This window comes from Cupriavidus sp. CER-90, from assembly GCF_057652055.1.
Genome location: NZ_JBYGYM010000002.1, coordinates 2664683 through 2722353 on the forward strand (window position 1 = coordinate 2664683; position 57671 = coordinate 2722353).

45 protein-coding genes, 8 tRNA genes, 1 other RNA gene and 1 pseudogene (2 of these 55 running past the window's edge) are annotated in these 57671 nt (G+C 65.2%); 28 read left to right on the forward strand and 27 right to left on the reverse strand.

Translation table 11 applies throughout. The features are described 5' to 3' along the window. Positions 1-1084, reverse strand: the 5' portion of a protein-coding gene (gene ppk1, locus AC24R4_RS22850) for a polyphosphate kinase 1 (RefSeq protein ID WP_400391304.1). Its footprint begins 1037 nt before the window's first position; the window shows 1084 of its 2121 coding nt (coding positions 1-1084); the start codon lies at positions 1082-1084; the stop codon falls past the left edge of the window. Between the two features lie 111 nt (positions 1085-1195). Between ppk1 and ppx the strand changes: the two genes are divergently transcribed. Further along, positions 1196-2728, forward strand: coding sequence for an exopolyphosphatase (gene ppx, locus AC24R4_RS22855; RefSeq protein WP_400391307.1), 1533 nt, complete (start codon positions 1196-1198; stop codon positions 2726-2728). Between the two features lie 139 nt (positions 2729-2867). On the opposite strand, the gene AC24R4_RS22860 is transcribed toward ppx, so the two are convergent. From AC24R4_RS22860 to AC24R4_RS22885, 6 genes are all read right to left on the reverse strand, one after another. After that, positions 2868-3719 (reverse strand): GNAT family N-acetyltransferase, encoded by an 852-nt coding sequence (locus AC24R4_RS22860; RefSeq protein WP_400391310.1) that lies wholly within the window; start codon positions 3717-3719, stop codon positions 2868-2870. Positions 3720-3952: 233 nt separating this feature from the next. Beyond that, on the reverse strand, positions 3953-4429 hold the full coding sequence (locus AC24R4_RS22865) for a SixA phosphatase family protein (protein WP_400391313.1): 477 nt from the start codon (positions 4427-4429) through the stop codon (positions 3953-3955). A gap of 182 nt (positions 4430-4611) precedes the next feature. Continuing rightward, positions 4612-4833, reverse strand: coding sequence for a translation initiation factor IF-1 (infA, locus tag AC24R4_RS22870; RefSeq protein ID WP_008641674.1), 222 nt, complete (start codon positions 4831-4833; stop codon positions 4612-4614). A 719-nt stretch (positions 4834-5552) separates the two neighbouring features. Further along, positions 5553-6893: an O-antigen polymerase gene (locus tag AC24R4_RS22875; protein WP_487523647.1), complete on the reverse strand. Its 1341-nt coding sequence runs from the start codon at positions 6891-6893 to the stop codon at positions 5553-5555. A gap of 11 nt (positions 6894-6904) precedes the next feature. Further along, on the reverse strand, positions 6905-7882 hold the full coding sequence (locus tag AC24R4_RS22880) for a hypothetical protein (protein WP_487523648.1): 978 nt from the start codon (positions 7880-7882) through the stop codon (positions 6905-6907). Between the two features lie 169 nt (positions 7883-8051). Then, positions 8052-8128, reverse strand: a tRNA-Pro gene (locus tag AC24R4_RS22885). Between the two features lie 424 nt (positions 8129-8552). Here AC24R4_RS22885 and AC24R4_RS22890 point away from each other — a divergent pair. From AC24R4_RS22890 to AC24R4_RS22900, 3 genes are all read left to right on the forward strand, one after another. Further along, a complete protein-coding gene (locus AC24R4_RS22890) occupies positions 8553-9821 on the forward strand; it encodes a GGDEF domain-containing protein (RefSeq protein ID WP_487523976.1) in 1269 nt (422 codons plus the stop codon). Between the two features lie 133 nt (positions 9822-9954). Then, positions 9955-10608: a class I SAM-dependent methyltransferase gene (locus tag AC24R4_RS22895; protein ID WP_487523649.1), complete on the forward strand. Its 654-nt coding sequence runs from the start codon at positions 9955-9957 to the stop codon at positions 10606-10608. Positions 10609-10699: 91 nt separating this feature from the next. Continuing rightward, a tRNA-Arg gene (locus tag AC24R4_RS22900) sits at positions 10700-10776 on the forward strand. Between the two features lie 283 nt (positions 10777-11059). On the opposite strand, the gene AC24R4_RS22905 is transcribed toward AC24R4_RS22900, so the two are convergent. Further along, complete coding sequence (locus tag AC24R4_RS22905; protein ID WP_487523650.1) at positions 11060-11323, reverse strand: hypothetical protein; 264 nt, start codon at positions 11321-11323, stop codon at positions 11060-11062. A gap of 233 nt (positions 11324-11556) precedes the next feature. Next, positions 11557-12102: pseudogene (locus AC24R4_RS22910) on the reverse strand (pirin family protein); the annotation flags it as partial. Between the two features lie 136 nt (positions 12103-12238). Between AC24R4_RS22910 and AC24R4_RS22915 the strand changes: the two are divergent. Then, positions 12239-13147 (forward strand): LysR family transcriptional regulator, encoded by a 909-nt coding sequence (locus AC24R4_RS22915; protein ID WP_487523977.1) that lies wholly within the window; start codon positions 12239-12241, stop codon positions 13145-13147. A gap of 1069 nt (positions 13148-14216) precedes the next feature. Here AC24R4_RS22915 and AC24R4_RS22920 read toward each other — a convergent pair. From AC24R4_RS22920 to AC24R4_RS22945, 6 genes are all read right to left on the reverse strand, one after another. Next, positions 14217-14594, reverse strand: a complete 378-nt coding sequence (locus AC24R4_RS22920) for a hypothetical protein (protein ID WP_487523651.1) — start codon at positions 14592-14594, stop codon at positions 14217-14219. Further along, the gene (locus AC24R4_RS22925) at positions 14591-14749 is read right to left on the reverse strand and encodes a hypothetical protein (RefSeq protein ID WP_487523652.1); all 159 of its coding nucleotides are present in this window, start codon (positions 14747-14749) and stop codon (positions 14591-14593) included. Before AC24R4_RS22925 ends, AC24R4_RS22920 begins: the two co-directional genes overlap by 4 nt. A 244-nt stretch (positions 14750-14993) precedes the next feature. Continuing rightward, on the reverse strand, positions 14994-16088 hold the full coding sequence (arsB, locus tag AC24R4_RS22930; protein ID WP_400397238.1) for an ACR3 family arsenite efflux transporter: 1095 nt from the start codon (positions 16086-16088) through the stop codon (positions 14994-14996). Further along, the gene (locus AC24R4_RS22935; protein ID WP_487523653.1) at positions 16085-16597 is read right to left on the reverse strand and encodes an arsenate reductase ArsC; all 513 of its coding nucleotides are present in this window, start codon (positions 16595-16597) and stop codon (positions 16085-16087) included. Before AC24R4_RS22935 ends, arsB begins: the two co-directional genes overlap by 4 nt. A 63-nt stretch (positions 16598-16660) precedes the next feature. Beyond that, a complete protein-coding gene (locus AC24R4_RS22940; RefSeq protein ID WP_487523654.1) occupies positions 16661-16990 on the reverse strand; it encodes an ArsR/SmtB family transcription factor in 330 nt (109 codons plus the stop codon). A gap of 92 nt (positions 16991-17082) precedes the next feature. After that, complete coding sequence (locus AC24R4_RS22945; protein ID WP_487523655.1) at positions 17083-17841, reverse strand: sulfite exporter TauE/SafE family protein; 759 nt, start codon at positions 17839-17841, stop codon at positions 17083-17085. Positions 17842-18039: 198 nt separating this feature from the next. Here AC24R4_RS22945 and AC24R4_RS22950 point away from each other — a divergent pair, with 198 nt between their 5' ends. After that, positions 18040-18513 carry a MarR family winged helix-turn-helix transcriptional regulator gene (locus tag AC24R4_RS22950; RefSeq protein WP_487523656.1) on the forward strand — a complete coding sequence of 158 codons (474 nt, stop codon included), beginning with the start codon at positions 18040-18042 and terminating at the stop codon, positions 18511-18513. 42 nt (positions 18514-18555) lie between these two features. Here AC24R4_RS22950 and AC24R4_RS22955 read toward each other — a convergent pair whose 3' ends face one another. Beyond that, positions 18556-19332: an enoyl-CoA hydratase gene (locus tag AC24R4_RS22955; protein WP_487523657.1), complete on the reverse strand. Its 777-nt coding sequence runs from the start codon at positions 19330-19332 to the stop codon at positions 18556-18558. Positions 19333-19495: 163 nt separating this feature from the next. Between AC24R4_RS22955 and AC24R4_RS22960 the strand changes: the two genes are divergently transcribed. From AC24R4_RS22960 to AC24R4_RS22980, 5 genes are all read left to right on the forward strand, one after another. After that, positions 19496-20830 carry an aminotransferase-like domain-containing protein gene (locus tag AC24R4_RS22960; protein WP_487523978.1) on the forward strand — a complete coding sequence of 445 codons (1335 nt, stop codon included), beginning with the start codon at positions 19496-19498 and terminating at the stop codon, positions 20828-20830. Positions 20831-20935: 105 nt separating this feature from the next. Continuing rightward, the gene (locus tag AC24R4_RS22965; protein ID WP_487523658.1) at positions 20936-21490 is read left to right on the forward strand and encodes a type 1 glutamine amidotransferase domain-containing protein; all 555 of its coding nucleotides are present in this window, start codon (positions 20936-20938) and stop codon (positions 21488-21490) included. A gap of 169 nt (positions 21491-21659) precedes the next feature. Continuing rightward, entirely contained in the window at positions 21660-23762 is a 2103-nt protein-coding gene (locus tag AC24R4_RS22970) for a TonB-dependent receptor (protein ID WP_487523979.1), read from the forward strand. An 80-nt stretch (positions 23763-23842) separates the two neighbouring features. Beyond that, positions 23843-24700 (forward strand): SDR family NAD(P)-dependent oxidoreductase, encoded by an 858-nt coding sequence (locus AC24R4_RS22975; protein ID WP_487523659.1) that lies wholly within the window; start codon positions 23843-23845, stop codon positions 24698-24700. A gap of 22 nt (positions 24701-24722) precedes the next feature. Further along, the gene (locus AC24R4_RS22980) at positions 24723-24986 is read left to right on the forward strand and encodes a DUF2795 domain-containing protein (protein ID WP_487523660.1); all 264 of its coding nucleotides are present in this window, start codon (positions 24723-24725) and stop codon (positions 24984-24986) included. Between the two features lie 293 nt (positions 24987-25279). Here AC24R4_RS22980 and AC24R4_RS22985 read toward each other — a convergent pair whose 3' ends face one another. Further along, on the reverse strand, positions 25280-26929 hold the full coding sequence (locus AC24R4_RS22985; protein ID WP_400392928.1) for a GMC family oxidoreductase: 1650 nt from the start codon (positions 26927-26929) through the stop codon (positions 25280-25282). A gap of 35 nt (positions 26930-26964) precedes the next feature. Further along, positions 26965-28956 carry an alkyl/aryl-sulfatase gene (locus AC24R4_RS22990; RefSeq protein WP_400392930.1) on the reverse strand — a complete coding sequence of 664 codons (1992 nt, stop codon included), beginning with the start codon at positions 28954-28956 and terminating at the stop codon, positions 26965-26967. A gap of 103 nt (positions 28957-29059) precedes the next feature. Between AC24R4_RS22990 and AC24R4_RS22995 the strand changes: the two genes are divergently transcribed. Next, positions 29060-29959 (forward strand): LysR family transcriptional regulator, encoded by a 900-nt coding sequence (locus tag AC24R4_RS22995; RefSeq protein ID WP_153945313.1) that lies wholly within the window; start codon positions 29060-29062, stop codon positions 29957-29959. A gap of 88 nt (positions 29960-30047) precedes the next feature. Here AC24R4_RS22995 and fabI read toward each other — a convergent pair whose 3' ends face one another. Beyond that, positions 30048-30830, reverse strand: coding sequence for an enoyl-ACP reductase FabI (gene fabI / locus AC24R4_RS23000; protein WP_153945312.1), 783 nt, complete (start codon positions 30828-30830; stop codon positions 30048-30050). Between the two features lie 216 nt (positions 30831-31046). Between fabI and AC24R4_RS23005 the strand changes: the two genes are divergently transcribed. From AC24R4_RS23005 to AC24R4_RS23025, 5 genes are all read left to right on the forward strand, one after another. Then, positions 31047-32933, forward strand: a complete 1887-nt coding sequence (locus AC24R4_RS23005) for an extracellular solute-binding protein (RefSeq protein WP_400392932.1) — start codon at positions 31047-31049, stop codon at positions 32931-32933. 36 nt (positions 32934-32969) lie between these two features. Then, positions 32970-34019, forward strand: coding sequence for a microcin C ABC transporter permease YejB (locus AC24R4_RS23010; RefSeq protein WP_153945310.1), 1050 nt, complete (start codon positions 32970-32972; stop codon positions 34017-34019). Next, entirely contained in the window at positions 34016-35134 is a 1119-nt protein-coding gene (locus AC24R4_RS23015; RefSeq protein ID WP_153945309.1) for an ABC transporter permease, read from the forward strand. The genes AC24R4_RS23010 and AC24R4_RS23015 overlap by 4 nt, the downstream gene beginning before the upstream one ends. Before the next feature lie 77 nt (positions 35135-35211). Next, positions 35212-36801, forward strand: coding sequence for an ABC transporter ATP-binding protein (locus tag AC24R4_RS23020; RefSeq protein WP_400392935.1), 1590 nt, complete (start codon positions 35212-35214; stop codon positions 36799-36801). Between the two features lie 346 nt (positions 36802-37147). Further along, complete coding sequence (locus AC24R4_RS23025) at positions 37148-37822, forward strand: C40 family peptidase (RefSeq protein WP_066734394.1); 675 nt, start codon at positions 37148-37150, stop codon at positions 37820-37822. A gap of 182 nt (positions 37823-38004) precedes the next feature. On the opposite strand, the gene AC24R4_RS23030 is transcribed toward AC24R4_RS23025, so the two are convergent. After that, the gene (locus AC24R4_RS23030; protein WP_400395702.1) at positions 38005-38964 is read right to left on the reverse strand and encodes a patatin-like phospholipase family protein; all 960 of its coding nucleotides are present in this window, start codon (positions 38962-38964) and stop codon (positions 38005-38007) included. A gap of 216 nt (positions 38965-39180) precedes the next feature. Here AC24R4_RS23030 and gltX point away from each other — a divergent pair, with 216 nt between their 5' ends. From gltX to AC24R4_RS23065, 7 genes are all read left to right on the forward strand, one after another. Continuing rightward, positions 39181-40578 (forward strand): glutamate--tRNA ligase, encoded by a 1398-nt coding sequence (gene gltX / locus AC24R4_RS23035; RefSeq protein WP_400395704.1) that lies wholly within the window; start codon positions 39181-39183, stop codon positions 40576-40578. A 207-nt stretch (positions 40579-40785) separates the two neighbouring features. After that, positions 40786-40861: transfer RNA gene (locus AC24R4_RS23040), tRNA-Ala, on the forward strand. An 8-nt stretch (positions 40862-40869) separates the two neighbouring features. After that, a tRNA-Glu gene (locus AC24R4_RS23045) sits at positions 40870-40945 on the forward strand. Positions 40946-41014: 69 nt separating this feature from the next. Continuing rightward, positions 41015-41091, forward strand: a tRNA-Asp gene (locus AC24R4_RS23050). Between the two features lie 168 nt (positions 41092-41259). Beyond that, a tRNA-Ala gene (locus AC24R4_RS23055) sits at positions 41260-41335 on the forward strand. A gap of 112 nt (positions 41336-41447) precedes the next feature. Beyond that, a tRNA-Glu gene (locus AC24R4_RS23060) sits at positions 41448-41523 on the forward strand. Between the two features lie 62 nt (positions 41524-41585). Continuing rightward, positions 41586-41662: transfer RNA gene (locus tag AC24R4_RS23065), tRNA-Asp, on the forward strand. Between the two features lie 308 nt (positions 41663-41970). Here AC24R4_RS23065 and AC24R4_RS23070 read toward each other — a convergent pair. The 6 genes from AC24R4_RS23070 to trxA form a co-directional block, all read right to left on the reverse strand. Continuing rightward, positions 41971-43353 (reverse strand): MATE family efflux transporter, encoded by a 1383-nt coding sequence (locus tag AC24R4_RS23070; RefSeq protein WP_487523661.1) that lies wholly within the window; start codon positions 43351-43353, stop codon positions 41971-41973. An 81-nt stretch (positions 43354-43434) separates the two neighbouring features. Continuing rightward, positions 43435-45219: an ArnT family glycosyltransferase gene (locus AC24R4_RS23075; RefSeq protein ID WP_400394650.1), complete on the reverse strand. Its 1785-nt coding sequence runs from the start codon at positions 45217-45219 to the stop codon at positions 43435-43437. 156 nt (positions 45220-45375) lie between these two features. Further along, on the reverse strand, positions 45376-45633 hold the full coding sequence (locus AC24R4_RS23080) for a type B 50S ribosomal protein L31 (RefSeq protein ID WP_061959698.1): 258 nt from the start codon (positions 45631-45633) through the stop codon (positions 45376-45378). Positions 45634-45802: 169 nt separating this feature from the next. Beyond that, positions 45803-46648 carry a M90 family metallopeptidase gene (locus AC24R4_RS23085; protein WP_400394648.1) on the reverse strand — a complete coding sequence of 282 codons (846 nt, stop codon included), beginning with the start codon at positions 46646-46648 and terminating at the stop codon, positions 45803-45805. A gap of 95 nt (positions 46649-46743) precedes the next feature. Continuing rightward, positions 46744-48006, reverse strand: coding sequence for a transcription termination factor Rho (gene rho / locus AC24R4_RS23090; RefSeq protein WP_066734373.1), 1263 nt, complete (start codon positions 48004-48006; stop codon positions 46744-46746). 181 nt (positions 48007-48187) lie between these two features. Continuing rightward, a complete protein-coding gene (gene trxA, locus AC24R4_RS23095) occupies positions 48188-48514 on the reverse strand; it encodes a thioredoxin TrxA (RefSeq protein ID WP_066734371.1) in 327 nt (108 codons plus the stop codon). A 463-nt stretch (positions 48515-48977) separates the two neighbouring features. On the opposite strand from trxA, the gene AC24R4_RS23100 reads away from it, so the two are divergent. The 3 genes from AC24R4_RS23100 to AC24R4_RS23110 all read left to right on the forward strand — a co-directional run bounded on the left by AC24R4_RS23100 (position 48978) and on the right by AC24R4_RS23110 (position 55924). Then, the gene (locus AC24R4_RS23100) at positions 48978-49247 is read left to right on the forward strand and encodes a hypothetical protein (RefSeq protein WP_487523662.1); all 270 of its coding nucleotides are present in this window, start codon (positions 48978-48980) and stop codon (positions 49245-49247) included. Between the two features lie 66 nt (positions 49248-49313). Continuing rightward, the gene (locus AC24R4_RS23105; protein ID WP_400392887.1) at positions 49314-52256 is read left to right on the forward strand and encodes a PD-(D/E)XK nuclease family protein; all 2943 of its coding nucleotides are present in this window, start codon (positions 49314-49316) and stop codon (positions 52254-52256) included. Next, positions 52253-55924, forward strand: coding sequence for a UvrD-helicase domain-containing protein (locus AC24R4_RS23110; RefSeq protein ID WP_400392889.1), 3672 nt, complete (start codon positions 52253-52255; stop codon positions 55922-55924). The genes AC24R4_RS23105 and AC24R4_RS23110 overlap by 4 nt, the downstream gene beginning before the upstream one ends. A gap of 131 nt (positions 55925-56055) precedes the next feature. Here the strand turns inward: AC24R4_RS23110 and ffs are convergent. Continuing rightward, positions 56056-56154, reverse strand: an RNA gene (gene ffs, locus AC24R4_RS23115) — signal recognition particle sRNA small type. Between the two features lie 161 nt (positions 56155-56315). Between ffs and AC24R4_RS23120 the strand changes: the two genes are divergently transcribed. Further along, positions 56316-57671, forward strand: partial view of an adenosylcobalamin-dependent ribonucleoside-diphosphate reductase gene (locus AC24R4_RS23120; protein WP_400392891.1) — the 5' portion only. It continues 1152 nt past the right edge of the window; the window shows 1356 of its 2508 coding nt (coding positions 1-1356); it begins with the start codon at positions 56316-56318; its stop codon lies off the right edge, out of view.

Here is a 57671-nt window from a genome sequence, read left to right on the forward strand (position 1 = left end):
AAGGGTGATGCAGCAGCACGTCGCGCTGGCGGATCACGTCGAACATGCTCGTGCCGGGCTGGAAGGCCTTGACCACGGCGGGCACGTGCGGCGGGTATTTCAGGGCAGGGCGGTCCACCAGATCGGGGATCTGCATCAGCCGCACCAGATTCACCGGGCCCCCCACGCGGTACAGGTCCTGTTCGGTCAGGCCCGATTCCAGCAGCAGGCGCCGCGACAGTGCCGGCGGCGTGTCGGACGATACTTCCAGGCGAACCATGTCGCCAAAGTGACGTGCAGGCAATTCGCCCTGCAACGCTTCGCGCAGGTCGGTGATTTCGTCCTCGGACACGAACAGGTCGGAATTGCGGGTGACCCGGAACTGGTAGCAACCCTGCACCTCGATGGCCGGGAACAGTTCGTGGACAAACGCCTGCATGAACGACGACAGCATCACAAACCCGTACGGATACCCCGACAGCTTCTCCGGCATGCGCACCACGCGCGGCAGCGCGCGCGGGGCCTGCACGATGGCCAGGTCGGCATCGCGGCCGAAGGCGTCCTTGCCGGACAGCTCGATCACGAAGTTCAGGCTCTTGTTGAGCACGCGCGGGAATGGATGGGCGGGGTCCAGCGCAATGGGCGTCAGCACCGGGCCCAGCTCGCGTGTGAAGAAGTCCCGCGCCCAGGCGCGCTGCGCGTCCGTCCACGTGCCGGTCAGGTGAAAAAACACCCCTTCTTTTTCCAGCGCGGGGAAAATGACGTTCTGCAGCATGTCATACTGCGATGCCACGAGCCGCTGGGTGCGCTCCGTGACAAGCTGGTAGGCCTGCTGGATCGAGAGGCCATCGGGCGTCAGGCCCGATGCGTTGTCCCGCATCTGCTCCTTCAGGCCGGCCATCCGGATTTCAAAGAACTCGTCCAGGTTGCTGGACACGATACAGATGAACTTCAGCCGTTCCAGCAACGGGACATTGGGGTCGGCGGCCTGCGCAAGCACGCGCGCGTTGAAATCCAGAATGCCCAGCTCGCGGTTCCAGAGCGAGCCAGGCGGCGTCGTCGACATGTCTATGACCTTATTTTGGCGATGAGGCGACTTTTTCATAGATCCGTGTCATTTTGATGACACTTTGATTTTGTCATGATGCAGACATGACAGGGACATAATCTTTCGGGTTTTGGCCCGCCACGGCCGATCCCGCGTAACACTGACGCAATGACACAGAATCCCCGCTTGCTGGCCGCCGTCGACATGGGCTCCAACAGCTTCCGCCTGATGATCGGGCGGGTGGATGAAACGCCCACTGCCTCCGGCCCCGCCAGCCAGATCTTCCAGGTCGACGCGCTGCGCGAGCCGGTCAGGCTGGCCGCCGGCCTGACGCCGGACAAGTATCTGGACCAGCCGGCCCGCCGCCGGGGTGTTGACGCGCTGCGCCGCTTTGGCGACCGCCTGCGCGACTTCGCACCCGAGCAGGTGCGCGCGGTGGCCACCAATACGCTGCGCGTGGCCAAGAATGCTTCGGATTTCCTGATCGAGGCCGAGGCCGCCCTGGGATTCCCGATCGAAGTGATCGCCGGCCGCGAAGAAGCGCGCCTGATCTACCTCGGCGCGTCGCATGATGCGCCGGCTTGCCAGGGCAACCGGCTGGTCGTGGATATCGGCGGCGGTTCCACCGAATTCATCATTGGCAGCGGCTATCAGTCCAAGCTGATGGAAAGCCTGTATATCGGCTGCGTATCGCATAGCCGCCAGTTCTTTCCGAGCGGCAACGTCGATGAATACGCGTTCAAGCAGGCCGAACTGGCCGCGCGCCGCGAGATCCAGGTACTGGTGCGCCAGTACAAGGCGGCCGGCTGGCAGCAGGCGGTCGGGTCGTCGGGCACTGCGCGCGCCCTGGCGGAACTGATCGAGCTCAACGGGATGAACGACAGCGCGTCCGAGCACGGCATTACGCGTGAAGGGCTGGAGCGCCTGAAACGGGCGCTGGTCAAGGCCGAGAACACGAACCGGGTGAAGCTGACCGGCCTGAAGGCCGACCGGATTCCGGTGCTGCCTGGCGGGCTGTCGATCATGCTCGGCGTGTTTGCCGAACTCGATATCGACCGCATGGACGTCACGGACGGCGCGCTGCGCCTGGGTGTGCTGTACGACCTGCTGGGCCGCAGCCACCATGAGGACATGCGGACCGTGACGGTCGACCAGTTCATGCGCCGCTATGCCGTGGACCGCCCGCAGGCCATCCGGGTGGGGCAGGCGGCCCGCGATCTGCTGGCGCAGTTTCCCGAGCCGCGCAACGAACGCCGCGAGGACAACCTTGCATTGCTGGGCTGGGCGGCCAGCCTGCACGAGATCGGCATGACAATCTCGCACAGTGGCTATCACAAGCATTCGGCCTATATCGCCACGCATGCCGACATGCCCGGTTTCTCGAAGACCGACCAGGCGCGCCTGGCCACGCTGCTGCTGGGCCACGCGGGCAAGCTCGGCAAGCTGTCCGGCAGCGGCAAGTTCCTGGACTGGCGCATGCTGTTCAGCCTGCGGTTGGCGTTTGTACTATGCCGCCGGCGGGGCGACATGAAGCTGCCGCATATCCAGGTCAGGCAGCGTTCAGACGAACTCGACGAGGGCTTCGAGGTGCGGTTGCCGAAATCGTGGATCGATGCCAACCCGCTGGTGGAATACAGTCTGGCGCAGGAGGCCGACGAGTGGGAGCGCGTGGGCAAGCGTTACAAGGTCGTCTACGTCTGAGACGGCTGGCTCGTGGGCCGGGGCAACCCGGGACCCAACGACGAAACAGGAACGGCGACTTCGATGAGTCGCCGTTCCTGTTTCCGGTACCGGATCGATCAGCCGTTTCGTCCGGTAAGAGGAGGCTGCCGATCAGCGGTCAGGCCGATTGCATGCCCAGGAAGTGCCGGGCATAGCGCGGGTTCATGTCGCGCACGCGCAGCAGGGTCAGGAAATCGGCGACGTTGAAATCGGGGTCCCAGGCCGGCAGGCCGCAGATCTTGGCGCCCAGGCGCAGATAGCCCTTGATCAGCGCGGGCGGCTCCACGTCAAGCGTCTGGTTCAGGTCGTCCACCGGCAGCGGCACGCGCGGGAAGGCGTGATATTCGATCGGTGCCAGCGACTTTTCGGCGAACTGCCGATAGAGGCTGGCCGCGTAGTGGCCGCCATCGCTCATCGGCACGCTGGCGCAGCCCAGCATCGATTCGAGGTTGTAGCGCTGCAGGTATTCGCCCAGGCCGCCCCACAGGGCCATGATCACGCTGCCCGAGCGGTAGTCGCGGTGCACGCACGAACGGCCCAGTTCCAGCATTTTCGGGCGCAGGTGCGCCAGGCGGACCAGATCGAATTCGGATTCCGCATAGAGGCAGCCGATACGCTTGGCCTGATGCGGCGGCAGCACGCGGTAGGTGCCCACCACCTTGAGCGTTTCCTGGTCGCGCACGATCAGGTGGTCGCAGTAGGCGTCGAACATGTCCACGTCGGTCTCGGTGGCCGACGGTTGCAGGCGCGCGCCCATTTCCTCGGCGAACACCTTGTAGCGCAGGCGCTGCGCCTCGGCTACTTCGTCCTGGTGACGTGCCCACGCCACGCTGAAAGCAGGCGCCGGAGCTTGAATCTGGGTTTGGAGTTGTGCTGGCTGACGAGGAAGACGCCTCCGCGCCGACTGGCCGGTCAGGCCAGTGGGCAAGGAGTCGAACAGCGGCTGGGTAGGCGTCGGTAAGTCTCGCATCAGTGTGTCCTTTCGGTGACGAAACGGCTTCGAAACAATGTAGAGAGGCCGGGTGACAGCGCCGTGAACCGATGATGACGCTTCCGTGACTGACACATCGTTGTCGCCGGCGCAAGCCTTAACGATAGGACAGGCTTCCGCTAGAGCACATCGGGGATCGTCCAAATGAACAAACAGTTGCCAAATTTGTGACAGCGAAATCTCATTTTCGCCGTCATTGTCTTAAAAATGGTTCAGAGGAGGTCGGGCTGAATCACCGCGCGGAGCACGACCTGCGCTTCGTTTTCGCGTGTGCGTCCGGCCAGCCACCAGATGCCGCTTTTCTTCACGCTCCAGGGCAGTTCCTGCCCGGCCAGCAGCAGGCTGGCCAGTTGTCCGATCCACGGCTGGTGGCCGACCACGACGGTGTGGTCGCTGCCCTGCGGCCAGTCGATCGCGGCCAGTACGGCGCCCACATCGGCGCCCGGCGCCAGATCATCGAGGATTTCGGCCTTGCCCGACAGGGCCGCCGCGGTTTCCCGCGTACGCAGGGCCGGGCTGCAGACCACGCGGTAGTCGGCGGGCAGGTGGGCGCGCAGCCAGTTCGCGGACGTCTCGGCCTGCTTGCGGCCGCGGCGGGTCAGGGGTCGCTGGAGATCGGCGCTGCGGGAGAGGCTCAGGGCATCGGGCAGATCTTCGGCTTCGGCATGACGCCACAGGATCAGATTCATTTTCGGCAGGGGCTTCGTCGAGCCTTGAGTATGGTGACGCGCGGGGCGTGCCGCAAGTGCGCGACCGGGCCGCCAAAAACAAAACGGGCCATCCAGTGGGCAAAGCCCACGGATAGCCCGTCAGTGTCGGGAGCAGCGATGTCAGCCGCGTGACAGCGGCGCATCGGCTGCGCGCCGCGAACTCAGGACTTGTGGCGGAAGTTGATGCGGCCCTTGGTCAGGTCGTAGGGCGACATTTCCAGGGTGACGCGGTCGCCGGCCAAAATGCGGATGCGGTGCTTTTGCATCTTGCCCGAAGCGTATGCCCAGATTTCCACGCCGTTTTCCAGCGTCACGCGATAACGGTTGTCGGGCAGGGCTTCCGACACCACGCCGCCAAATTCAATGAGTTCTTCCTTAGCCAATCTGTTTTCCTTTGTGGCAGCCACGAAGGCTGCGTTACGTTGGTGAGTATCCTGTGGGCGCCCGGTCGCGCGCATCCACGTCATGCCGCCATGGCGGCCGCCGCGCGATACGTCGTCGGGAAGCAAGCTGACGGGCTTGGCAAACCATGGAAGCCAGGCGGGTCAGAGAATCGAGTAGGGGCGCGGATGACCCTGACGATTGCCTTGCCACTTGCGGTTGCGCGGGCGTCTGGCGCATCCGTGTACATCACGGGGACAGCGGGCAAGGTGTTTCCGGGGCCGGCAACGCATCCGCCCTGTCATATCCGAATCAACAATATGAGGGCGGGCCGGCGGTATTCCAGTGCGCCAGGCGGCGCTTTCCCGGTTAACAGGGCATGCTCAGATACCCCGAACTGACGCGCGATTGTAGCACGATCGCACCATCTTCGCAGGCGCAGCATCCGCTACGGCGCTGTTGCGCCAACGCCATGCACAGGCGGCTGGTGCCATGGTGCAGCGCGGCGCGAGGCCACCGATTCACATCCCGAATGCGATCCATCAATCACATGAACGAGTTGCGTGATATGGTTGCTGTAACCATGGGCCCTGCAGAATGCCGCCGTCGCGCCGTGCGCTATGGCTGGCAGGTGGCAGCTCAGGACCGGCGCCGCGTTATCCCGTAGTTCGGGGTGGCAGTTCGCCCGGTCTGACGTGGCGGGGGGATGCCAAGGCTTTCATCAGACGCTGACGGACGCCTTGTCACCAGACCGCTGATTGGCGGCCACCGCATAGACCATTCGGTTCGTAATGATCAGCACGGCCACAATGACCACGCTCGCGTAGATGCTGGTGTAGGTCAGGAGGCTGATCATAAACGAGCTGTAAAAATACCCGATCGAGTGGATGAAGATCGATGTCGAGAACGCCGGCCGGCGAGATACCAGGAAGTACCAGTAGGCCAGATGCATGGATGCGCCGAAGAGCACCATGAAGACCAGCGATCCGCTCATCCCGAAGTCGATAATCAGGCCCCGGAACATCGTGTAGATGTTGGTCTGGAATAGGTTCTCGTACGCGAAGTATTCCTCGTAGGTGCCCTGTGGCATCACCGTTGTGTCGCCCAACAGGCGGGCAATCGGCGTGAAGGTGTAGAGCGCGTCGTTGTTGTGCAGGTCGAAGTAATATTGTGTGAAAGTGCCGCCGGTCGTGTAACTGAACCAGTCCGAGAAGCCGTAGAGGTGCGCCGTCACATAAGAGGCGAACAGCCGCTGCAGCCCTTCAACGACCACCGATCCGGCGTTGCCGACGAACCGGGACAGCAGGGAGACCGTCAGCAGTCCGATGACGATTACCGCATAGGGCAGCAGTTTGCGCAGTTCTTCGCCCGACAGGATGCGCAGGTCGTTGCGCTGGATCTTGCAGACCAGGATGCCGCCCCAGTAGAAGGCAAACGCCTGGAACAGCGTGCCCTTGGCGCCGAGCAGGATCATGCCCATGATCGACGGCAAAAACGTCAGCAGCAGGATACGCGCCCGCTTCGCGCCGGCCGGGCGTGTGGCGTAGATGAAGCCGCCGAGGATGGCAGCCGGGTACTGCGTGGCGAAACTGATGCGGGAGAAGATATTCGGCACCAGCGACTCGGAATACCGCATGTCGATCATCCGGGCCGCCACCTGCATTGGGGTGAAGAGCGCATCCGACAGCGTCACGCCCTGGATCCACAGATCGGTCAGCAGGCTCAGGATGGCGACCACGCTGATGGCGTAGAACGCCTGGACCATGAAGATGCTGCCGAGGTCGTTCGTTGCCGGATGCTCCGCGCGGAGCCGGAAGGCCCGTCTCCAGCTGAAGGGCAGGGCGGTCAGCGAGAATGCCACGCTGGCGGCCAGCAGGTACAGCACGGCAGCCGGATTGACGGGCACGTCCCACAGCGCAACCAGCGGCACAAACGTAAACATGAACCAGAAGAGGCCCCAGATCGGTGCCGGGGCGATCCACGTGCCGATGTAGGCGCGCAGCATGGCTGCTTGCCCGAGGATCATCAGGCTGTAGAGGACGGCAAGAAACTTGTCGGACATGGAGGCGGATTTCAGGCATACCCGCGGGCGCGGTTGATGGCGCGACGCAACTCGGCGCTGGTGACTAGCAGGAATACCACGTAAGCGACAAGGCCTGTCGTGACGCCGGTCAACACCCCCCACCAGCGGCTCGGCCCAAAGTACATCTCGGACACCACCATCTCGCCCACCTGTGCGGTCTGGTAGGTCCGCGTCGGGTCAAGCTGTTCCTCAAGCATTTCGCGCTGCTTTGTCAGGCGCCGGGCGTCCACGTTGACGATCTGGATCTTGTCGGCGAGCGTCACCCCTTTGCTGACTTCCTTGTCCGGGCCCTGCGCGCTAGCTGCGGCCATCAACTGCCTGCGCTGCGTTTCATTGGTTTCGGCGGCCTCATTGAGGCTGTCGATCTCATGACGCACCCGGGTTTCGTAAGCCGTAATTGCCGGCTTGTGTTCGGCCACCAGCAGAGACACTGCTGATGCAATGATTCTTTTTGCAGTCTCCGGCTCTTTGGCCTGGACGCGGATCTCGATATTCGGGGTGTCGTCACGCGGACTTTTCTGCACGACGCTGAATGACCGCACGGCCATCCGCGCCGTTTCATCGGTCTCCACGTCGGTCGGCATTCCGGCCGCCTTCATCGCCTCCAGCACAAAGCCACGGAACAGCACGCGTTGTCGTACGGACTGCGGGTCGAGTAGCGGATCGCGCGTATCGCCAGCGTGGCCAATGCGGATCATGGCCGAGGCAAACCAGGTTTTGGCGGGTTCCGGCATCAGGTAGACACCCGCCACCCCGCAAATGATCAGAAATGCCAGCAGCGCCACGGCGTGGCGCCTAAACACCACTTTCGAAACAAAGTGGATCAGTTCGTCGACTGCGGAGCTGTCGGAGGTAGGGGGCATCGGTAAGGGCGGCTCCAGGTTCAGAATGGGGGTCAAATTGTACTCTCCCAGAACCGAACCGATTGTTGTGCGGGCACTGTCTGGATTTACAGTGGTGTTGCCCATGTTGGCCCGCTTCCAATCCACGATATTTCAGTTCTCCAGCCCTCCGACGCGTCGGAGGGCCGCCCGAGGAAAGAAGCCAGTATCCAAAGCCTGCAAGCAGACAAGAAAAAACGGCCTACGCCGTTAAGCGTAAGCCGTTGATTCCACTGCCTTTTACCACTGCAAATACTGGTCGGAGCGATAGGATTCGAACCTACGACCCTCTGATCCCAAATCAGATGCGCTACCAGGCTGCGCTACGCTCCGGAGCCGGCGATTCTATCGCGACACGTGCGGCCAGGTCAAATGTGGCGTGCGAAGGATTGCAACGCGCGGAAGTGGCGGGCACGTACCCCGCTTCAGGCGGGATCGTATTTGGCTTGACTTGATGCGTCGCGCTGACATAATCCGCACACCGCATCGGTCCGACCCGGCGCTTCACGCCTGGCAATGCTGTGCCCACCCGGACCTGGTCCCACTATCACAACTATGGCACGCCAGCCCCGCTAGCGACGCGGACGCGCTGCGCCGTGCCTGATCCATACTTCGCCCGCGATGCCCCGCATCGACGTGACGCGGAGGTGCCGGACTTTGCGGAAACAAAACAGGACGGCTGCTCGCAGGCCGCAAACAGAAGGCAAGTCCGGTGCCATGCGGGGCACCGGCGATGTCTTTGTGAACGGGAATGAAGATGTTTCAGTCGCAGGTGGTAGTGCTGATCGCGGCCTTGTTCGTGCTGCAGATGGCGATCGTCTGTGCCGTATTGCGGCGCTCCGCCGGTATGGAGCGCAGCGGGCTCACTTCGTGGGCGATCGGCGATCTGGTTGTGACCCTGGCCGCGGTATTGCTGGCCGCCCATGGCTACCGTCCCGAATGGCCGCTGGCCGCCTTGCCCGAGCTGGCCCTGACGGCCGGGCTGTCGATGATGGTCCACGGCACGCGTCATTTTGTCGGCAAGCCGGGGCGGGCCCTTGTGCTGGCCGCGCTGAACCTGCCCGGCGCCATCGTGTTCGGGTTGCATGCGGCCGGCGGACTGATGGGCGGCGCGCCCGGCCCGCTGTCGGCCGGGATGCTGGTGTCGCCCTCTGTCGTGGCAGGGCTGATGCTCGCCTCGTCGTTGATCCAGATGCTGCTGTTGCTGGAAATGATCCGCGTGGTCGTGCCGCGTTTGCCCGCGAAGCGCGGCACGGGTCGCCTGGCCATCCTGTCGCTGACCCTCGTGGCACTGGCCTGCACCGTGTTTGCAGGCGCGCAGGCATGGGCGCCGTTGTCGACGCTGGTCGACGGGCACCCGCTGGCCACGCCGGACGAGCGCGACAACATCACCCTCTGCTTTGTGTTCGGCGTGGTGGGGCTGTCGGTCAGCTTCGCGCTGATGGCGCATGACCGTCTGCGGCGCATCATCGAACGCCGCGCGCGCCATGACGACCTGACCGACGTGCTGTCGCGCGGCGCATTCTGGGAAGAGCTGGAACTCGAATGCAAGCGGGCCGAGCGCCAGCGCACCGCGTTCACCGTGGCCTTCATCGACCTCGATCATTTCAAGGCCATCAACGACCTCTACGGGCATCTGGCGGGCGACAGCGTCCTGCGCCATTTTGCGGGCCTCCTGCGCAAGGCCGCGCCGGCGCGGGCCGTGCTGGGGCGGCTGGGCGGCGAGGAATTCGCGATCGTCATGCCCGACACCACGCTGGAAACCGGCCGCGCCATCAGCGTCCGGCTGAGCGCGATGGTGCGTTCGGCGCCATGCCCGTCGGAGCCCGATGCCATTGCCTATACGGTCAGCATCGGCATGGCCGAGCGCCAGGCCGGCGAGAACGCCGACGCGGTCATGCGGCGCGCCGATCGTGCGCTCTACGATGCCAAGCAGATGGGCCGCAACTGCGTGTCCTCGCACGACACGGGCGAGGGTGTCGGCATGCCGCGCCGGCCGCGCGTGCGCGAGCGCGAGTCGGCCTGAGTTCGGCATCCCTATCGCTGTTTCGCCAGCCTTGGCCTGGGCCGACTTCAGTTTCGTCGAAATCTGATTCAAGGCCCGGCTCGCCGATGCTATAGATGCGCAGGTCACTGCAACGCGCCTTGCGCCAACATCCATGGACATCATCCGGCCGGAACACGCTGCCCAGCAGACCAGGCAGATTCACCAGAACATTCCCGGCGCGACGTCGATCTCGATCCTGCGCCGCGTGCATGATTCCCGCTATGCCACGCGGTACTTCGTCGGCAATGGCCTCGACATAGGCGGCGGCATCGATTCCATCGCGCTGTTCGGCGACATGTTCCCGGCGATGAAGCATGTCTTCGTCTTCGACATGCAGCATGGCGACGCCCAGTACCTGGAACGGGTGGAGGACGAATCGTTCGACTTCGTCTATTCGTCGCACTGCCTCGAGCATATGGTCGATCCGGCGGTGGCCATCCGGCACTGGATACGGGTCGTGAAGCCGGGAGGGCACCTGGTGATCCAGGTGCCGGACGAAGACCTGTACGAGCAGGGGCACTGGCCCTCGCGGTTCAACAACGATCACAAGCACACGTTCACGATGTTCAAGGCGCAGTCGTGGTCGCCGGTGTCCATCAATGTCATCGACTTTGTCCGGTCCGTATGCGACCAGGTATCGCCAATCTCGATGTTTCGCGTCGACATCGGCGTGCGGCAAAGCCTGCTGAACCGCGATTTCGATCAGACGCGCACACCTACCGCGGAGTGTGCCATCGAGTTCATCCTGCAGAAGCATCCCAGGTAGGCGGGCGCGTTCCCCTTGCGCAACTGGTGCGGTAGAATGCACGCCTTGCCGCAACGGCAAGGCCGTCCCAGGCCCAGACAGCCACGGCCATCCGCCCTTAGCTCAGTTGGATAGAGCACTCGCCTTCTAAGCGAGCGGTCAGAGGTTCGAATCCTCTAGGGCGGGCCAGTCAAATCAAGGGTTTGCGGGCGTGTGCCCGATGGGCGCGCGCACGGTCTACCACCGGCGGGCAATTTGCGGGCAATTCTGGCAGGCGGAAAGCGGGGTAGGGTGGGCGGCAGCGGCAGCCGGGCGGGCAGGCGTTCCGAACCAGTCCCACCGCGCCCAAAGAGGTTCCTTCAGTATAGGCGATCGCCGTCGCTGGCTGGGCCCGCTATGCTTTCTCGCCGGACGTGGCCATGGCCTGCCGGCTCCAGAGACGACTTGCGACCCTTAGCGGTCTTCCATGGGTTCAGTTGTTCGGCGCAACTGTGGTCGACTTCAAATCGGCCAGTTCCGCATCTACTGCCGCCAGCAGTTTCTCCAGATTCCTGGGGATAGGCTCATCGATATATGCCTGTGCAACCTGAAATGGATCGAGCATAGGCAGGTCGTTGCCGAGGCCGGTGAATCGTCCAACAACATAGCGGCCAAAATACCGTGATTCCGGGACCTCGTTCACGTACCAGCAGCCGCCATACTTCTGGACAAAATACTCACCAATGAAGTAGCTCATCCGGGTAAGAAGCCATAGCCGGTCTTCGGCGTTCGTAACCGTCATGGACCGCAGAGCGTTGCCCAGTATCGCAGCAACGCTGCTTACCACAATCAGCTCATAGCGAAAGCTGTTGGACGTGAATACGATAGAGGACGAAGCAAGCTGGCCTTTACTGATCAGAAACTTGGAATGCTGCGGCGAAATAGGACTTTGACTTTCGAAGAAGGTCCGAAAGCTAGAATCTAGATCAGAAGGTGTATGCCACGGAAAGTACGAGCGGGACCGATCTTGTCGTCGTATTGGCCGGCAATGACACGCACGGTGCCGGCACCGTCGGGCAACGCTTCCACCGGAATATCGAGACGGCTGATCGCCTGGTAACCGGCAGCCGTCATCTTGTGGCGTGCGGGCAAATTGACCCACAACTGCACCATCTCCAGCGAGCCGCCGCTTCGCGTGAACGCTTCCGAGTGAAACTCTTCATGCAGGATCCCCGCGCCCGCGGTCATCCACTGCACGTCACCCGGGCCGATGACGCCGCCCTTGCCCGTCGAGTCGCGATGCGCGACCTCGCCCTTGTAGACGATGGTTACGGTCTCGAAGCCGCGATGCGGGTGCACGCCCACGCCACGCGGTCGTGTACTCGGCGTGAAGTCAGCCGGGCCAGCGAAGTCGAGCAGTAGGAACGGACTGAGCTGGTTGCCGTGTGCGTGATGGGAAAGCAGCGAGCGCACCGGAAAGCCGTCACCTACCCAGTGGGGACGCGGTGCGCTGTAGACGCCGAGGACTCTCTTCATGGCGATAACTTCCATTTGGTTGCGACGATGTCGTCGCGATGGAGAGAGCATAGGATTGGAACTCCGGGGGCAGTAGAGTGCTAAATTGATCGTCACAGTCCTATTTGGTGAACGATGGACGCTATTGGTGAGTGACGTGCAAGACCTAAATGACCTCTATTTCTACGTCCAGGCGGTGGAGCATGGCGGTTTCGCGCCGGCCGGGCGGGCCCTCGGCATGCCCAAATCCCGGCTGAGCCGGCGCATCGCGATACTGGAGGAGCGGCTTGGCGTGCGGCTGATCCAGCGCTCGACGCGCCGCTTCAGCATGACCGAGATTGGCCGCACCTATTACGAACATTGCAAGGCGATGCTGATGGAGGCCGAGGCCGCGCAAGAGGCAGTCGAACTCACGCGCGCCGAGCCGCGCGGCACGGTCAGAGTGACATGTCCGGTGGCGCTGCTACACGCGCACGTCGGCGACATAGTTGCCAGCTTCATGACGTCTCACCCCCAGGTGGCCGTGCATCTGGAAGCGACCAACCGGCGCGTTGATCCTGTGGGGGATGCCGTAGACGTTTCCATCCGCGTGAGGCCGCCGCCGTTGCAGGACAGCGATCTCGTGATCCGCGTGCTGGCGGAACGCAGACAATGCCTTGTTGCCAGCGCCGGGCTGGTTGCCGCGCATGGCAGCGTGCCTCTCGCGCCCGCCGAGCTTGCCGATCTGCCGAGTCTTGCGCTGGGGGCGCCCCAGGCCGAATACTCGTGGACACTGTTCGGCCCTGAAGGTGCGCAGGTGGTGCTGCACCATCGTCCGCGCTTCGTGACAGGCGACATGATTGCATTGCGAAGCGCGGCAATGGCTGGTGTAGGGATCTGCCAGTTGCCGGTGATGATGGTGCGTGAACAGTTGAACACGGGATCTCTGGTGCGATTGCTGCCCGACTGGGCGCCGCGCGCCGAGCTGCTTCACGCCGTGTTTCCGTCCAGGCGAGGTGTCTTGCCTGCCGTACGCGCGTTGATCGAGTATTTGGCAGCGAGATTCGGAGAAATGGAAGAGGAGTAGGCCGGGACGTGCATCAGTAACCGTTAATGCGGCCGTCGCTGATCTACTGGCAGATGCGACGGCGGAAGAGCAAATCATCGCTACACTATGGCAACGGTTGCGCGACTGGTAATTACATGCCTGAATATGCGGTGGTTTCTTACGCCGCTCAACGATGACGGCTCTGCGGGCGAGCCGCTTCCCTTTGACGACGCGGATTCTGCGCTGGCTTTCGCTAACGCTCACTATCCAGAATTGCCCGTGGCGCAAGCGCGGAAGAAGCGAGGCAGTAGACTTGCAAAGCCGCCCCGCATCTTGTTGCATGTGCCTCGGGAGTGATCGAGCTGAGTGCCAGGTCGATAACTGCCCCTGCAAGGTGTCGAGTCTAGAAGGCGGGACTCGGCAGTTGTCCGCCGATGCCGGGGCATTTGGCGTTCTCGGTGAGCGACTTGCCTAGATCTTCTCAGCGGCTATGGGTGTGCAAAGGCGCTTTCCCGAGCCACACCGGTCTCTTACCCTGCCATCTTGGAGGGTCCGCTCATGGCCCGGTGGCTGCCCGCGGTCACGGTGGATGCTGCAATCCGCGACTTGGACGTTGACGGCCTGTCTCAGCCCCCGCCCTACCCGGGAGTGCTAGGGCGGCTCCATAGACAACTTCCGACCCATAGCGGGCCATCGATTCGCCAAGTTGAACGACGACACAGAGTCCAACTTCGTAAGTCGCAATCGATCAGGGGAAGCGGCGGCGTATGAGAGTAGCCCGGTCGCCTAGCTTGGACGATCGAGTGATCACGGATGACGCTAGCTTGCATATGAAAGTCGCCGGTTGGGTTTATTTGCAAATACTAAAGCACGCGCCAATTCGCCGGCGATTCGGTGAGCGGGCGACAACGTCAGTAGCGGTCAGCCGGGTCATATCACCCTATGTCGCTTCCTGGCCGGACTCGGCCTACCGGCTGGCCGCTCGTCAGGACCAGCCGACTCTGACCGACCCACAGCGGAAGTAGCCGATTCGAAGTCCGCCGACGTAAAGCTGCCATCCCAGCATGTACGCCACACGGGTCACCTTCCCCCACGTGCGAGTGGTCGACTACGCGTCACCACCGCTCGCGGTGAAAGACCGAAGCGTATCCTCTCGGGGCAGTTCTGAGGGCGCATCACCCGCAAGTCCGTAGACTTCGATGCCACTTAGCAAACCGCCGCTCTCATAAATGAAGATCCCTGCTGGCGCATCGTCCGGGCCAAAGAGGAAGTCTCCGAGAACATGCACCCCCGGCGGGGCAGGCTGATTGCCCTTGATCTGAAAATTGATGCTTGCGCAACCGCACGGGCAGCGCCACGGAGTGACTTCCGCCGCCGCGAGTTGTTCAAGAAACTCTCGCGCCTCAGTTTCGCCGTGTTCCAGCATCCAGCGAGCGAGCGACATCTCGGAAGCCAACAGCGGACGGTTTACTTGGAGAGGATTCATGGTTTGAGTATTCGAACGGATGCAAGCCAGTTTAGCAAGATGATCTCGCCATGGCGCGGCAACAGTTTGCCGACCGTGAGCTGGCTATTCCCCGCCATCTTATCGACGAGAATTCGGCAGAAGTCGCGATTGATGAAAACGCGTATCTTGGCCATGTCTGATCCCCAAGTCATTTGCCACGTCGGCCCTTTCAACATAGGGCAATGGGCAATCTGAGGGCAAAATCCGCGCGGGACCGGTCAGGATTTCGGCGGATCAGGCTGGAATCAACCGCCGCCGCAATCACCGCCAGTCCCCAGAACTATTGGGATTCTGCGCAAAGCGCGGAGTGCAGCGGACCATGACAGACAGATGTCCCATTGCCTTACAAGAAACTGCTCTTTCCTTCTAAGCGAGCGGTCAGAGGTTCGAATCCTCTAGGGCGGGCCACTGATTCGATTCATACCAGTGCTGTGAGCGATTGACCACGCCAACTACAAACAGCATCATGGGCACTTCGATCAGCACGCCGACGACGGTGGCCAGCGCCGCCCCGGACTGGAATCCGAACAGGCTGATGGCGGTGGCCACGGCCAGCTCGAAGAAGTTGCTCGCGCCGATCAGCGCCGATGGGCCCGCCACGCAATGGGCCACGCCGAGCTTGCGGTTCAGCAGGTAGGCCAGGCCGGCGTTCAGCAAGACCTGAATCAGGATCGGTACGGCCAGCAACACGATGATCAGCGGCTGCTCGACGATGGCATTTCCCTGGAATCCAAAGAGCAGCACCAGCGTCGCGAGCAGGGCGGTGATCGAGCAGGGACCGAGCGCGCCAACGACGCGCCTGTAGGTGGCGTCGCCCCGTGTCAGCAATGCCTTGCGGATGGCCTGTGCGATCAGCACCGGCACCACAATGTAGAGCGCGACCGACGTGATGAGCGTGTCCCACGGCACCGTAATCGACGACAGACCCAGCAGCAGCGCGACAACAGGCGCGAAGGCCACGACCATGATCGCGTCGTTGAGCGCCACTTGCGACAGGGTGAAGTACGGGTCGCCTTTGCAGAGCTGAGACCAGACAAACACCATCGCCGTGCAAGGCGCCGCCGCCAGCAGGATCAGGCCGGCGATGTAGCTGTCGAGTTGATTCACTGGCAGCCAGCCAGCGAACAGGTGACGCACGAAGATCCAGCCCAGCAGCGCCATGGAGAACGGCTTGACCAGCCAGTTCACGAACAGCGTCACGCCGATGCCGCGCCAGTGTCCCGCTACCTGGCCCATGGCGCCAAAATCGATCTTGATCAGCATCGGGATGATCATGATCCAGATCAGCACGCCGACCGGCAGGTTCACCTGTGCGATCGCCATGTCGCCAATGGCCTGAAAGACCGGTGGCAACCATTGGCCAAGCAGGATGCCGGCCACAATGCAGAGCGCCACCCAGACGGTCAGGTAGCGTTCGAAGACGCCGATGGCGGTGGCTTGCGCGGCCCCTGCGGACCGTTGCGCTGTGTTCATTGCCCCGCCTCGGCAGGCGGCTCGCCGATGGCGCGCATCTCCTTCTGGATGGCGTGATGGTCCAGCACGTGCAGCGGCAGGTTCACGAACTGGCTGACGCGGGTCAGGATCTGTCGGAAGACCTGGTCAAAGACCTTGCGCTTCTCGTCGTCCGAGCCCTGGATGGCGGCCGGGTCCATAAAGCCCCAATGCGCCGTGATGGGCGTGCCCGGCCAGATCGGGCAGACCTCGCCCGCGGCCTGATCGCAGACGGTGATGACGAAATCCATCCGGGGTGCGTCGGGCAGGGCGAATTCGTCCCAGCTCTTGCTACGCAGGCCCGCGGTGTCATAGCCAATCGACTGGCACCGCTCGATGGCAAAGGGATTGACCGCGCCCGCCGGATGGCTGCCGGCGCTGTAGGCGTGAAAGCGTCCCTTGCCGAGCACGTTGAATAGTGCTTCGGCCATGACGCTGCGGGCGGAGTTACCGGTGCACAGCACCAGTACGTTGAAAGTCTTGTCGGGCATGGTGCTTGTTGGGCGGTTGAGCGACGTTCGGGCGAGCGCGTGCATCCTCGCCCGCTTTATGGGTCAGGTCTCAGTGGCGACGGAACAATAGGACACCGGCGAGCACGGATTGCCGCCACAGCAGTTTTCCGTGAGATAGCCGAGCAGGGCATTCATGGTCTCGAAGCGCGCCATGTAGATGATCGAGCGCCCCTCCTGGCGGCTGGCCAGCAGACCGGCGCGGTGCAGTTCCTTGAGGTGGAACGACAGCGAGGAGGCCGGCATCGCCATTTGCTCGGCAATGCGGCCAGCGTGCAGGCCGTCGGGTCCGGCCTGCACGAGCAGACGGAACACGGCCAGGCGGATGGCGTGGGCCAGCGCAGAAAGGGCTTCGAGAGCGTTGTCGGTTTCCATGATTCGAATATAGTCGAATCATGGAAATGTCGCAACTCCGGCCATTCCGGCCACCGTACTTCTGTGACAAGGACCAACCGAGCGCCGGCCTGCTAGGAAAGGTAGCCGGCCGCGCCATCCCACAGCAGTTTGATGGCCGTGATGACCAGCAGTCCGTAGCAGGCCCGGTACATCTGGCGCTGATCGAGCCGCGCATGCAGGCGCCAGCCCAGCCAGACACCGGCTGGAACGGCGAGCAGGCAGATTGCCATCAACGTCCAGACGGCGCCAACCGGCCTTGCCAGCGCCAGCCACGGCACTGCCTTGAGGACGTTGCCCACCGTAAAGAACATGCTGGTGGTTCCCGCGTAGACCTGCTTGCTCAGGCCCAGCGGCAGCAGGTAGATCGCCAGCGGCGGCCCGCCGGAGTGGGCAACCATGGTGGTGATCCCCGACGTCAGGCCCGCCGCCAGGGCCTTGGGCGAGGAGCGGGGCTGCACTGCGACATCGCCGCCCCGCAACAGCCATAGCCCGACGAAACTCAACGTGACCACGGCCATGACGATGGAGATGGCGCGATGGTCCAGTACCTTGAACAGGAAGTAGCCGACCCCGATGCCTGCCACCAGCCCGGGCACCAGCAACAGCAGGTCGGGCCGCGACCACGTCGATGGCTTCCAGTAGCGCAGGCTGAACAGATCCATCGCAACAAACAGCGGCGCCAGCAGGCCGCCGGCCGAGACGGGGTCCATCACCAGCGACAACAGCGGAATGCCGACGATGGCAAATCCTCCACCAAAAGCGCCCTTCATGAAGCAGATCAGAAAAACCCCGGCAAAGGTCACGAGGATGGTGGTGGTATTGAGTTCCATGATGGCTTCGGCATTGAGGCGGGTCGTCTGGCGATCATCGTAGGGTGGCTACCCAATACAATCAAATCATTGTCATGGATACAATTTCCGTACCCCGCCGAAAGCTGCCCAGGGCTGCCCATGGCTGCCAGGGCTGCCCAGAGCGCCCATGATATGATTCGCGCGCGAACTAAATCGATCAACGCTGCCGGGCCCAGCATGAAACATCGTCTTGTGTATCTCCTGAACGTTGGACAGCGACGGCTGCAACGCTGGTCGCAGGCGCGTGCCGCCCGCGGTGGCGTCACGGCCGCGCAATCGGGGCTGCTGTTCTTTCTGGGGACGCACAACGGCGCGCTGATGAGCGAAGCCGCGGCCGCGCTGGACCTGGGCGCGCCCGGAATGAGCGGTCTGGCCGACCGCACGGAAAGAGCGGGGCTGATCGAACGCCGCGCGGACGAGATGGACGGCCGCGCATCGCGGCTGTGGCTCACGGAGGCCGGGCGCGCCGCGCGGCAGCGTGCCAAGGCGGGCATGACGGACCTCAACGCCAGGCTGACGGAGGGCTTTACCGAAGCCGAGATCGATGTGGTGGCGCGGTGGCTGACCAGCCTGCAGACCAAGTTTCCAGTCCCCGGCGATGCGCGCGACGAGCGCGAGGAGCGCGAGGAGCGCGGAGAGGGCCGCGACTAGGCGGCGCCTGGTCTGGTCCGCGGCTGGGCAGCACGATGCAGCCTAGTGCTGGCTGATTTTCGAGAAGTCCGGCTTGCGCTTTTCGGCAAAGGCGGCGAATGCTTCGCGGGCTTCCGCGCTCGTCAGCCGCTCCTGGAACTTCGCGCTCTCGGTATCCATCTGCGTCACCAGCATCGCGGCCTGGCGCATCAGGGCTTTCGTGGCGCTCAGCGACCCGGCAGGCTTGGCGGCAATGCGGTCTGCGATCTGCCGTGCCTGGGTGCGGAGCTGGTCATTGGCGCACACCTTGTTGGCGATGCCCCAGGCCAGCGCGGTCTGCGCGTCGAGCGGATCGCCCATGGCAAACATCTCGAAGGCCCTCGCGTGGCCGATGCGCAGCGGCAGCAGATAGCTGGAGGCCGCTTCGGGCACCAGGGCAAGGTTGACGAACGGCGTGATCAGCTGCGCGTCCTGTGCCAGCAGCACGTAGTCGCAATGCAGCAGCATTGTGGTGCCCACACCCACCGCCTTGCCATGAACGGCGGCAACGATGGGCACGGTCGCCTTCGCCAGCGCATGCAGAAAGCGGTGGACATGCCGTTCGCTGGGGCCCTTGCCCACGGCGATCGCCGCGAACTCGCCCACATCGTTCCCCGAAGTGAACATGTCGCCATCCCCTTGTACCAGCACCACACGCACGTTTCCGTCGTGCTCGGCGCCCTCGATGGCGTCGGCCAGGGTGCCGTACATCTCGTTGGTCAGGGCGTTCTTCTTGTCCGGCCGGGCAAGCGTGATGGTCAGTACGCCATGGGTCAGGTCCACTTGAATGGCCGCGGTCATGCTGGTCTCCGTTGGTTTAAGTTCGCATGCGAAGTATATAGATGATTCGTATGCGAAGTAAACCATTGGAGATGCCATGCGACACGGGTCGCACGGCGGGTTGCCATCAGCGATCCGGGGCCATAATCAGGACATTTCCACCATTGTCATGCTTCCGCCCGCCATGCCTCGACACCGCTACAAGCAACTGGTCGACCAGTTCGCCGCAGACATCCAGGAAGGCCGGCTGCGTCCGGGCACGCGGTTGCCGACACACCGTGAGCTGGCCGCCCGCGAAGGCCTGGCGCTTGTCACGGCGACCCGCGTCTATGCGGAACTGCACGCCATGGGGCTCGTCAGCGGCGAGACCGGACGGGGCACGTTCGTCAAAGAAGTGCTTCCGCGTGGACACGGCATCGACCTCCAGCCATGGAGCGATGACACCGTCGACCTGAGCTTCAACAATCCGTCGATACCAGGCCAGGGCGACCTGCTCCGGACGGCGCTGCGCGAACTGGCCAGCACGGGCAATCTCGAGGCGTTGCTCAGATACCATCCGCATGGTGGCCGGATGCGTGACCGCGAGACGATGGCCCGGCATCTTGCCGGACGCGGATTGTCCGCGAGCGCGGACAACACGGTGCTGGTAAGCGGCGCACAGCACGGCCTGACGGTCACGGCGATGGCGTTGCTGGAACCCGGCGACGTGGTCGCGGTCGACGCGCTGACGTACCCGGGATTCAAGCTCACCGCAGAAGCCTGCCGGCTGGAACTGGTGGCGATTCCCGCAGGCGCCAAGGGGCCGGATCTGGACGCATTGGCGGGACTGTGCCGGCGGCGCCGGGTGCGCGCCGTGTACACAATGCCGACGCTGCACAATCCGCTTGGCTGGGTCATGAGCGCGCGCGGGCGGCGCGATCTGGTTGCCATCGCGCGGCGGCATGGTCTGATCCTGATCGAAGACGCTGCATACGCGTTCCTGGAAGCCGACGCGCCGCAGCCATTGGCCGCATTGGCGCCCGAATTGACCGTGTACGTATCGAGTCTCTCCAAGAGCGTGGCAACGGGGCTGCGTGTCGGCCCGGTCTGCGCGCCGCCAGCCTGGATTCCAAAGTTCGAGCGCACGATCCGCGCCACCACCTGGCATACGCCCACCACGATGACCGCGATTGCCTGCGGCTGGATCGAAGACGGGACGGTCGCGCGGCTGGAGGCGCAGAAGCGACATGACGCCGCCTTACGCCAGGGCGTCGTGACTGAAGTGCTCGGGCATCTGCACCCCGTCCGGCACCTAGCGTCCTATTTTGTCTGGCTGCCGCTGCCGGAAGACGCCCGTGCCGATGCCATTGCCAAGACGCTGCTGGCGCAGCGCATCTCCGTATCCACCGCGCTGGCCTACGCGGCTTCGAAACAGGTGCCGCACGCGATCCGGCTCGCACTGGGCTCCGTTCCCGTTGACATGCTGCGGCAGGCACTGCAGACCGTCGCCAGGGTCGTGGACGATCACGCGTACCGGTAGCCTTGTGCTGGCCGGGCGGGGCAGGGCGTCCGGCGCGGGCGCGCGGCTGGCATGGCCAGTGCTTGGCATGTTCCATCCCGAAACGGACGAACAAGGAGGACAAGCATGGCTGACAGAACGCTTGATGGCCTGAAAGTGGCCATTCTCGTGACCGACGGATTCGAGCAGGTGGAACTTGAGGAGCCGCGCAAGGCGTTGGACGCCGCAGGCGCCACGACCCTGGTCGTTTCGCCCAAGGACCGCGAGGTGAAAGGCTGGAAGTTCAAGGAATGGGGCGACGCAACGCCGGTGGACAGGCCATTGGCCCAGGCGCGCGCCGACGACTTCGACGCGCTGCTCTTGCCGGGTGGTGTGATCAACCCCGACGCGCTGCGCATGGATGCGTCTGCCGTGTCGTTCGTCAAGTCATTTGTCGATGCGGGCAAGCCTGTGGCCGCCATTTGCCATGGACCGTGGACGTTGATCGAGGCGGGCGCGGTCAAGGGACGCAGGATGACGTCGTGGCCGTCGCTGAAAACCGATCTGGTCAACGCCGGCGCCAACTGGGTCGACGAGCAGGCGGTGGTGGACGGCAACCTCGTCACCAGCCGAAACCCCGACGACATTCCGGCGTTCAGCCGGGCAGCCATCGAGATGTTCGCCGGCGCACGTCGTAAATAGTCCAAAAGGCGCGCCACGCGGCAACTCGGTCGATGCGCGCTGCGCATCGGCCATAAAGCAATGTGCGCCCGGATTGGCATGAAGCTTGCATAATCGATCATGCCAATCCACATAATAAGAAATGCGCCACCGTATGTCTTCTCGCCGTGCGCCGTCGTTGCGCTCGACAATGCCCGCGCTTGGGGTGCTTTCCGCAACGCTGGCCAGCATCCCGCCGACCGCACTGGCCGGCGGCCTTCAGCAAGCCCAGCACGTATTACCAGAGGTCGCCGTCCAGGCGGCACGATCCGACGGTGCAACATCGGACGCGGCCGTGTCCGCCAACCAGGGCTATGTCGGCCGCGACCAGCTTGCCAATCGCCCATTGCTGCGGCCCGGCGAACTGCTCGAAACCGTCCCGGGTCTGATCGTCACGCAGCACAGCGGCGATGGCAAAGCGAACCAGTATTTCCTGCGCGGCTTCAACCTTGACCACGGCACGGACCTTTCCACCACCGTGGCGGGCATGCCGGTCAACATGCGCACGAATGCCCATGGGCAGGGCTACACCGACCTGAATTTCGTGATTCCGGAACTGGTCAGCGGCATCGCCTACAAGAAGGGCACGTATTTCGCCGAAGAGGGCGACTTCTCTGCGGCGGGTGCGGTGCGGATGGACTACGTCTCGCAACTGCCTGCCGGTATCGCGCAGGTCGAGCTGGGCCAGCATGACTACCGCAGGGCCGTGCTGGCCAATTCGCATCAGGTGGGCCCGGGAACCGCGCTTTATGGTCTGGAGTGGCTGCAAGAGAATGGTCCGTGGGTGTTGCCCGAAGGCGTTCGCAAGCTCAACGGCGTGTTCCGCTACACGCTGCCGCTCAGCGCGGGGGAGCGCCTGAGCGTCACCGCCATGGGCTATCGCAATCGTTGGGATTCGACAGACCAGGTGCCGCAGCGCGCGATCAACGAGGGGCTTATCTCGCGCGTTGGGTATATCGATCCAACAGATGGCGGCTATGCGTCGCGCTACAGCCTGTCGGCGGATTGGCTCAGGCCGGTGCAGTCGGGCCTGTTCAAGGCAAACGCCTATGTCATCAAGAGCCGGCTCCAGCTTTTTTCCAACTTCACCTACGCGCTGGACAATCCGGAACGTGGCGACCAGTTTCAGCAATTCGAGAATCGTGTCACGGCGGGCGTCAACGCGTCGAGACTCTGGTTCGGCAAGCTGGGACAGCGCGATACCGAAACCGAGGTCGGTGTGCAGGTCCGCTATGACCGTCTGGACCCCATCACACTGGCCAATTCTGAAGCGCGACAGATCTACGAAACGGTACGGACCGACACCGTCAACGAAACCAGCGCCGCGCTCTACGTGCGCAACACGACGGAATGGCTGCCGTGGCTGCGCACCATCGCGGGCCTGCGCGCGGATCGGTTCTGGTATGGCGTATCGAGCGACAATCCCGCCAACTCAGGGCATGGCGCCGACCATATCGTCAGCCCGAAGTTCAGCGTCGTCATGTCGCCGGCCGACCAGACCGAAGTGTTCCTGAACTGGGGGCGCGGCTATCACAGCAACGATGTACGGGGCGCGACCACCACGATGGACCCGACCACCGGAGAGCCGACGCAGAAGGTCAGCGTGCTCGTGCCGGCAACGGGCTACGAGATCGGCGTCCGCACCCGGCGACTGGCGCCTGGCCTGCAATTGTCGGCGTCGCTCTGGCAACTCGATATCGGCTCCGAGCTCGTATTTTCCGGGGACAGCGGCACCACGGAACCAAGTCGGCCGAGCCGCCGCCGCGGGGTCGAGTTGGCGGGCTACTATGCGCCGCCAGACGGCGCGCTGGCCGGGCTGATTCTCGACGCGGATGCTGCCTTCTCGCGCGCGCGATTCCGGGATCACCAGGACATTGGTGACGACATCCCGGAGTCCATCCAGACGACGGCATCGGCGGGCGTCTCCTACAACACCGGCCGATGGTCGGTCGGTGCCAGGGCGCGCTACTTCGGTCCGCGTCCGCTCGTCGAGGACAACAGCGTGCGGTCCGCTTCCTCGTTCCTGGTGAATCTGAAGGTCGGCTATCGCGTACTCAAGGACGTGCGCATCTTTGCCGAAGTGCTCAATGTGCTGGGCAAGCGGGTCAACGACATCGACTACTACTACGCGTCGTTGCTGAAAGGCGAGACCGCCGCTTCAAACGCCGATGGCTCGCCCGCCGGCATCAACGACCACCATATCCATCCGGCCGAGCCGCGGACATTCCGGGTGGGCGTGCTCTGGAACTTCTGACCATCGGCAAGGGGCGGGGCTTCCGCTGGTACGACATTTGCACGCTGCTGGCTAGATAGGTTCCGACAGGGGAGGCGGCCGTGAACTCGTCAAACAGCGATGTGGATTATGCCGAACTGGGGCTGCAGGATATTCCTGACACGCGCCCCCTGGCCATTGTCACCGGGGCATCGACCGGCATCGGCTTTCACCTGGCGGATTGTTGCGCGGCCAGCGGCATGGATCTGATCGTCGTGGCCGACGAACCCGAGATTGCCGATGCGGCCGCCCGCCTGCGCGAACATGGCGCGGCGGTGGAGTCGCTGGTTGCCGATCTGTCCACGCGGGCAGGGGTGGACGAATTACTATCCAGCGTGCGCGGCCGGCGCATCGACGTGCTGTGTGCCAATGCCGGCAGGGGTCTGGGCCATGCCTTTGTCGACCAGGATTTTGCCGATATTGCGCGGGTGGTCGAAACGAACGTGGTGGGTACTTTGTACCTGCTGCATAGCGTTGCGCGGCATATGCGCGAGAACCGCGCCGGCCGCATCCTGATCACCGGATCGATTGCGGGCCTGATGCCGGGCACCTACCAGGCCGTCTACAACGGCACAAAGGCGTTTCTGGATTCGTTTGCCTTTGCGCTGCGCCACGAACTGGCCGATAGCCGCGTCAGCGTGACGTGCCTGATGCCTGGCGCCACGGAGACCGAATTTTTCCGCCGCGCCGACATGCTCGATACGCGCATGGGCGAGGCGAAGAAGGATGACCCGGCAGATGTGGCGCAGCAGGGATTCGAGGCCATGATGCGCGGCGAGGCCGAAGTCGTTACCGGCTGGCAGAACAAGCTCCGGGCGGCCATCGCATCGATCACCCCGTCAGATCTGCTGGCCGAACAGCATCGCAAGATGGCCGAGCCGCTCGACAAGGAGCGGAAGGCCGAAGGCGCGGTGCGCTGAACCCTTCCACAGGAGCCGAACCATGGCCGACAGCCAGTCGCAATCCGCTTCCGGTGCTTCCGGTGCTTCCGGTGCTTCCGGCAGCCCCGATCCGATCGAACTGCAAAAGGCGCTCAAGGGGCTGGACTATCCCGCCACACGGGGCGCGCTGATCTCTGCGGCGCGCGACAACCGGGCGGACGACCGCATCATCAACGCGCTGATGCGCCTACCGGAACAGAACTACGAAAGCCCCGCCAAAGTGTCCGAAGCGGTGGCCGCTCACCGGGACGACCCTGCACGTTGAGCATCGCGGCGAGGCGGGCGGCCGTCTTTATCGCCGCTTGGCGCATGGCGTCCACGGCATGCCGGACCGCGTTGTGCATTGCACCGGGCCGCTCCCGAATGCACCGTACGGGGCGGGCGTCACAAAAAGGCGGACGCATTTCTTGCCAGCGGCGGTAGTGCCTACACCGCCAATGTGCATCGGGCCGACACGGTTGCCTGCGATGGCATCGCCAGGCAGTGCGCCGATGTGGAGAAACGGCGACATCGGGACAGGCTGTCGCAGCCTGCCCCGCCCGCAGCCTGATGTGCCGGTCAGGCGGCCATCCGCAGCAGATCGGCGGCGCGCTCGGCAATCATGATCGTGGGCGCGTTGGTGTTGCCGCCAATCAATGTGGGCATGACCGAGGCGTCCACCACGCGCAGGCCTTCCACGCCGCGAACACGCAGTTGCGGGTCCACCACGGCCATCGCATCGACGCCCATCTTGCAGGTGCCCACGGGGTGGTAGATGGTGTCCGCGTGGGCGCGCACGAAATCGCGGATGGCCGCATCGTCGCCGTCGCCGGGCCCGAGCAGCGCGGTCAGCGGGTCGCTGCCGCCCGCTTCGGCCAGCGCGGACTGGGCGAAGATCCGCCGCATGAGCTTCACGCCGGCCACCATGCCGTCCAGGTCGGATGCGGCAGACAGGAAGCGAGGGTCGATGCGCGGGGCATCGCGCATGTCCGCCGATGCCAGTTCCACCGTGCCACGGCTTTCCGGACGCAGCACGCAGGCGTGGCAGGAATAGCCATGGCCCGGCCGGCCCTTGCGCAGTATGTTGGAATTGCCGAGCAGCGCCGGTGCGAAATGCAGCTGCAGGTCGGGGGCGGCCAGGCCCGGTTGCGTCCGCACGAACGCGCCGGCCTCGGCCACGGGCGATGCCAGCATGCCGGTGCGCCGCCAGCGGTAGCGCATGACCTCGCCAGCCATGCGCGCCACGCCGCGCAGCGAGTAGCCGTAGAGATGCCACGACGTGACCGGCTTGCCGATGATGACGTCGAGATGGTCCTGCAGGTTCTGGCCCACGCCGGGCAGGTCGTGTACCACGGCCACGCCCACGCTGCGCAGGTGGTCGGCCGGGCCCACGCCCGACGCCATCAGCAGCTGTGGCGAATGGAACGCGCCGCCGCTGACGATGACCTCGCGCCGCGCGCGCAACGTCTGCGTCTGGCCATCGCGCACCACCACCACGCCCACGGCGCGCTTGCCTTCGAACACGATGCGCAGCGCCTGTGTGCCGGTCATCACGCTCAGGTTCTGGCGGCCGCCGTTATGGCCGGCGTCGGCGCGGTTGCCGCGATGCAGGTAGGCGCGCGCCGCGTTCCAGCGTTCGCCATTGAACTGCGTGGCCTGGTACAGCCCCACGCCTTCCTGCTCGGCACCGTTGAAGTCCTGGTTCAGCGGCAGGCCGGCCTGCGCCGCCGCCTGCACGAAGCGGCGCGAGAACGGATTCGGCGTGCGCAGGTCACTGACATGCAGCGGGCCGCTGCCGCCGTGCCAGGCGTCGTCGCGGCCGGCATTGCGCTGGTTGCATTCGCTGCGGCGGAAGTAGGGCAGCACGGCGTCGTAGCCCCAGCCCTCGCAGCCCAGTGCGGCCCAGCGGTCGTAGTCGCTACGGTGGCCGCGCACATAGAGCATGGCGTTGATCGACGAACTGCCGCCCAGTCCGCGCCCGCGCGGCTGGTACGACTGGCGGCCGTTCAGGCCCGGCTGCGGCACGGTTCGGAAACCGTAGTTGCGCGGCCCCGGCTGGGGCACCGTCCGGGCGATGGCCAGCGGCGTCCAGACGCTGGGGTGATGGTCGTCAGGCCCCGATTCGAGCAGGGCCACGGTCACGCCCGGCTGGTCCGCCAGCCGTCCGGCCAGCGCACAGCCGGCCGAGCCGGCGCCCACGATGATGTAGTCGAAGCTGGTATCGCCCATGAATGGTGTCTCCTCGGCGTTGTTCTTGTGGGGGCCTATTTCTGGAAGCCGTGCGGCGTCACGATATTGAAGTTCGGGTCGAACGTGTCCAGCATGCCGAACAAGCCTGCCACGGCCTGCGGATTGCCGTCTATCCGGACCGCGCCCGACTGCATGGCCTGTGGCAGCGTCAGCTGTTTCAGGCTGATCTGGTCCAGCGTGGCCTTGGTCAGCGAGACCGTGGCGGTCGGCTGCGCGTGCTGGGCCTCTGCCACGTAGGTCAGCGCGCTGTTGCGCAGCGTCATGGCATAGCGTTGCTTGAGGTCGGTGAATTGCCAGTTCAGCGTCAGGGTCTTGCCGGCCGCCTTGTCGGCGTTCAGGCGGACCGCCAGGAAATCGAAGAAGTTCGGCACGCTCAGTGCGCGGACCAGGTCCGACGAACTGGTACCCGTGGTGGACGGCCGGGCCACGCCATCGCGCAATTCCTGGGCACCGGTCAGATAGATATTGCGCCAGGTGGCGTTCTCGCTCTGGTAGCCCAGCTGCTCCAGCGCGTCGGCCTGCAGCGCGCGGGCGGCGGCGTTGGACGGATCGGCGAACACCAGTTCGTTGCCGATCTGGCTGACCCAGCGGTACTCGCCCCGCGCGTAGGCGTCGCGCAGGCGGGCCAGCACGGCGTCGGGGCCGCCCATCCATTCGATGGTCTTCCTGGCGGCCTGCTCGGGCGGCAGCGGATTCAGGTGGGCCGGGTTGCCGTCATAGAAGCCCAGATATCGCTGGTACACCGCGCGAACATTGTGGCTGACCGACCCGTAGTAGTCGCGCGCATACCATTTGCTGGCCAGCGGCTGCGGCAGGGTTTTTAGCTGATCGGCGATGTCCAGCGGCGTGTAGCCCTGATTCATCAGGCGCAGCGCCTGGTCGTTCAGGTATGCGTACATGTCGCGCTGGTCGGATAGCATTTCGACGATGCGCTCGCGGCCCCAGGTGGGCCAGTGATGCTGGCCGATCAGGATGTCGGTGCGCTCGCCGTAGCGCAGTAGCGCCTGGCCCAGGAAGTACGACCAGCCCTTGGCATCGCGCACCTGCGCGCCGCGCAGCGTCAGCACGTTGTGCTGGGTGCGCACGGCGTTCTCGGCCATGCACAGCGTGCGGAACTGCGGCAGGTAGACATTCATCTCCGCCGGCGCCTCGGTGCCGGGCGTCAGCTGGAATTCGAAGTCCACGCCATCGATGCGCCGGGTCTCGATCGGCCTGGTGATCGACGACGTGGGCGCCAGCAGCGTCATGGTGCCGCGTGCCGTGGCCTTGCCCAGGCCGGTATCGACCTGACCCGTGGCGCTTTTCGGCAGCTGCGTGCCATACATGTACTGCGCGCGGCGGCTCATGGCGCTACCGGCCAGCACGTTCTCGCTGACCGCTTCGTCCATGAAGCCGCCTGGCGCCAGGATATCCACCTTGCCGCTCTTGACATCGGCTTCGTTGACGATGCCGCGCACGCCGCCGAAGTGGTCGACGTGGCTATGGGTGTAGATCACCGCCACCACCGGCTTGCGGGGGCGATGGACGTAATACAGGTCCAGCGCGGCGCGCGCGGTCTCGGCGGTCAGCAGCGTGTCGATCACGATCAGGCCGGTATCGCCCTCGACGATGTTCATGTTGGCGATGTCCGCGCCGCGCACCTGGTACACGCGGTCGGTGACCTTGAACAGCCCCGCTTCGTTGTTCAGCTGCGCCAGCCGCCACAGGCTGGGATTGACGGTTTTCGGCGCGTCCGCCGCCGATTCGAACGCGTAGGCGTTGAAATCCCACGCCACCTTGCCGTCCGCGGTCTTGATGGCGGCCTCCGGAAAGCGCGCCACCAGCCCGCGCCGGGCGTCCTCGAAATCGGCGCGATCCGAGAACGGCAGGCGGCGCAGCCATTCGGCATTCGATTGCTCGGTCAGCGGCGTGGCGGCGTTCGGGCCAGCCGGCGTGGCCGAAGCGGCCGGCGCGGCGGGCAGGGCCAGAACGGCTACGGCCAGCATGGCGGTGCGGGCAAGACGCATGGGAAATCGACTCCTCGGTTGGACAAGGCATCCATTGAAAGCGCGCCGCACCTATAATTCAATTGCAAATTTCGTATCGCAGCAATGCGAATGGTGCATATATATGAATCTGAAACGGCTCGAACACCTGGTGGCGGTGGCGGAAGAAGGCTCGCTAGCTGCGGCGGCACGGCGCGTGCATCTGAGCCAGCCCGCGCTGACGCGCAGCATCCAGGCGCTGGAGGAAGAGGCCGGCGCGGTGCTGTTCGACCGGGGCGCCCGTGGCGTGACGCTGACCACCGTGGGCCGCATGGTGACCGAGCGCGCCCGGCGCATCCTGTTCGAGTCGGGCTGCCTGGCGCGCGACCTGGCGCTGGTGCGGCAGCACGAGATCGGCAGCGTGCAGATCGGGCTGGGGGCGTTCCCGGCGGCCATCCTGCTGCCGGAACTGCTGTGCCAGCTGCACCGGCAATGGCCGAAGCTGCGCATCACGACCGAGGTCAGCCATCCCGCCGCGTTGTTGGACGCCTTGCACGGCGAGCAGGTGGATTTCGTGGTGGTCGAGCACAGCACCGTGCCCACGGCCGCCGAACTGGAAGTGATACGACTGCCCGCCGGCCCCGGCGGGGTCTATGCCCGCGCCGGGCATCCGCTGGCGGCAGGACCCGTGAGCCTGGCCACGCTGCGCGAATCGGCGCTGGTATCGGTGGTCTTCCCGCCGGAAACCCACGAACGGCTGCGCAAGCTGCTGCGCTGCAAGCCGGGCGAGGCGTTGCCGTTCCAGGTGGAAAGCAACGATTTCCGCGCGCTGACGCACCTGGTGCGGCACGCCGATGCGCTGCTGTTGGCGCCGGCGCGGGCCGTGCGCGAGGAACTGGTCGAAGCCGGCCGGCTCGTCGCGCTGGAGATCCCGGAGTTGCCCGAGATCACGATGCAGTTTGCGATCGTCCGACTCGCGCAGCGGACGCTGTCGCCGGCGGCCGAGCGCGCCGTGGCCGTGATCGAGGCCATTGCGCGCACGTGAAAACGGCGCGGAGGCAAACAAAAAAGCGCCCCATGGAGCGCTTTCTCGGTGCGGCGGACCAACGTGCCGCCTGGCGGGTTCTGGCGGCTTACTCTTCGACGGCCGTGCCGACGATGTTGTAGCCGCCGTCGACGTAGGTGATCTCGCCGGTCACGCCGCTGGACAGGTCCGACAGCAGGAAGGCGGCCACGTTGCCGACTTCCTCGATCGTCACGTTGCGGCGCATCGGGGCCACGTCCTCGAAATGCTTGAGCAGCTTGCCGAAGTCCTTGATGCCCGACGCGGCCAGCGTCTTGATCGGGCCGGCGGAGATGCCGTTGGCACGGATGCCCTTGGGGCCCACGGCCGATGCCAGGTAGCGCACGCTGGCTTCCAGCGATGCCTTTGCCAGACCCATCGTGTTGTAGTTCGGCACGACGCGCTCGGCGCCCAGGTACGTCAGCGTCAGCAGCGACGCCTTGTCGTTCAGCAGCGGCAGGGCGGCCTTGGCCAGTGCCGGGAAGCTGTAGGCGGAGATGTCATGCGCAATGCGGAACCCCTCGCGCGACAGGCCTTCGAGGAAGTCGCCGGCGATGGCTTCGCGCGGTGCAAAACCGATCGAATGCACCAGACCGTCGAATTTTTCCCAACGCTGCCCCAAAGCGGCGAACGTGGCGGCGATCTGTTCATCGCTGCCGACGTCGCATTCGAAGATCATGTCCGAGCCGAATTCCTTGGCGAAGTCCGTGATGCGGTCCTTGAAACGCTCGCCCACATAGGTGAAGGCCAGCTCGGCGCCTTCGCGCTTGCAGGCCGACGCAATGCCGTAGGCGATGGAACGGTTCGAAAGCAAGCCCGTGATCAGGATCCGCTTACCTGCCAGAAATCCCATAAATTCTCCAGATTGTTTGTGTGGGGACGGGCATGCTTCATGCACTGGCCCGTGTCCGGTGCATGGCAGGGAGTCAAATCCCCGCTGTTTGTTGCGCCGCGTAGAGGGAATGTCCGGATGGTTGGGCGCCACCCGAACGCATGTAAAATTGTCGCACAACTTCGCCCGGCCACAAGCCGCCGGGCCGTCTCGGGCATTGTGGAGGTCTGCAACCGGATGCTGATTCATGCACGTTGGCCGCGTCTGGCGGCAGGGCAGTGCTTCCGTCGACGCGCGGTAGTGCATTGGGCGCTGGCACTGTCGATCGTGCTGGGCTGGGGTTTTCCCGCATTGGGCTATGGCGCGCACGGCTTTGCGCTCCACGGCGATCTCAAGTATCCGCCCGGTTTTGGCCAGTTCGACTACGTCAACGCCGATGCGCCCCAGGGCGGCACGCTGACGCTGGCCAATCCCGACCGCCGTACCAGCTTCGACAAGTTCAATCCGTTCACGCTGAAGGGCACGGCCGCACCGGGCCTGACCTCGCTGATGTTCGAGACGCTGCTGATCAGCAGCGCCGACGAGACCGCCAGCGCCTATGGCCTGCTGGCCGACGACGTGACGGTGGCCCCCGACCAGCTGTCGGTCACCTTCCGTATCCGCCCCGAGGCCCGCTTCGTCAATGGCGATCCGGTGCTGGCCGCCGACGTGAAGTATTCCTACGACATGCTGATGAGCAAGTCCGCCAGCCCGGGCTACCGCAGCATGTGTACCGACGTGAAGGCCGTGGTGGTGACCGGCGAACGCTCGATCCGCTTTGACTTCAAGCAACGCAACGCCGAATTGCCGCTGATCGTCGGCCAGTTGCCCGTGTTCTCGAAGAAATGGACGGCCAAGGTGCCGTTCGAGAAGCTGACCTTCGAAGATCCGATCACCAGCGGGCCGTACAAGATCGAACGCTACGACGCCGGTCGCGGCATCGTATTCCAGCGAGATCCGAACTACTGGGGCAAGAACCTGAACGTGCGGCGCGGCACGTTCAACTTCAACCGCGTGGTCTACCGGCTGTACAAGGACGAGACCGCCAAGCTGGAGGCGTTCAAGGCGGGCGAGTTCGACGCCATCGTCGAATACCGCTCGAAAAACTGGGCCAAGAGCTATGTCGGCACCAAGTTCCGGGACGGCAGCCTGATCAAGACCGAATTTCCGCACCGCAACGGCGCCGGCATGCAGGGCTTCGTCATGAATATGCGCAAGCCGATGTTCCAGGACGTGCGCGTTCGCCAGGCCCTGATCCTGGCGCTCGATTTCGAATGGCTGAATCGCCAGTTGTTCTATGGGGCCTACAAGCGGCTCGACAGCTGGTTCTCCAACAGTGAACTGGCCGCCAGCGCCACCTTCGACGGTCGGCCCGGGGCCGGCGAGCTGAAGCTGCTGGAGCCGTTGCGCGCCCAGTTGCCGGCGGAAGTGTTCGGCCCCGACGTGGTGCAGCCCAGCACCAATGCGCCCCGGTCGCTGCGGGACAACCTGCGCGACGCGCGACGGCTGCTGGCCCAGGCCGGCTGGACCTACGCGGATGGCGCGCTGCGCAACGCCAAGGGCGAGCCGATGGTGTTCGAATTCCTCGATGACGGCGGCGCCATGAGCCGGGTCATCACGGCCTACGTGCGCAACCTGGAAAAGCTCGGCATCGAGGTGCACCAGCGCACCACCGACTTTGCCCTGTACCAGAAGCGGCTGGAGGATTTCGACTTCGACATGGTGTCGATCCGCTTCCCGGATTCGCAGAGCCCCGGCAACGAGCTACGCGACCGTTTTTCGGCCGAAGCCGCCGGCATGCCCGGATCGGACAACCTGTTCGGCCTGAAGTCGCCGGCCGTGGACAAGCTGGTGGACGCCGTGCTGCACGCCGAAACCCGCGACGAACTGATCACGGCGGGCCGCGCGCTGGACCGCGTGCTGATGCACGGCTATTACATCGTGCCGAACTGGTACAGTGCTTTCCATCGTGTGTCGTACCGCAAGGAACTGGCGTATCCGACCCGCCTGCCGTACTTCTACACCGCAGAGGGCTGGATTCTTTCAAGCTGGTGGCGCAAGGACCTGGCGCCGAAGACCCAGTAACCCAGTCTTCTAGTCATCCCCCCAATCGGACGGCCAATGCTTGCCTATCTGCTGAAGCGCATCCTGCTGATGATCCCGACACTGGTCGGGGTGGTGACGCTTACCTTTGTCGTGATCCAGTTCGTGCCCGGCGGCCCGGTCGAGCAGATGATGCTGGAGATGAAGGGCCGGGGCGGCGGCGGGGAAGCCAGCGGCGGCGGGGCGGAATACCGTGGCCGGCGCGGCGTGGACCCCGACAAGATCAAGGAAATCCAGGCGCTCTACGGCTTCGACAAGCCGCCGCTGGAACGCTATTTCATGATGCTCAAGCGGTTTGCCCAGTTCGACCTGGGCCAGAGCTACTTCCAGCACCGCAGTGTCTGGGAGCTGGTCAAGTCGAAGATGCCCGTGTCGATCAGCCTGGGGCTCTGGACATTCTTTCTCACTTATCTGATATCGGTGCCGCTCGGCATCTCCAAGGCGATCCGGGCGGGCAGCCGGTTCGACGTCATCAGCAGCATGGTGGTGCTGGTGGGCTATGCCATCCCGGGTTTCGTGCTGGGCGTGCTGCTGCTGGTGCTGTTCGGCGGCGGCACCTTCGTGCAGTGGTTCCCGCTGCGCGGGCTGACTTCCGACGACTGGGACCAGCTGTCGCTGATGGGCAAGGTCATGGACTATTTGTGGCACCTGGTGCTCCCGATCACGGCCTCGGTGGTGGGCAGCTTCGCCGTGGTGACGATGCTGACCAAGAACGCCTTCCTGGAAGAAATCCGCAAGCAGTACGTGCTGACGGCCCGCGCCAAGGGTTTGTCGGAGCGCCGCGTGCTGTGGAAGCACGTGTTCCGCAATGCGCTGATTCCGCTGGTCACGGGCTTCCCGGCCGCCTTCATCGGCGCCTTCTTCACGGGGTCGCTGCTGATCGAGACGCTGTTCTCGCTCGACGGCCTGGGCCTGCTGTCCTATGAGGCCGTGCTGCGCCGCGACTATCCGGTGGTGCTGGGCACGCTGTACCTGTTTACGCTGATCGGGCTGGTGACGCGCCTGATTTCGGACGTTTGCTACGTCATGGTGGATCCACGCATCCATTTCGAGGGGATGCACCGATGAAAGCTGCCGCCAAGAACGGCCTGCCGCATTCGCTGTCGCCGCGCCAGCGCGCCTGGCAGCGTTTTCGCCGCAACCGGCTGGGCTACTGGAGCCTGGTGCTGTTCGTGATCATCTTTGTCGTCAGCATGGGCGCCGAACTGCTGTCGAGCGACCGGCCGCTGGTGGTGCGCTACAAGGGCGAGTACTACTTCCCGATCGTCAAGGCGTATCCGGAAACCACATTCGATGGCGATTTTCCGACGCGCGCGGACTACCTGGACCCGTTCATCCGCGACCGGATCACGTCGAACGGCAACTTCGCCCTCTATCCGCTGAATCGCTATTCCTACGATTCGATCAACTATTTCGCCAAGGAGCCGAACCCGGCGCCGCCGTCGGCCGACAACTGGCTCGGTACCGACGACCGCGGCCGCGACGTGCTGGCGCGTCTGCTGTACGGCTTCCGGGTGTCGGTGCTGTTCGGCATGGCCCTGACGGTGATCGGTGTGCTGATCGGTACGCTCACCGGGGCACTGATGGGGTTCTTCGGCGGCCGCTTCGACCTGTTTTCGCAGCGCGCCATCGAAATCTGGAGCTCGATGCCCGAGCTTTACCTGCTGATCATCTTCGCGTCGATCTTCGAGCCGAGCCTGGCGCTGCTGATCATCCTGCTGTCGCTGTTCGGCTGGATGGGCCTGTCCGACTACGTGCGCGCCGAGTTCTACCGCAACCGGTCGCTGGACTACGTCAAGGCCGCCCGGGCGCTGGGCCTGTCGAACGTGCAGATCATGTGGCGCCATATCCTGCCGAACAGCCTGACGCCGGTGATCACGTTCCTGCCGTTCCGCATGAGCGCGGCCATCCTGGCGCTGACCAGCCTCGACTTCCTGGGCCTGGGCGTGCCGCCGACCACGCCGAGCCTGGGCGAACTGCTGGCCCAGGGCAAGGCCAACCTCGATGCCTGGTGGATTTCGCTGTCGACGTTTGCCGTGCTGGTGATCACGCTGCTGCTGCTCACGTTCATGGGCGATGCCCTGCGTGATGCATTCGACACTCGCTTGGGCCTGGCCCAGTTGCGTGGCCGGGTAGAGCCAAAGGTGCCGGCCGGCGGCGCGGCGGCGGAGGCCACGTCATGAACTCGGCAAATCCCGCCATGGCGGTGAATCCGGTGTTTCCGGACCCTGCGGACATCCCGGCGCCCGGCACCAAGCTGATGTGCGTGGATCGCCTGTCCGTGACCTTTGGCGAAGGCGAGCACGCCACGCGCGCGGTGCGCGATGTCAGCTTCGACCTGCGTGCCGGCGAACGCTATGCGCTGGTGGGCGAGTCCGGCTCCGGCAAGACCGTGACGGCGCTGGCCATGCTTCGGCTGGTGGAGGATGCGCGCTACCAGGGGGCCATCCGCTTCGAGGGCAAGGACCTGCTGCAGGTATCCGATCGCGAGATGCGTGGCATCCGCGGGTCCGAGATCGCGATGATCTTCCAGGAGCCGATGACGGCGCTGAACCCGCTCTATACGATTGGCAACCAGATCGTGGAGACACTGGCGCTGCATGAGGGCCTGGACCGCCGCGCCGCACGCGACCGCGCCATCGCGCTGCTGGAGCGCACCGGCATCAGCGATGCGGCCAACCGCTTCAACAGCTTTCCGCACCAGTTGTCCGGCGGGCAGCGCCAGCGCGCGATGATCGCCATGGCGCTGGCCTGCCGGCCCAAGCTGCTGCTGGCCGACGAGCCGACCACGGCGCTCGATGTCACGATCCGCGCCCAGATCCTGGACCTGCTGCGCAGCCTGCAGGCCGAATTCGGCATGGCGGTGATGCTGATCACGCACGACCTGAACATGGTGCGCGCGTTCGCGCAGCGGGTCGGCGTGATGGAAAAGGGCGTGCTGGTCGAAACCGGCGAGACCGCCGAGGTCTTTGCCAATCCGCATCATCCGTACACCCGCAAGCTGATCGACAGCCGGCCCCGGCGCGAGGTGCTGCCGCTGGTGCCGCTGGCGCCGGTGCTGCTGGAAACCGACGCGCTGTGTGTGAACTATCACAAGAAGCGGGCCGGTATTGCCGGCTGGTTCGGCAAGGAGGCGTTCGCGGCGGTCAAGGACGTCACGCTGCAGCTGCGCGAGGGCGAGACCGTGGGCATCGTCGGCGAATCGGGGTCGGGAAAGACCACGCTGGCGCACGCGGTGCTGGCGCTGCAGCGCAAGAGCAGTGGCGCCATCCATTTCCTGGGGCGCAGCTTCGACGCATGCTCGCAGAAGGAACGTAGCGCGCTGCGCAAGCGCATGCAGGTGGTGTTCCAGGACCCGTTCGGCTCGCTGTCTCCCCGCATGACGATCGAGCAGATCGTGGGCGAGGGGCTGGCGCTGCATCAGCCCGGGCTGACCAAGGAAGCCATGCGCGAACGTGTGACCGAGGCCCTGCGCGAGGTGGGGCTGGACCGCACGGCGCTGGGCCGCTATCCGCACGAATTCTCGGGAGGCCAGCGCCAGCGCATTGCCATTGCGCGCGTGCTGATCCTGAAACCGCAGGTGCTGGTGCTGGATGAGCCGACTTCTGCACTTGATGTGTCGATCCAGCAGCAGGTGCTGGCGCTGCTCTCGCAGTTGCAACACAAGTACAACCTCAGCTATCTGTTCATCAGCCACGATCTGGCCGTGATTCGTGCGATGGCGCACCGAGTCATCGTCATGAAAAACGGTGAAGTGGTGGAGTCAGGCGAGACGGAAACCGTACTCGGCGCGCCGCAGCATCCGTATACCAGAAAGCTGATGGCCGCCGCGCAGCTGGGTGCGGCCTGAATGATGTGCAGCGCAGTACGCCTTGTCACGCCGAAGTAACACGGAATCTTTATAGCGTTTCCGAGAAACAGAATACGTTTTTTACGCTAATTCATTGATTTGGCGGCGCTTTGCGGGAAAGTTGTAACCATCTTTGACACGTCAAGGGTGCGTACTTTACTATCCCGCGATGAGTTTGTCGGGGGTGGTTCGTCCGCCGCATGCAGGCCTTGGGGAAGGTCGACGTTGCACGCGGCAGGTGCAGTCGCGCTGGCGTACTTCTTGCGTACGTTCCGCCCTGATGTTTTCACGCTGTCCGGCTTTGTCTGACTTGCCGGTCAGTTTTGTCCGATCATCAGGAGAGCCAATGCAAACGGTACTTCATTCCCTGGCGCGCGCCGCTATCGGAATTGCCATTGCCTGCGGTGCGACTGTGTCGAATGGAGTGCTGGCGGATACGGTGTTCAAGGACCCGGACGCCCGGATCGAGGCCCGCGTTGACGCGGATGCGCATCCGGAAGGCAAGCGTGGCTTGCTGTCGTCGGTGATGAACTCCACCAGCAACGTTGCCAGCAAGGCTGGCGACCTGGTCATGAACGCGCTGGGCCTGATTGGCGTGCGTTATCGCTTCGGCGGTAACAGCCCCGAATCGGGTCTGGACTGCAGCGGGTTTGTCCGCTACGTGTTCAACGACACCTTCGGCTTCATGTTGCCGCGCCGTTCCGTCGAAATGAGCCAGGTGGGCACCACCGTGGCGGTCAACGAGCTGCGTCCGGGCGATCTCGTGTTCTTCAACACGATGCGCCATACGTTCTCGCACGTTGGCATCTATATCGGCGACAACAAGTTCGTGCACGCGCCGTCCACCGGCAGCAAGATTCGCGTTGACGACATGCGTGCGTCGTACTGGGTCACGCGCTACAACGGCGCCCGTCGCATCGACGATTCGGCCCGTGGCTCGGTCGAAAATACGGGCAGCATGATCGAGACGCTCAAGCGTTTCGATCCGAATGCCCAGGGCCGTACGATGTTCGGTGGTTGACGCATCGTTCGCGCAAGCAAGAAGGACTGCCTCGGCAGTCCTTTTTTGTTGTCCGTTGCCGTCATGTCTTAAGACAAATACCCCACCAAAGGGTGACATCCTCTGTCATTGTCGGTGACGGTTTCTGTCAGGTACGGTGATCCATGTGACAGGACATGTGACAACCGACGGGCGGCACCTTCCTATTGAACGGCGATCGCGCCCGCCTGCGCGGGCCGCAGCCGCGCCGCCGCCAGCTTCTCGCGCAGTGCGCCGATCACTGCCGAGGTGGCCTGCTCGCCGGCCAGGATCGCCCGGTTGCGCGAGGTAAAGTCGCTGCCGCCCATGTCGGGCAGGTCGGGGCGGATGACGATGTCGGCGCGGGACAGCGCCATGCGGTTGATCGACTGGCCCATGATGGCGGTGGTCTGCAACAGCACGCCGCTCTGGCCGTTGTTCTTCTGGCTCGACGGATCGGCGGAGATATTCACGGCGATCACGAAGTCGGCCCCCATCTCGCGCGCCGCGTCCACGGGCACCGGTTCGACCAGGCCGCCATCGACGTAATCGTGGCCGGCAATCGACACCGGCTGGAACACACCCGGCACGCTGCTGGACGCGCGCACGGCCTGGCCCGTATTGCCACGCCGGAACACGATGCGCTCGCCGGTCTTCAGGTCGGTGGCCACGATGCCCAGCGGCAGCTTCATGGCCTCGATGGGCCGGTTCTTGACCAGCCGGTTGATATAGTTCTGCAGCGCCTCGCCCTTGAGCCAGCCGCCGAACTTGGTGCCGAAGGGCAGGGCCCAGTCGGCGATGGCCGCTTCGTCCATCGTCAGTGCCAGCTTGTTGAGCTGGAAGCCGTCCATGCCGGTGGCATAGAGCGCCGCCACCACCGAACCCGCGCTGGTGCCCGTGACGATGTCGGCATGAATGCCCTGGGCTTCCAGCGCCTTGATGACGCCGATATGGGCAAAGCCGCGTGCGGCGCCGCCGCCCAGGGCCAGGCCAATCCGGATTGGCCGCGGCGGCGTGGCGACGGGCGGCACGGCGGCCGTGGTGGGCGGGGTGGGCGTGGCGGCCGGGGTGGTCGGCTTCGGGCCGAACGCGCAGCCTGCCAGCAGCATGGCCGCCGAGGCGCCAAGAAAATGTCGTCGTTGCATCGAGGGTGGAAAACGCTTGCGGAAGTGATGTGCCGGGCATCGGCAGGCGCGCATCGCGTCACCGGATGCGCGCGGCCTGGATTCAGACCGGTGGCAAGCATAAATGATTCCGTGGCCAGTCCGGAATCGGGCAGGGCGTATAATGCAGCGTTCAGAAGTTCAGCGAAATCCGGCCTGCGCGCATCCGTGCGTGGGCCTTTTTGTTTCTCCCCGACCATGACACAACGCGTCCGCACCCGCTTCGCGCCGAGCCCGACCGGCTTTATCCACCTAGGCAACATCCGCTCCGCGCTCTACCCGTGGGCGTTTGCCCGCCGCATGAAGGGCGACTTCATCCTGCGCATCGAGGATACCGACGTCGAGCGGTCTTCCGAGGAAGCCGTGGACGTGATCCTGGAAAGCATGGCCTGGCTGGACCTCGATATCGACGAGGGCCCGTTCTACCAGATGCAGCGCATGGACCGGTATCGCCAGGTGGTGCGCGAGATGCTGGATAACGGCATGGCCTACCACTGCTACATGAGCACCGAGGAACTGGACGCGCTGCGCGAAGCCCAGCGCGCGGCCGGCGAAAAGCCGCGCTACAACGGTTTCTGGCGCCCGGAGCCGGGCAAGGTACTGCCCGAGCCGCCGGCTGGCGTGCAGCCCGTGGTCCGCTTCAAGAATCCGCTAGGCGGCAGCGTGGTGTGGGACGACGCCGTGAAGGGTCGCATCGAGATTTCGAACGAAGAGCTCGACGACCTGGTGATCGCCCGCCCCGACGGCACGCCGACGTACAACTTCTGCGTGGTGATCGACGACCTCGACATGAAGATCACGCACGTGATCCGTGGCGACGACCACGTCAACAACACGCCGCGCCAGATCAACATCATCCGCGCGCTCGGTGGTAAAGAGCCGGTGTACGCCCACTTGCCGACCGTGCTGAACGAGCAGGGCGAGAAGATGAGCAAGCGCCACGGCGCGATGCCGGTGACCGGCTACCGCGACGAAGGTTACCTGCCCGAGGCCGTGCTGAATTACCTGGCGCGGCTGGGCTGGTCGCACGGCGATGCAGAGATCTTCACGCGCGAACAGTTCGTGGAGTGGTTTGACCTGGATCACCTCGGCAAGTCGCCGGCGCAGTACAACCCCGAAAAGCTGGCCTGGCTGAACAACCACTACATCAAGACTGGCGACAATGCGCGCCTGGCCGACCTGACGCGTCCGTTCATCGAGGCACTGGGCGGCAAGGTGGAAGGCGTGGATCTGGTGGGCGTGGTCGCGCTGGTCAAGGACCGTGCGAACACGCTGAAAGAAGTGGCGCAGACGGCGATGCTGTTCTATCGCGGCGAGCCGCAGGCCGACGCGGCGCTGAAGGCGGAGCACCTGACCGACGAGATCCGCCCGGCGCTGCAGACGCTGGCGACGCAACTGGCCGCGTTGCCCGAGTGGAAGCGCGAGGCCATCAACGCCACGTTCAAGGCCGTGCTGGCCGAGTTCGGGCTGAAGATGCCGAAGTTGGCCATGCCGGTACGCCTGCTGGTGGCAGGACAGCTGCAGACGCCGAGCATCGATGCCGTGCTGGAGCTGTTCGGTCGGGATACGGTGCTGCGTCGTCTGGCCGCCGCATAAAAATGTGCAGAAATGTCTCGGCAGGGGCTTGCGCTCAGGCCGAGACTTCAGCATAATCTCGTTCTCCCTGCTGCGCGACGCAAGTCAAACAGCCCGGTTGAAAAGCCGGAAAAAGGGGCTTGCAAAATATGGTGATTGATTTATAATCGCCGCTTCGCCGGAAAGCAGTAAATCTGGCGGCAAGCAGTAGTAAATGGCAGTCACTCTGGGGCTATAGCTCAGCTGGGAGAGCGCTTGCATGGCATGCAAGAGGTCAGCGGTTCGATCCCGCTTAGCTCCACCAAAGTTTCTGTCCCCTTCGTCTAGAGGCCTAGGACATCACCCTTTCACGGTGAGTACAGGGGTTCGAATCCCCTAGGGGACGCCAGATGTTGGACGTCATCATACGTCCAGTTGGCTGTCCGGAGCGAAGCTTCGGGTAGCAACCGCAAAAAACGGAGCGGTAGTTCAGTTGGTTAGAATACCGGCCTGTCACGCCGGGGGTCGCGGGTTCGAGCCCCGTCCGCTCCGCCAGACTGAGCCCGCTTGGGTAAAACCAAGCGGGTTTTTATTTGGGTGAGAGGTGATTATCCGATAATCACTTTTCGATTTACCCGAGGCGAATGTTGTCAGCTTCGAAAAATCAAAATATAATCGCGGCCTCGCAAGTCGTTGCGATTATAGGTAGTACCGGAAGTATTCGGGGCTATAGCTCAGCTGGGAGAGCGCTTGCATGGCATGCAAGAGGTCAGCGGTTCGATCCCGCTTAGCTCCACCAAGAATTTCGAAGTAACCGATGCAGTAAAAAAGTTGCTTCAAGTTGCGAAAAATCTGGTAAAATGCCGGACTTCGCAGCAAACGACGGAAGACGTTGCTTGCAACAGATTTCTGTCCCCTTCGTCTAGAGGCCTAGGACATCACCCTTTCACGGTGAGTACAGGGGTTCGAATCCCCTAGGGGACGCCAAACAGCCGGGCGTAATCAAACGCCTAGCGGTTAGCCGGGATTCCCGGGTAACAGCAGAAAACGGAGCGGTAGTTCAGTTGGTTAGAATACCGGCCTGTCACGCCGGGGGTCGCGGGTTCGAGCCCCGTCCGCTCCGCCAATTTAAAAAAGCCTGCGCAAGCAGGCTTTTTTTTCGCCCATAAGGAGCGGAGGGAGCTGCCTGCGCAGCTCCCGGCGGGGCGAGAAGGGATTCGCTTGCAAGCGAATCCGCGGCCTGCGGAATGTAGGCGAGCCCCGTCCGCTCCGCCAAATTTAAAAAAGCCTGCGCAAGCAGGCTTTTTTTTCGCCCATAAGGAGCGGAGGGAGCTACCTGCGCACTGCAATACATTCTGGCCTCCTTTGCCAGTCCCCAAAAAGAAAAGCCTGCTTATGCAGGCCTTCTTGTGTTGGGAGGGCTGCGCTGAGCTATCACGCCACCTCCGCCGTCTCCCTCGCGTCGACTGCCTTTACCTGGCTCACCTGCCGGAAGTAGCGCACCAGCAGCGTCCCGGCGATGGCCAGGCTGATGCTGTTTGCCATCCAGAATCCGGCTGCGCCACGGGTGAAGGCCGGCATGGCGTCGATCAGGCCGAAGCCCAGCACGTAGCCGCCACCGAGGCCCACACCCCATAACGAGCCCGCATAGATCAGCGTTGGAATCAATGCGATCTTGTACGCGCGAAGGATGAACGCGCTCATCACCTGGATGGCGTCGAAGGCCTGGTAGAAGGCCACGAAGAGCATCAGCGGCAGTGCCTTGGCCACCACGGCCGGGTCCTTGGCGTAGGCGTGCAGCAGCGGCTCGCGAAATAGCCACAGTAGCGCGCCAGTGAACAGTGCCAGGCCGGCGCCAAAACGGATGCCCCGCCAGCCAATGCGTCGGGCGCCGCACATGTCGCGGGCACCGATGGCTTGCGCCACCAGCGTGGACGTGGCAATCGACAGCGACAGCGGCATCATGTACGCCACCGCGCTCAGGTTGGCGATGATCTGATGGCCGGCCAGCGTTTCGGTGCCGAGCCGCGTAATGAAGATCGACATCAGCGTGAACGAGGTGATCTCGATCAGGTAGGTCAGGCCCATCGGCACCCCGAGCCGCAGCAACGGGCGGATACGATCCCACCGGGGCCATTCCCAGCGCGCAAAAATCGCCAGCGGCTGGTAGGCAGCCCCAAGCCGCAGGATGGCCAGCCCTGACAGGCACCACGTCCAGCTGATCAGCGTGGAGGCCAGCGCGCACCCAGGCCCGCCCATCGCCGGCACGCCAAAACCGCCGTGGATGAACCACGCATTGAGCGGCACCTTGAGTATCAGGCCGGCAATCTGCAGCACCGTGACCATGATCGGCCGCGACAGCGCATTGTTCAGCGCCATGTAAATACGGAACGCCAGCCCTGCGGGCAGGCCGAACGCCACGATATGCAGGTAGCGCGATGCCTTGTCCACCAGCTCGGGCGGCGCCTGGGCGAACGTCAGCAGCGGACCGGGGAACAGCAACAGCAGCATCCCGGGAACGGCCAGCGCCAGTCCCAGCCACGCGGCCTGGCGGACTTCGACGCCAATCTCGGCGGTGCGTCCGGCGCCGTAGAGCTGGCCGGCGACCGGCGCAAGCGCCTGCAGCACGCCCATCAGGCTGATATAGACGGTGACGTAAATCGATCCGCCCAGCCCGACCGCGGCCAGATCGGCGGCCGAGGCCTGCCCGGCCATGATGGTGTCCGTGACACCGAAGGCGATGACGGCCAGTTGGCCGACCAGCACCGGGGCGGCAAGGTGAACGATGCGACGAAGGTCCTGCAGCGCGCTGCTCATCGTGGAAGGTAGGTTGGGGACGCACCCGGCGCGGGGCCGGGCCAGTTCGCGGGCGGCTGGCCGCCTGCGCGGGGGAAGGGATTACGGCCGGGGCAGGCGGCGTCGCGCCGGGGTCTGCGCCGACTTGGCTTGCGATGTATCGACCAGTCGATACAGCCGGAACCGCTCGTCACGGTCAGCGGGGCGCCGGCCTTCCCAGATCAGGCGCCATTCGAAGTGCGACACATTGCTTGGTGCGCCGTAGTCCACGGCATCGTGGCGCAGCAGCACGTCGCAGCCGTCGCCCGGGCCGCCGAAGCGGATATTGCCGAAGTACGCAAACGACGCAAGCTGCGCATCGCCCATGCGGATCGGCTGCACACACTCGTACTTGGACGGCAGCGCCAGCGCGGCGGCTTTTGCCACGTCGCGGTAGGTCTTGCCGTAGTTGATCGACGGCAGCCACAGCGTCATGGCCATGACCCACATCAGCGTGGTGCCGGCGGCCGAGATCACCACCGGGCGCCAGATCTGCTTGGGCGCGCGCGACAGCCGCCAGCGCACGACCAGCACCCAGGCGACCGTGGCGGCCAGCGCGATGACAACGGCGCTGATCGTGAACGTGTGCTCGAAGCCGGGAATCTGCCGGAACACGTTGTTGGCCACCTTGGGCGGCCAGCCCGTGGTCTTGGCGATCCACATGAACCACACCGTGCCGCCGAAGATCGTGAAGAAGAGCAGGGCGAACCAGTCCACCGCGTTGATCGCCGCGCGCGGCAGCGTGGGCAGCGCGAACGCTGCCAGGATCGCCATCGGCGGCAGCAGCAGGATGAACTGCACGTCGCCCGGGCTGCGTTGCAGCACCAGCAGCAGGAACAGCATGCCCAGGATGGCCAGCGGCAGCGCCATGTGAGGCGCACGCCGCATGCCGCGCCACGAGAGCCACGCAAAGGCCGCGATCGGCCAGACCGGCCAGGCGAACAACAGGAAGTTGCGCGCGATAAAACCGGCGGTGGGCAGCGTCGGCAGGCCGTAGGTGCGACGATCGTAGCGCGCCCACTCGCGGATATAGGTCACCCCGTCTTCGGCGTCGGCCGCGCCCAGGTAGACCACGACCATCCAGGCGGCGACCAGCGCCAGCGCGACGGGCACGCCGATGGTCAGCAACCGCTTCGACGGCACCGGCTGCGAGACCGCGCCGGCGATCAGCGCCGCAGCCAGCAGCGCCGCGGCCAGAATCGGGCCGCTGGCCATGCACAGCGCGGCCAGCCCCACGCCGAACCAGAGACTGCCCTGAACCGGCTTGTCCAGGCTGCGCACCATGCCGTACAGCATGAAGGCGATAAAGCAGACCTGGCCAACCTGCGCGGTGGTTTCGTGGCCGCGCACGGCCAGGCCCACGCAGGCCAGGAAAATCAGCAGCGCCCCGTCGGCCAGCGCGCGGCCATAGGACCGTGCGTCCGGCTGGCCGCCGAAGGCGAAGGCAAACGGCTGGACTTCGTCGCGGCGGCCCAGCAGGTAGGTCGAATACCAGATAAACGCGCAGGTGGCGAAATAGAACAGCGCCGTGGCCAGGCGGGACGCGTCGGGAGCACCGAGCCAGCCGCCAAACAGCCGGATCATCAGGCCGCCCACCCAGTACACCAGCGGGCCGTCCTCGCTGAACGGGCGGCCCACGATATTGGGCATCAGCCAGTCCTGCAGGCTGCCCGAGCCGAGCTGCCACATCACGCCGAATCCGGCGGCGTCCTCGTTCTTCCACGGGTCGCGGCCGAACAGGCCGGTCAGTCCGTAGATGATGCAGATCGCCAGCAGCAGATAGCGCGGCAGCGCGCCGGTGGCGGCGGCGGTCAGGTGGACGGGAGAGGTCTTGGTGGCTTGGGACATCGGCGGAAAATCGGGGTAGCCCTGGTTGAGCGTGCGCGAAACGCTATTGTGGGCCACAAATGCAAAGAGGCAGCCGATGCTGCCTCTTTGTCAGGTTGCGCGTGCCAGGAGCATCTGTCCTGTTGCGCGCCGCAGTCGCTTGGTAGCGTCGGCCAATTACTTCTTGGCGGCGAGCTTGCTGCCGAACTTCTGGCGGAACTTCTCGACGCGGCCGGCCGTGTCCATGATCTTCTGTTGGCCGGTGTAGAACGGATGCGATTCCGACGACACTTCGATCTTGGCCAGCGGGTAGGTCTTGCCTTCGTGTTCGATCGTGTCCTTGGTCTGGATCGTCGAGCGGGTCACGAACTTGAAGTCGTTCGACACGTCGTGGAACAGGACTTCGCGATAATTCGGGTGAATGCCTTCTTTCATGGTGCTTCCTTTCAGGTTGGGTAGCCAGTCCGCTCCGTGGTGCCGCAGCCTGCTTGCGACGAGCGAACCACTTGCCGATAACGGGCAAACCGGGATTATGGCAGAAAAACAAGAGCCTGGGCAATATCCGGGCCACGATTTCCGGTGTGCCGCCGCAACTGTTGGTGATCTACGTAGCACTCGACGCAGGGTCCTGCCGGTAGAACTGGCCAAGCACCGCGTAGAGCGCCGGCCAGTGTTCGCGCAGGCCCTTCGGATCGACGAAAAATGATTCCGACGCCACGGCAAAAAACTCGCTTGGCGCCTCGCAGCCATACGGGTCGATGACACGCAACCGGGGCGGCAGGCGCGCCGGGTGGTCCCAGCTGGCATCCGGCACCGCCTCGCAGGCGTCGGCGAACGCATCGTATTGTGTGAGCAGGGACTCGGCCCACTGTTCCGCATCGATGCCGGGATGCAGCACGCGCGAGAACGGCGGCACGCCATCGGGTTCGCCGTCGAGCATGTCGAGCTTGTGGGCGAACTCGTGGATGACCACGTTATAGGAGTCCGATCCATTGTCGACGCCCGATCCGGGCATGTTCACGTCCTGCCAGGACAGGATCACCGGGCCGTTCTCCCAGGCTTCGCCGCTGGCTTCCTCTTCCACGCCATGCACCAGGCCGATATCGTCTTCGACGGTCTTGCGGATCAGAAACTCGCCCGGATACAGCACGATGCCGTGCCAGCCGCGATACCACTCGATGCCAAGCTTGAGGATCGGCACGCACGCCTGCACGGCCACGCCCACCACCATCTCATCGGTCAGCTCCAGCTCGTGGGCGGTCGAATATTCCTTGCTGGCGATGAACAGCGTGGCCAGTTCGCGCAGGGCGGCCAGATCGTCGGTGCCATAGCGTTGGACGAAGGGCAGGGCGGCCACGGTGCGGGTCCACAGGTCGTCCGGGATGGCGTAGTGCGCGAGCTTGCGTTCGCGCGAGCGGGCGCGCAGGTAGCTGGACAGTTTGCCGAACATGTCGAAGGCGTGAATGCGGGGTCGGAGCGGAATCGGAAAAGAAAAAGGCGCACCCGAAGGGTACGCCTTTTCATGCCGGTGGCAACTGGCCGGTATCAGCCGCCGCGACGCATCATGTCGAAGAATTCTGCGTTGTTCTTCGTCGGCTTCATCTTGTCCAGGATGAATTCCATCGCCTGGACTTCGTCCATGTCGGAGATGAACTTGCGCAGGATCCAGATCTTCTGGAGGATTTCCGGCTTGATCAGCAGTTCCTCGCGGCGCGTGCCGGACTTGTTCAGGTTGATGGCCGGGTAGACGCGCTTTTCCGCCAGGCGGCGTTCCAGGTGCACTTCCATGTTGCCGGTGCCCTTGAATTCTTCGTAGATCACGTCGTCCATGCGGCTGCCGGTTTCGATCAGCGCCGTGGCGATGATGGTCAGCGAACCACCTTCTTCCAGGTTACGCGCGGCACCGAAGAAGCGCTTCGGGCGCTGCAGCGCGTTGGCGTCCACACCGCCGGTCAGCACCTTGCCCGAGGCCGGCACCACCGTGTTGTAGGCGCGGGCCAGACGCGTGATCGAGTCCAGCAGGATCACCACGTCGCGCTTCAGTTCCACCAGGCGCTTGGCCTTCTCGATGACCATTTCGGCCACCTGCACGTGACGGATGGCCGGCTCGTCGAACGTCGACGCCACCACCTCGCCGCGCACCGAGCGCTGCATTTCGGTCACTTCTTCGGGGCGCTCGTCGATCAGCAGCACGAAGAGGTCGGCTTCCGGATGGTTGTTGGCAATCGCGTGGGCGATGTGCTGCAGCATCACGGTCTTGCCGGACTTCGGCGACGCCACCAGCAGCGCGCGCTGGCCGCGGCCGATCGGGGCGATCATGTCGATGATGCGGCCGGTGATGTTCTCTTCGGCGCGGATGTCGCGTTCGAGCGTGAGCGGCCGGTTCGGATGCAGCGGCGTCAGGTTCTCGAACATGATGCGGTTCTTCACCGCTTCGGGCGGCTGCCCGTTGACCTTGTCCACCTTGACCAGGGCAAAGTACCGCTCGCCGTCCTTGGGCGTACGCACTTCGCCTTCGATCGAGTCACCGGTGTGGAGGTTGAAGCGGCGGATCTGCGACGGGCTGATGTAGATGTCATCCGTGCTGGCCAGGTACGACGTTTCCGGCGAGCGCAGGAAACCGAAGCCATCGGGCAGAACTTCCAGCGTGCCGTCTCCGTAGATGGTTTCGCCCATCTTGGCGCGCTTCTTCAGGATCGCAAACATCAGTTCCTGTTTGCGCATCCGTTGTGCGTTGTCGATCTCGAGCGTAGCCGCCATTTCGAGAAGCGCAGACACGTGAAGCGATTTGAGTTCTGTCAGGTGCATAGACAAGGGGTACAGAAGGGCCCGGACGGGCAAGACCTAAGGAGGGGGAAGGAATGAGCGAACGCTCGGGGAAGTTGTTGGGTCGCATCTTAGCACAATCCGGCCGGCGCGCCAGAACTGGCGCCCGCGAGGCCGGATCATGCCAGGCCGGGGCTCGAGGCCCCCGCCGGAGGTCGGTGGCTTAGACCTGTGCGTCCAGGAACGAGGTCAGCTGCGACTTCGACAGCGCGCCAACCTTCTGGGCCACGACTTCGCCATTCTTGAACAGGATCAGCGTCGGGATGCCGCGAATGCCGAACTTGGCCGGCACCTGCTGGTTTTCGTCCACGTTGATCTTGGCGATCTGCACGCGGTCGCCGTAGTCCTTCGCGACTTCGTCCAGGATCGGGGCAATCATCTTGCAAGGGCCGCACCACTCAGCCCAGAAGTCCAGCAGCACGGGCTTGTCGGACTTGAGCACATCGGTGTCGAACGATGCGTCGCTCACATACTTGATTTGGTCGCTCATGGCGGGGAACCTCAGGTTTTGCTCAGTTTATGTTGAAGGCGGGCAACTGCCGTGGGGCTGAACCGTTACCTTACACGAGATCGTGCAGGGACGCCGGACGGCAATGCGTGGCGACACGCGCCGCCATTGACGCCGATATGTTACCAGCTTGCCGGATTTCAAGCCCCGGCCTCACCCGCCGCGCGCCGCGCGCCACAGGGCGTTCGCGCCGGTCACGGCCACATTGTGCCGCGCCCCGGCTTCCGTTGCCGATGATAGTTTCAATCGGCGCGAGAGACCGGCTCAATCGCCATCCCTCATCGGAGGTATTTGTGGCGGGCAGCGCCCAGTCGGCTGGGGATTTCCCGTAGAACAAGGCGCGGGGCATGATCTAGAATGCACTTGGACGGACCGCATCCGCGCTGCGCGTAGAATGGCAGGCCGGATGCGCAAACCTTGCCTCTTCCGACATAGGCCATCGATCATGACGCCCGATCCTCGCAAGCCCGATACCGATACCCCCGATGCGGACCAGTTGAGCGAAGCACTGGCACACCTGAACAGCGCCGTCGAAACCAACAGCATCGCCACCGGCGCCGCCAGGGGCCTGGTGTACAGCGTGATGGAAACCCTCGGCACGCTGATTGGCGACCCCGACCTGCCCGAGCATGCGCGCTCCGGCTACGAGGGGTTGCTGGAAACCGCCCGCGAACTGCGTGCGCGCCTGGAAGGTGGCGGGCGGGGCGGCAACTGACCTTCGCGTGCATCCGGGGCGCCCGGGTCGCCCCGCATCGCTGATACGTATCGGTCCCTACCATTCATGACCCGGCTTTCGTTTCCTCCAGGCCCGTCGTTTCTCGAACAGGCTGCCACGGCGACGTGGTACTTCCTTGACCACTGCGGCCCTGCCGCATCGGCCGCGCACGTGGTCGTGCCGACGGCCGCGCAGATTCCCGGCGTGCGCCAGGCGCTCGATGCCGCGGCACGCGCGGCCGGGCAGCCGCGCCTGCTGCCGCGCGTGCTGACGCTGGGCCACTGGCTGCTGGACCTGCCTCCCGATCTCGATGCCGAACCGGCCCCCACACGCAGCCACGCCGCGCGCCTGCTGGCCGTGCAGCAGGCCATTCGCGCGCAGGACTGGCTGCGCACCGCCTTCGGCGCCCAGACCGAGGGCGCCGCCTGGGGGCTGGCGCAGACGCTGCTGTCGATCAGCGACGAACTGAGCGCGCGATGGCTCGAGGACGCCGCCATCCGCGAGGATGACGACGTGGATGGCGACGACCGCGCCGCGCTGCTGCAAGGTGCGCTGCAGCGTACCTACGCCCATCTGTCCGAGCGGTTTCTTGGCCAGGAGGCCCAGATCGTGCTGGCCTTCTGGCAGATGCTGTCCGGCCCGGACGACCCCTTGCCGGCCCGTCGCCGCGCCCTGCAGCGCCTGGCGCAGCAGGTGGCCGGGCCGGTGGTGTGGATAGGTCCGACGCCGCCCGAGCCCATCGAGGCCAGCTTCCTGCAGCAGGCCGGCGAAGCGGTGCCGACGCTGGAAGTGGGCTACGACTGGACCGGCGGCGACGCGGCAGCCGACGCCGACTGGTACCAGACGCTGCTGGCGCTGTGGCCCGAGGCGCGCCGTGCCGAACCGGCGCAGCCGGACGGGGACGACGGCGAGGCTGGCGCGGATCATGGCGCCGGCAAGGTGCCCACGGATGCCCCGCTGCCCGCGCTGCCGCGGACGCTGCCCGTGGCGCGCCCGCGCGTGCGGGTCATCGGCAGTGCCCGTTTCGAGGACGAAGCCGCGGCCGCGGCGGCCCAGCTCGTGCAATGGCTGAACGAGGGCCGCAAGCATGTGGCCCTGGTGGCGCACGATCGCGTGGTGGCGCGCCGCACGCGTGCGCTGCTGAAGCGGGCCGGTGCGCCGGTACGCGATGAAACGGGCTGGAAGCTGTCCACCACGCGTGCGGCCGCCGCGCTGATGCGCTGGTTCGACGTGCTCGTGCGCGACGGCGATACCGCCGCCTTGCTGGACCTGCTGAAGTCGCCGTTCTGCCTGCCCGACGTCGCCCACCGTGGCGCGGCCATCGCGCTGCTGGAGCGGCAGATCCGGCGCGACGTGATTACCGGCGGCTGGACCCGGCTGCGCCACCTGTTCGCCGAGCGCGAGGGGACGGTGGTGGCCGATGCCGAGGCCATGCAGGCCAGCGACGCGACGCTGCACGTGCGCGCCGCCGCGCGCGGCCTGATCGCCACGCTGGCCGATGAAGCCGGCCAGTGGCCGCGCGGCCATGCCCAGCAGCCGCTGTCGGTCTGGCTGGGGCGGCTCGATGCCACGCTCGACACGCTGGCGATGCGTCCGGCGCTGGCCGCCGACGATGCCGGCCAGCAATTGCTCGATGCGCTGGCGCGGCTGGCAGAACTGGCCGACGACGAAACCGGCGGCCATGCCACGCTGAACCAGCAGGAATTCCGCGCCATGCTGGCCGCGCTGCTCGAAACGGTGGCCTACAAGGAGCCGCTGGCGCAGAGCCAGTCGCGCATCACGATCCTGCCGCTCAACGGCGCGCGGATGCGCCGCTTCGACGGCGTGGTGGTGGTGGGGTGCGATGACGCCCAGCTGCCGTCCAGCGCGGCCGAGCTGATGTTCTTCTCGAACCAGATGCGGCGCGAACTGGGCCTGGAAGATCGCGAGGCACGCTTTGCGCAGCAGGCGCGCGACCTGGCCGAAGTGCTGCTCAACAACGACGACGTGGTGCTGACCTGGCAACGCTATGGCAGCCGGGGCGAGCCGCATCACGTGTCGGGCTGGATCGAGCGGCTGTCCGCCTGCTGCGCGCGCGCCGGGGCGCCGATCGAGGCCAGCGCCGCGCCGCAGCTGCTCGACACCTTCGCGCAGCCCGGCCATATGCCCGCCCCGATCGCGCCGGAACGCGTGCCGGCCCGCTGGAGCGCGGCGGCGTACAACATGCTGCGCCGGTGTCCCTATCAGTTTTTCGCGGGCCGCATGCTGGGCCTGGCCGGGCTCGAATCGCTCAACGACGACCTTGAGAAGCGCGATATCGGCAACCTGCTGCACCGCGTGCTGCTGCAATACCACCAGGAAGTCCACGACACCGGCGAGCGCGACGATGCCCGGCGGCTGGCCCGCCTGCAACAGATCTCCGACACCGTGTTCGGCAAGCAGATCGCGGAGGACGGCAACGCGATCAGCTACTACCGCCGCTGGTGCGAGGTACTGCCGTCGTACGTGGCCTGGCAGGCCGCCCGCGAGGAAATGGGCTGGCACTGGCGCGGCGGCGAACTGGACGCCGGCGTCGATGTGGCGATGCCCGACGGCGTGCCGCTGCGGCTGGCCGGCCGGATCGACCGTCTCGACAAGGGCCCCGACGGCGCGCACGCGGTGCTCGACTACAAGACGCAGCCCGCCAGCCGCCTGCGCCGCAAAGTGGGCGATGCCGAGGAAGACTGCCAGCTGGCGTTCTACGGCCTGCTGCGCGCCGATGCGGTGGCCGGCAGCTGGGTGGCGCTGGAAGGCGTGAAGCAGGGCGGCCGCGACAGCGCCCCCGGCGCGCAGCGCGAAGTCGATCTGCCCGAATTCCAGGCCGCCGTGACGTGGCTGGAGCGTCAGTTGCGGCATGACGTCGGCCGTCTGCGGCAGGGCGCGAAGCTGCCCGCATTCGGCGATGCCGCCGCCTGTACCTATTGCGAAGCGCGCGGCTTGTGCCGCAAGGGCTTCTGGGAATCCACCGCCTTGCCGGATCTTCGCTCATGAACGCCAGTCAGGACATCCACCCCTATCTGCGCGATGGCCAGCCGGTGGGCGAGGCCGATTTCACCCGCGCCGCGTGCGACCCGGCACGCTCCGTCGTGGTCGAGGCCTGCGCGGGCAGCGGCAAGACCTGGCTGCTGGTGGCGCGGCTGGTGCGCCTGCTGTTGGCCGGCGCCGCACCGCACGAGATCCTGGCCATCACGTTCACGCGCAAGGCCGCCGAGGAGATGCGCGAACGCTTGCTGGAAGTGCTGTCGCAGCTGGCCAGCGGGTCGGACGACGCCGTGCTGGCCCAGCTGGAAATGCGCGGCCTGTCCCCCGATGCCGCGCGCGCCGCGCTGCCGCGCGCCCGCCTGCTGCATGCGCAGGTGCTGGCATCGCCGGGACGCATGGCCATCGACACCTTCCACGGCTGGTTCGGCACGCTGCTGCGTGGCGCGCCGCTGTCGTCGGGCATCGTGCCCGGTGCGTCGCTGCGCGAGGACGCCCTGCGCATGAAGCGCGAGGCCTGGGCGCCGTTCTGGCGCGCGCTGGCCCATCCGCAGCATGCCGATCTGCGCGAAGCCTATGAACAGCTGGTCGATGCGGTGGGCGACTTCCAGGCGCGCAGCCTGCTCGATCGCATGTTCCACGCGCGCAACGAATGGTGGGCGTTCCGGGATGCTGGCGATCCGGCGCAGCGGCTCGCCCAGGATCTTGGCGATGACGCCACGGCCGACGTGCTGGTGGAGGCGTTGGCCGACGACGACTGGTTGGAGGAATGCGCCCAGCTGGCGCTGACCCTGGGCCGGGCCGGCAAAACCGAGCAGACCCACGCGGCGCGGCTGATGGACGGCCTGCGCGCGGTCCGGGCCTGGCGCGATGCCGGCGCCGCGCCCGGCGACGCCGCCGCCCAGGCCTTCGGCCAGTTGCGCGCCGCGTTTTTCACCGACGCCGGCAAGCCGCGCTCGATGAAGGCCACCACGGCGCTGGTCAAGATCTGCGGCGGCGAAGGCGGTGCCGAAGACCTGATCGCCCGCGTGGCCGACCATTGCGCGCGGCTCGACGACATCGCGGCCCGCCGCTGCGAGGCCGCCGTGCTGGCCATCAACCTGGCGCTCTACCGGCTCGGTGACGCCTTGCTGGAACGCTACCAGCGATACAAGGGCGAGCAGCGCGCGATGGATTTCGCCGATCTCGAATGGCTGGCCGCGCGGCTGATGGCCGACGAGGAAACCGCCACCTATCTGCAGGTGCGGCTCGATGCGCGCTATCGCCACCTGCTGCTGGACGAATTCCAGGACACCAACCCGCTGCAATGGCGCATCCTGCAGGGCTGGCTGGCCGGCTACCAGGGCCTGGGCGACAAGCCGACCGTGTTCCTGGTGGGGGATCCCAAGCAGTCGATCTATCGCTTCCGCCGGGCCGATGCGCGCCTGTTCGATGCCGCACGCGACATGCTGCAAGCGGAGTTTCGCGCCACGGTGCTGCGTACCAACCGCACGCGGCGCAATCGTCCCGAAGTGCTGGACTGGGTCAATGCGGTATTCGATCATGCCCGCGCCGACGGCCGCTATCCGCTCTACGAGACCCAGACCACAGCGCTGAAAGAACCCGGCGGCCCGGTCTGGCTGCTGCCGCTGGTCGAGGCGGAAGACGCCGCCGGGGCGGGCGCGGCCGACGGAGCCGTGGACGAAGCCGCGGACGCAGCGGCGGGAGCGGACGCCGACGGCGATCGGCCTGCCGGTGACGGCCATCGCGACACGCTGACGCAGCCGCGTGTGCAGCAGGGCGATTCACTGCGCTTCGAGGAAGGCCGGCGCGTGGCCGCGTGGCTGCACTATCTGCGCGAGCAGGTACCCGTGCGCGAGGGCGATGTGTCGCGGCCCGCCACCTGGCGCGACATGCACCTGCTGGTGCGCCGCAAGACCTATCTGCCCGACTACGAGCGCGCGCTGCGCGAAGCCGGTATCCCGTGCCTGAGCCCGCGCCGCGGCGGGCTGCTGACGACGCTGGAGGCGCTCGATATTTCGGCGCTGCTGGCGTTCCTGATGACGCCGGAGTCCGATCTCGACCTGGCGCATGTGCTGAAGAGCCCGATCGTTGGCGCCACCGACGACGACCTGATCCTGCTGGCGTCGATCGAAGGCGAAGGCGGCTGGTGGTCGCGCATCGCCAACGGGCTGCCCGAGCATGTGTCGGACGCGCTGCGCGCCGGCATCGGCCGCTTGCGCACCTGGCTGGCGCTGGCGCCGCACGAGCCCGTGCACGACCTGATCGACCATATCTACCACCACGGCGAGGTGCGCCGCCGCTACGCGGAGGCCGCGCCGTCGGCCATCCGCGAACAGGTGCTGGCCAACCTGGACGCCTTCCTGAAGCTGTCGCTGGACCTGGACGGCGGCCGCTACCCGAGCCTGCCGAAGTTCATCGACGAACTGCAGGAGATCCGGCGCGGCGACGAGGATGAGAGCCCGGACGAGGGCGGCATGGGGGAGGGCGTGGAAGACACCGAGGCCGAGCCCGACGACGCCGGTGACAGCCAGCTTGACGCGGTGCATATCCTGACCGTGCATGCGGCCAAGGGCCTGGAGGCGCCATTCGTGGTGCTGCTCGATGCCAACCACAGCGATCCGGCCGCCGACCGTGGCGGCATCCTGGTGGACTGGCCGCCGGCATCGAGCGCGCCGCGGCATTTCTCGGCCTACGGCAAGCGCAGCGAGCGCGGCCTGGCACGTGCGCCGATGTTCGAGGCCGAAGCCGCCCTGGCCGAGCGCGAGAACTGGAACCTGCTCTACGTGGCCATGACGCGCGCGCAGCAGGGCCTGCTGGTCAGTGGCGTCAAGGGCCGCGCCAGCAAGGCCGCCAGGGAGGAAGACACCGGCGCCGAGATCGCCGGCAGCTGGTATGTGCGGCTGGCCGGGGCAGGCGTCGGCGACGCGGTGAGCGCCTATCCGGAGGCGGAAGTCGCGGCCGCCGACACCTTCGGCGCGGCCAGCGAGCGCGTACGCTACACCGATTTCCGGCTGCGCTATCGCGGCGCGGACGAGGTGGCGGCCGGGGAGGCCGCCGAAGCGATGGCCGAAGCGGTAGCCGAAGCCGGCTTCGAGGACGAGGCCGAAGCCATGGTATTCGACGCCGAGGCTGCCGCGCATGGCGAACTGGTGCACGCGCTGCTGGAACGGCTGACGCGCTACCCGGAGGCCTTCGCCGGCGTGCCGGACGCCGCCACCGTGATGCGCTGGTTCCCGCTGGCCGGAGCGGGCGCGCCCCTGGCACGGGACCGCTGGCAGCAGCAGGCCGAGGCGGCGGTGGCCGACCTGCGCGCCATGCTGGCGTCGCCGGCGCTGCGGCCGCTGCTGTTCGCGCCCGACGCGGTGTCGGCGCGCAACGAGGTGGAGCTCTACGATGGCCGGGGCCGCCTGCTGCGGATCGACCGGCTGGTGGAGTTCGACGACCGCGTGGTCATCATCGACTACAAGCAGCGCCTGTTGCCGCAGGAACACGCCGCCTATGGCGCGCAGCTGGCGCGCTATGTGGCGGCGGTGCAGCCGGTCTTCCCGGGCAAGCGGATCGAAGCCGGCGTGGCCACGGCCGCCGGGGAATGGATCGATGCCGAAGTGCTGCGCGCTTCGACACCCTCACGGACGTCTGCGCCAATCGCCACGACGCAGCAGGGGTCGTTGTTCTGATCCGCAAAAGAGGCGCAGAATAGGTGCTGGATTGCCGGGCGATGGCGGGTCCGCCGCGATCGGCAGGAAGGCACGATTTTGTGGAATTTTCGCGAAGAACTTCGCGGGAAGACAGGAAAAGCAGGAAGAAGGGGGACGAGCCTGACCCTCGGCACTGGTGGAAAACGGCTGTGGCTGCTTCGTTCCCGACCTGACCAGGTTGACCGCGCCACCATGCGAGGAGGCCCGTCCGACCGGCATTGTAACCCAACCTGGCGCAACGTTTCCAATTTCGTTGTTCTACGAGGGTTGTTCGACCGGAGTTTGATCTGATACCGGGGTGTCGCCCGGCCATGCTGGCAGCATGGCGGACGGCATTTTCTGCCGACTTTTCATCCAGACAGGTTGGGGCATGAACGCAAACGACCAGATCCTCCGCGGCGCACTCGTGCCGCAAGACATCTCCATCGAAGTTCTTCAGGAAAAATACGCCAAGGGCGAGGAGCGCAGCATCGACGATGTGCGCCGCCGCGTGGCGCGCGCGCTGGCCGAAGTCGAGCCGGCCGATCACCGCGACACCTGGGCCGCGCGCTTTCTCTGGGCGCTGGAAAACGGCTTCGTGCCGGCCGGGCGCATCAATTCCGCCGCCGGTACGGGCATCCAGGCCACGCTGATCAACTGCTTCGTGCAGCCCGTGGGCGATTCGGTGTCCGAGTCCCGGGACGGCAAGCCCAGTATCTACACGGCCGTGGCGCAGGCCGCCGAAACCATGCGGCGCGGCGGCGGCGTGGGCTATGACTTCTCGTCGATCCGGCCCGGCGGCGCGCTGGTGCGCGCCACGCATTCGCGCGCCTCGGGGCCGGTGTCGTTCATGAAGGTGTTCGATGCGTCGTGCGCCACGGTGGAGTCGGCCGGGGCGCGGCGCGGGGCGCAGATGGGCGTGCTGCGCTGCGACCATCCCGACATCGAGAGCTTCATCCACGCCAAGGATCGTGGCGACCTGACCAACTTCAATATCTCGATCGGCGTGACCGACGCCTTCATGCAGGCCGTGGAGGCCGACGAGGAGATCGAACTCGTGCACGAGGCCGAGCCGGGCATGGACGTGATCGCGGCCGGCGCCTACCGGCGCGACGACGGCCAGTGGGTGTATCGCCGCGTGCCGGCGCGCCGGCTGTGGGACCAGGTCATGCAGGCCACCTACGACCACGCCGAGCCCGGCATCCTGTTCCTGTCGCGCATCAACGCCGACAACAACCTGTATTACTGCGAGACGATCGAGGCCACCAACCCGTGCGCGGAGCAGCCGCTGCCGTCGTATGGCTGCTGCTGCCTGGGATCGATCAACCTGACGCGCTTCGTGCGCCAGCCCTTCACCGACGAGGCCAGCTTCGACTTCGCCGCGTTTGCCGAAGTCGTGCGGGTGTCCACGCGCATGCTCGACAACGTGCTGGACGTCACGTTCTGGCCGCTGCCCGAGCAACAGGCCGAGGCGCAGGCCAAGCGCCGCATCGGGCTGGGCTTTCTGGGGCTGGGCAGCGCGCTGGTGATGCTGGGGCTGCGCTACGACACCGACGCGGCGCGCGCGCTGGCGGGCCGGATCTCCGAAGCGATGCGCGACCACGCGTACCTGGCATCGGTGGAACTGGCCGACGAGAAGGGCGCCTTCCCGCTGTTCGATGCCGACGCCTACCTGCGCGGCGGCTTTGTCAGCCGGCTGCCGGACGCCGTGCGGGACGCCATTCGCACGCACGGGCTGCGCAACTCG

Bases quoted from the DNA above. Each gene is read 5' to 3' on its own strand.
- ppx (WP_400391307.1), top strand. From the start codon at position 1,196: ATGACACAGAATCCCCGCTTGCTGGCCGCCGTCGACATGGGCTCCAAC.
- AC24R4_RS22860 (WP_400391310.1), bottom strand. From the start codon at position 3,719: ATGCGAGACTTACCGACGCCTACCCAGCCGCTGTTCGACTCCTTGCCC.
- AC24R4_RS22865 (WP_400391313.1), bottom strand. From the start codon at position 4,429: ATGAATCTGATCCTGTGGCGTCATGCCGAAGCCGAAGATCTGCCCGAT.
- AC24R4_RS22875 (WP_487523647.1), bottom strand. From the start codon at position 6,893: ATGTCCGACAAGTTTCTTGCCGTCCTCTACAGCCTGATGATCCTCGGG.
- AC24R4_RS22880 (WP_487523648.1), bottom strand. From the start codon at position 7,882: ATGGGCAACACCACTGTAAATCCAGACAGTGCCCGCACAACAATCGGT.
- AC24R4_RS22890 (WP_487523976.1), top strand. From the start codon at position 8,553: ATGTTTCAGTCGCAGGTGGTAGTGCTGATCGCGGCCTTGTTCGTGCTG.
- AC24R4_RS22895 (WP_487523649.1), top strand. From the start codon at position 9,955: ATGGACATCATCCGGCCGGAACACGCTGCCCAGCAGACCAGGCAGATT.
- AC24R4_RS22905 (WP_487523650.1), bottom strand. From the start codon at position 11,323: ATGAGCTACTTCATTGGTGAGTATTTTGTCCAGAAGTATGGCGGCTGC.
- AC24R4_RS22920 (WP_487523651.1), bottom strand. From the start codon at position 14,594: ATGAATCCTCTCCAAGTAAACCGTCCGCTGTTGGCTTCCGAGATGTCG.
- AC24R4_RS22925 (WP_487523652.1), bottom strand. From the start codon at position 14,749: ATGGCCAAGATACGCGTTTTCATCAATCGCGACTTCTGCCGAATTCTC.
- arsB (WP_400397238.1), bottom strand. From the start codon at position 16,088: ATGAACACAGCGCAACGGTCCGCAGGGGCCGCGCAAGCCACCGCCATC.
- AC24R4_RS22935 (WP_487523653.1), bottom strand. From the start codon at position 16,597: ATGCCCGACAAGACTTTCAACGTACTGGTGCTGTGCACCGGTAACTCC.
- AC24R4_RS22940 (WP_487523654.1), bottom strand. From the start codon at position 16,990: ATGGAAACCGACAACGCTCTCGAAGCCCTTTCTGCGCTGGCCCACGCC.
- AC24R4_RS22945 (WP_487523655.1), bottom strand. From the start codon at position 17,841: ATGGAACTCAATACCACCACCATCCTCGTGACCTTTGCCGGGGTTTTT.
- AC24R4_RS22950 (WP_487523656.1), top strand. From the start codon at position 18,040: ATGAAACATCGTCTTGTGTATCTCCTGAACGTTGGACAGCGACGGCTG.
- AC24R4_RS22955 (WP_487523657.1), bottom strand. From the start codon at position 19,332: ATGACCGCGGCCATTCAAGTGGACCTGACCCATGGCGTACTGACCATC.
- AC24R4_RS22960 (WP_487523978.1), top strand. From the start codon at position 19,496: ATGCCTCGACACCGCTACAAGCAACTGGTCGACCAGTTCGCCGCAGAC.
- AC24R4_RS22965 (WP_487523658.1), top strand. From the start codon at position 20,936: ATGGCTGACAGAACGCTTGATGGCCTGAAAGTGGCCATTCTCGTGACC.
- AC24R4_RS22970 (WP_487523979.1), top strand. From the start codon at position 21,660: ATGCCCGCGCTTGGGGTGCTTTCCGCAACGCTGGCCAGCATCCCGCCG.
- AC24R4_RS22980 (WP_487523660.1), top strand. From the start codon at position 24,723: ATGGCCGACAGCCAGTCGCAATCCGCTTCCGGTGCTTCCGGTGCTTCC.
- AC24R4_RS22985 (WP_400392928.1), bottom strand. From the start codon at position 26,929: ATGGGCGATACCAGCTTCGACTACATCATCGTGGGCGCCGGCTCGGCC.
- AC24R4_RS22990 (WP_400392930.1), bottom strand. From the start codon at position 28,956: ATGCGTCTTGCCCGCACCGCCATGCTGGCCGTAGCCGTTCTGGCCCTG.
- AC24R4_RS22995 (WP_153945313.1), top strand. From the start codon at position 29,060: ATGAATCTGAAACGGCTCGAACACCTGGTGGCGGTGGCGGAAGAAGGC.
- fabI (WP_153945312.1), bottom strand. From the start codon at position 30,830: ATGGGATTTCTGGCAGGTAAGCGGATCCTGATCACGGGCTTGCTTTCG.
- AC24R4_RS23005 (WP_400392932.1), top strand. From the start codon at position 31,047: ATGCTGATTCATGCACGTTGGCCGCGTCTGGCGGCAGGGCAGTGCTTC.
- AC24R4_RS23010 (WP_153945310.1), top strand. From the start codon at position 32,970: ATGCTTGCCTATCTGCTGAAGCGCATCCTGCTGATGATCCCGACACTG.
- AC24R4_RS23015 (WP_153945309.1), top strand. From the start codon at position 34,016: ATGAAAGCTGCCGCCAAGAACGGCCTGCCGCATTCGCTGTCGCCGCGC.
- AC24R4_RS23020 (WP_400392935.1), top strand. From the start codon at position 35,212: ATGTGCGTGGATCGCCTGTCCGTGACCTTTGGCGAAGGCGAGCACGCC.
- AC24R4_RS23025 (WP_066734394.1), top strand. From the start codon at position 37,148: ATGCAAACGGTACTTCATTCCCTGGCGCGCGCCGCTATCGGAATTGCC.
- AC24R4_RS23030 (WP_400395702.1), bottom strand. From the start codon at position 38,964: ATGCAACGACGACATTTTCTTGGCGCCTCGGCGGCCATGCTGCTGGCA.
- gltX (WP_400395704.1), top strand. From the start codon at position 39,181: ATGACACAACGCGTCCGCACCCGCTTCGCGCCGAGCCCGACCGGCTTT.
- AC24R4_RS23070 (WP_487523661.1), bottom strand. From the start codon at position 43,353: ATGAGCAGCGCGCTGCAGGACCTTCGTCGCATCGTTCACCTTGCCGCC.
- AC24R4_RS23075 (WP_400394650.1), bottom strand. From the start codon at position 45,219: ATGTCCCAAGCCACCAAGACCTCTCCCGTCCACCTGACCGCCGCCGCC.
- AC24R4_RS23080 (WP_061959698.1), bottom strand. From the start codon at position 45,633: ATGAAAGAAGGCATTCACCCGAATTATCGCGAAGTCCTGTTCCACGAC.
- AC24R4_RS23085 (WP_400394648.1), bottom strand. From the start codon at position 46,648: ATGTTCGGCAAACTGTCCAGCTACCTGCGCGCCCGCTCGCGCGAACGC.
- rho (WP_066734373.1), bottom strand. From the start codon at position 48,006: ATGCACCTGACAGAACTCAAATCGCTTCACGTGTCTGCGCTTCTCGAA.
- trxA (WP_066734371.1), bottom strand. From the start codon at position 48,514: ATGAGCGACCAAATCAAGTATGTGAGCGACGCATCGTTCGACACCGAT.
- AC24R4_RS23100 (WP_487523662.1), top strand. From the start codon at position 48,978: ATGACGCCCGATCCTCGCAAGCCCGATACCGATACCCCCGATGCGGAC.
- AC24R4_RS23105 (WP_400392887.1), top strand. From the start codon at position 49,314: ATGACCCGGCTTTCGTTTCCTCCAGGCCCGTCGTTTCTCGAACAGGCT.
- AC24R4_RS23110 (WP_400392889.1), top strand. From the start codon at position 52,253: ATGAACGCCAGTCAGGACATCCACCCCTATCTGCGCGATGGCCAGCCG.